Below are 57208 nucleotides of genomic sequence, written 5' to 3' on the forward strand. Positions count from 1 at the left end.
CGCAGGCGATTTGGGATGGCCGTTCACGGGGCGCGCAGGTTGGAGTGGCAGCAATTGCTTACTTCAGCTGAACGCAAATGTCTTTGTTGACGCCGGGGGTGCGAGCGGGTTACTCTGTGTGAGTTATACGAATAACTGGCTTACGAGGAGGTGAGACATGGTACCCAAACGCAATAGCCCGACAATGTGGGAAGTGGCCGAGCGCGCCGGAGTGTCTCAGGCGACGGTCTCCCTCGTGCTCAATAACGTTGGCGGAAGTCGAGTAGCTGACGCGACCAAGGCCCGTGTCCTCGACGCGGTCGAGGAACTTGGTTTCCGCACAAACGCTTTCGCCAGGTCCCTTCGAAGCGGCAAGTCGGGAATGATCGGTTTCATCTCAGACGAAGTCGCAAGCGCCCCCTTCGCCGGCAAACTCCTCAAAGGAAGCCAGCTCTGCGCCTGGGAATCGGGAAACGTTATCCTCAGCGTCGATACGTTCAACGAACCCGAGCTCGAAGCGGCCGCGATCGAAATGATGCTGTCCTACCGCGTTCAAGGCGTCGTTTACGCCTCGATGTACCACCGCGTTCTCGATGTGCCAGCAGCCTTGGCGGGAATACCTACCGTGGTCGTCAATGCGCAGGATCGCGCTCGCCTGGTGCCCAGCGTCTTCCCCGATGAGGAGCTGGGCGGATACACTGCCGCGAAGCATCTAATCGAAGCGGGCCATACGCGGATCGGGATGATCAACATTCAGTCATCTGATAGCGATTTGCCCGCAGGGATCGGTCGACTCGCGGGTTACCGCCGAGCCCTTAATGAAGCTGGCATCGGGGAGGACCCGCGTTTCGTCCGGTATGGTTCCGGAATCGTTGAAGACGGCTTCGACCTGACGCGAGCTCTCATGAAGGAGACTGAGCGACCGACTGCGATCTTTTGTGGCAACGACCGGACCGCGTGGGGCGCATACCGCGCCCTGGAGTCGCTTGACCTTCGCGTGCCGGACGACTGCTCGATCGTCGGCTTTGATAATCAAGACACCCTCGCGCCCTACCTTGACCCTGGGCTGACCACCGTTGCGCTGCCCTATGAGGAGATGGCCCGCCGGGCCGTCGAACTGCTTCTCGCCGCTGAGGAGCCGACCCAAAATCCCATCGAATGTTCATTGGTCCGTCGTGGATCAGTGGCGAGTGCAAAGGTGCCCGCATGACCACAGAAACATCGCCGCAGATAATCTCCCGAGCAAGGCCAGAACTCAAACGCAGTCGAGCGCGTTCGCGCCTACGGCGCGCACTTCAGTCATGGCAGTTATACGTATTACTAACCCCGGCAGTTGTCTACATTGTGCTGTTTAAGTACTGGCCGATGTATGGAGCCCAGATCGCCTTCCGCGACTACAACCCCGCTGACGGGTTCGCCGGCAGTCCGTGGGTCGGGTTGGAGCACTTCATCCGATTTGTCGAGTCGTTCCAATTCGAGCGACTTCTGGTGAACACTCTGACCGTGAACGCGCTGGGTTTGCTGCTCGCGTTCCCGGTGCCGATAATCCTCGCGCTCATCGTGAACCAGCTGCAGAGCGACCGATTCAAGAAGCTCACTCAGACTGTGCTGTACTCGCCGTCCTTCATTTCGGTCGTCGTTGTGGTCGGGATGATCCACCTGCTGTTCTCTCCGCGATCAGGAATCGTCAACAACGCGATCGTGACCTTTGGGGGCGACCCGATTTTCTTTATGGGGTCTCCGGACTGGTTCCGGCCGTTGTACATCGGGTCGGACATCTGGCAGAACGCCGGTTTCTCGATGATCGTTTACCTCGCGGCGCTCACTGCGATCGACCCTGCGCTGCACGAAGCCGCTCGAGTCGACGGAGCGAATAAGTGGCAGCGGATCCGGCACATCGACATCCCCGGCATCATGCCGGTAATCACGATCCTATTTATCCTCGCGATCGGCAACCTGTTCAACCTCGGCTTCGAGAAGGTCCTGCTGATGCAAACCGATCTCAACCTGCCCACGTCCGAAGTCATCCAAACCTATGTCTACAAAGCGGGCTTGCAACAAGCACAGTTCAGCTACTCAGCCGCAATTGGGCTGTTCAACTCCCTAATCAACCTCGTTCTGCTGCTGACCTTCAACTGGGTCGCCCGCCGTTCGGGCCAATCGAGCCTTTGGTGATGACGCCATGACCCACACACTTCCCAGTGCACCTGAACGACTTGTGAAGTCGTCGCCCTCCGCTGACGGCCTGGAGTACCCGCGGCCGAAAAAACGGGGCAGCGTCGGCAATCGTTTTGCAGACCCGGTTTTCAACACGATCGCGATTGGCACTCTCGTTCTGGCCATGGTCGCCATCATCTACCCGATGTACTTCATCGTCATCGCCTCCGTTAGCGAGCCGACCGAGATCCTCAACGGAAACGTGTGGTTATGGCCACAAGGGTTCACGATCGAGGGCTATACGCGGATCTTCTCCGACCCAACCATTCTCCGCGGGTTCGGCAACTCCGTCCTGTATACCGTGCTGGGAACGATCATCAGCGTCACGACGATTCTCTGTGCCGCATATGCGTTGTCCCGGAAAGATCTCTACGGGCGCACGTTCTTCATGCTGCTGTTCATCATCACGATGTTCATCGACGGTGGTCTCATCGCCCGCTACCTGGTCGTTCGCGACCTCGGCATGCTGGACACCATCTGGGCTGTTGTGCTGCCGGGAGCGGTCGGAGTGTGGAACCTCATCATCGCCAGGGCCTTCTTCGAGAACAACGTTCCTGGGGAGCTCCGCGACGCCGCGCAGATGGACGGAGCCAACGACTTTCGATTCTTCTTCAGCATCGTGCTGCCGCTGTCCAAACCACTGATTTTCCTTATGATCATGATCCACCTCGTGGCCAACTGGAACGCGTTCTTCGACGCCTTGATCTTCCTCGACGACGACAGCAAATACCCCCTTCAGCTAGTGCTCCGCAACGTGCTCATACAGTCCGAAGTGACTTCCGCAGGAGGCACCGGGGCACTGGATTCCTACGCTGCCGCACAACGCCTGGGAGAACTGATCAAGTACGGAATGATCGTCATCTCCACGATCCCGCTGCTGATCGTCCTTCCTTTCATGCAGAAGCACTTCACCAAGGGCGCACTGCTTGGCGCCGTCAAGAGCTAACCACCTTCCTCCCTCCACCACACCTCGAACAAAAGGAAAGAACATGAGACATCGCCGTTTCTACACTGCTACCGCGATCGCTATCGCGGGCAGCGTCCTCCTCGCCGGCTGCGCAGGCGGAGGGGACGCCAAGAAAATCGAAGACAAGTCAGCTGACTTCGGCTTCAACGAAGAAGGTCTCCCGATTGTCGACAAAACTCTCGCTCTCACCTTCGGCGGCACCAAATCAGCTCTCGCTCCCGACTACTCCGAGATGGAACTCGTCAAACAGTGGGAGAAAGACACCAACATCGCAATCACGTGGAAGAACCTCCCCGAGCAGGTGTATGCCGAGAAGAAGAACCTCATGTTAGCCAGCGATGAGCTGCCCGATGTCCTCTACAACTCAGGGCTCACGGACGCAGAGATCGTTGAGAATGGCGACAACGGGACTCTGTTGCCGCTCGAGGACCTCATCAAGGAACATGCACCAACGCTTTCCGGGATACTCAAGGATCGGCCCGACATTCGAGCTGCCATCACAGCTTCCGACGGCCACATCTACACCCTCCCGTCGGTGGAAGAGCTTGGCGTTCTGCAGTACCCGAACTTCCTCTACATCAACAAGTCCTGGCTCGACGCGCTCGGATTACCCATGCCCTCCACCATTGAGGACTACCGGGTGGCCCTTGAAGCTTTCAAGACCCAGGACCCAAACGGTAACGGGAAAGCAGATGAGATCCCGCTGTCATTCCGAACAGATTCTTTCTGTGCAAACCCTAATGACCTGATCGCTGCCCTCGGCGGGCAGCCGGAGAACAACGACCACCGGATCGTCCGGGACGACAAAGTCGAATTCACCGCGAACACCGATGGTTACAAAGCCGGCGTCGAAGCGCTGGCCGACTGGTACGCCGACGGCCTGATCGACCCCGAGTCCTTCTCCCAGGACGATGTCGCATACCTGTCCAAAGGCAAGTCAGCGACCCCGGTGCTCGGTTCCTTCTTCTGGTGGGAGCTGAAAGAGATGGTCGGCGACGACCGGGTGGGCGACTACGAAATGGTCGGCATTCTCGAAGGCGTCAACGGCGAGAAGCTGGCAAGCGTTGCCAACAACCAAGAAATTGGCCGCGGCGCAATGGTGATCACCCGTGCGAACGAATACCCCGCGGCCACGATGCGTTGGGCTGACCGGCTGTTCGACCCGGTGATGTCTGCGCAGGCCAACTGGGGGCCGATCGGCGTCACTCTTGAAGAAGACGAGAACGGCGTCCTTCAGCAGATCCCCGCAGCAGCAGGAGAATCCGAAGGTGAACGCCGCCAAAAGGTCGCCCCCGGTGGACCTAAGGTCACAACCAAAGAGGACTTCGAAAGCGTCGTCGCGCCCGAGCCCCGCGCCAAGGAACGACAGGACCTCGTCGCAGAGTACTACTCGCCATACAAGGCGAACGATGCTTACCCGCCCGTGATGTTGTCGAACGACGAGCTGAAGCAGGTGTCCTTCGCTGCCACCGATATCAACACTTTCGTCAAAGAGAAGTTCGCATCCTGGATCGTCAACGGCACCGTCGATGACGAATGGAAGGGATACGTCTCCCAGCTCGAGTCCATGGGCGTCGACGACGTCATCGCGACCTATCAGAGCGCCTATGACCGTTTCCAGCAAGGCGGGAAGTAACCGTTCGCCGGTGCGGGAGACACTCTCCCGCACCGGCGTCACAACCGTTTCGCCCGAGTATTGACCCCACCGATCCATCAGGAGTTCTTTGTGACCGCCCCCCGCCCCGAAGTAGCGACAGTCGCCGACCAAACCAACGGCGCCCCGGCGCGCCCGGCCGCACATTTCACCGCTGCCACGTCGTGGCTCAATGATCCCAACGGACTCCTCTATTACGCCGGTATCTATCACCTGTTCTTCCAGACCAACCCACACGCGAATGTGTGGGGGAACCTGTCGTGGGGGCATGCAACGTCCACTGATCTCGTCACCTGGGTCGAGCAGGACATTGCGATTTCGTACACGGCAGACGAAATGGTGTTCTCCGGTAGCGCCGTGGCCGATGTTCACAACACTGCTGGTTTCGCGAAGGAGGGCGAGACCGCGCTCGTCGCGATCTACACCAGCGCTCGTCCACCCCGCGACGACCTTCCCGGAAACCAGGCCCAGTCACTCGCATACAGCGTTGACAGCGGAGCAACGTGGACCCGCTACTCCGGTAACCCGGTGTTGGACATCGGATCTGACGAGTTCCGCGACCCCAAGGTGTTTTGGCACGGCGGCATCTACGGACACTGGGTCATGGTCGCGGTAGAAGCAGTCGCCCGCCAGGTCGTTATCTATACCTCCGCCAACCTCCGAAACTGGACCCTGCGATCACGCTTCGGCCCCGCTCACGCCGTAGAGGGCGTCTGGGAGTGCCCGGACCTGTTCCCCCTCCGCGTGGACGGCACGGACGAGACCCGTTGGGTGCTCGTCGTCAGCCTTAACCCCGGCGGCATCGCCGGTGGGTCCGGTTCTCAGTACTTTGTCGGCGACTTCGATGGGACGACCTTCACCCCGGAACGGCTCTCCAATTCTGTCGATCTGGCCGACTACGACTGGCTGGACTACGGCCGTGACTACTACGCGCCGGTCTCATTCAACGACGCTCCGGACGGACGTCGCCTGATGATCGGTTGGGCCAGCAACTGGCAATACGCTGGTCAAACGCCAACGCACCCGTGGCGTTCCGCCATGTCCTTGGTGCGCGAAGTCACACTCGTCCGCGACCACAGCGGCCGGTACCGAGTCCGACAACAGCCCGTGCTACCCGCCGGCACTTCTGGCGTCACCGTCTTCGACCTGTCCGTCCCGTGCGGGGCGGATGACAGAACGGCCGTGGTTCTTACCGGGGAGACCGGCACCGATCGCGTCGTCATCACGATCGACGGAGATGACAAGAGCATCACATTCGACCGCACCCAGAGCGGAAACGTGACGTTCCACCCTGAGTTCCCATCTGTGGACTGGGCGCCGATCCCTGCTGGGTACATGAGCGAGATTGACCTACTCGTCATCGTTGATTCCTCGATCGTCGAGGTCTACGCCGCCGGAGGTCTCGTCGCTTTCACCGAGCAGGTCTACCCGTCAGCGCCGTTAACCGAGCTCCACGTTGAACAGCTCACGCCCTAGCGACAACGAGCAGAGCGTCGGAGGAAAAGTGGCCAACAGAAACTACTCATCAGCGGAACGCGAGGTGCTCGTGGTGGGGGAGACGATCATAGACATCGTCGAACGCGACGGAACTCGTACCGAGCACGTCGGCGGGTCACCGGCGAACGTCGCCCTCAGCCTTGGCCGACTCGGCCACGAGGTGCGACTCGTGACCTACATCGCCGACGACGAGCGCGGGCGGCAGGCCAGGGCACACCTCAGCGAGTCACACGTGGATGTGATTTCGAGTGACGCCAAGCGAACACCGACGGCGCTTGCGCGTATACAAGCAGACGGCTCCGCGCAGTACACATTCGACATCATCTGGGAACCGGTCGTGCCAGAACTCGGACAAGCGGGTCACGTCCACATCGGTTCCATCGCCGCATTTCTCCTCCCGGGCGCTGATCAAGTCCGTGAACTTCTGCGATCGCTTCCGGCCGGGGTCACAAGCAGTCTCGACCCGAACATACGACCCTCGATTATCGGAGCAAAAGATGACGCTCTCGAACGGTTTGAAACGCTGGCTTCCCTCGCCGATGTCGTAAAGATGAGTGACGAAGACGCACAATGGCTCTACTCCGACCTACCTCCGGAGAATGTGATCGAACGACTGCTCGATCTCGGCGTCCGACTGGCCGTCATCACGCAGGGAAGCGACGGAATGGTTCTCGCTTCACGACACGCGAGCGTCCTCGTCCCGGCGGCTCGGATCACCGTCGCTGACACCATCGGGTCAGGGGACTCCGCAATGGGGGCAATCATCGACGACGTTCGACGATACGGGCTCGAAGACCTCACACCGTCTGCGCTTGGCCGTCTAGGAGCTTGGGCCGCCACTGTAGCGGGCATCACAACGTCCCGGACGGGTTCGAATCCACCGTATCGGGCTGAGCTCACAAGCGTTCGGTATGGCGACGGGGCCTGAGACGAAAATTCTCTTGATGACGCGCCTCAGATCGGCTCGTAGGAAATTGGTTTGAGGAAACGATCAAGCCAAATACTCGGGCGAGGCCTGCGTGCGACGTTCGGCCCGAGACACGCTTCGGGTTGCGGCCGTGGCGCCCGATGGTGCTGCAAGCTGATGTGATGGTGAACACAACCTGAAGCCGACGGGATGTGTGGGAGCTCCGCGACGCGGAAGCGGAATGACTCAGGCTCCGGCCACCAGGGGCGCTCTGGAGAACCCGTGACATCGATCTTCGAACAGGCCCTCGGCCCCGACTTTCAGCGGCTGCACCCGATGCTGCAACGGCGGTTTGGGGTCGGACTTGATGCGGGCTACGGATGTGTCGGCCGCGGCACGATGGCCCACATCAAGCGAGGGCCGTGGTGGACAGTCCCGTTCCTTCGTTTGGGTAAGTTTCGCAACATTCTGATTCCCGACCTCGGGGCCAACGTGCCGTTCACCATCGAAAATTACCCCTACCGCGATCCGTATGGGCGCGAGACCGTCACCTTCGTGCGCGAGTACCGCGTGCGCCGCACACCCAGCAGATTCGACGCGACGATGATCCTGAGCGACGGGAAGGTGGTCGACTACCTGGGGACGCATCAACACCTCGCGGTTGACCTGGACCTGTCCGTCGGACCAGACGGATCCTTGCGTCTGCGTTCTGATGCCCAACGCTTTTACGAGGGACCTGTCGCGTTCCGATTTCCCATGCTGTTCAGTGGGAGAGCCGAATTGCATGAGTCATTCGATGATGAGGCGAACGTCTACCGGATCCGCCTCGAGGTGAGGAATCGTGTCTTTGGATTCCTCTTCGGCTACGACGGTGAGTTCACCTGCGACTATGTTCCAGCCTCTGACGCCCCCGATCGGTTGAAGCCGCGGCGTCACGAGCGTCGAGTCTAGGCAGGCGAAGGGGACAGGCGGCATCCGTGATGCAGCCCCGGGCGACGCCGATCACGGCCGTCTCTCCGGGGCTGTTTCGTTGGTATGCATGGGCCGTTGGTTCGGCCTCATGGAACAGGCCAGACAAGGGTCGTTCCCGCCTCTGGCTAGTGATGTGCACGCATCCGGGCAACCTCTGCCTGGACCCGTTCCTCCGAGACGCCACCGTGCCGTCCAAAGAGGGGAATGCCCCAGGCGAGCGCGGCGATCAGCATTCCGATGATGGGCCAGACGGGCCAGAAGTAGCCTTCGGGAGTCGTGAGGTACCAGATGATCACCTGGACGGCGGCGATGGCCGCCAGCGCTGCGAACACCCATTTGTATGTCGTCTTCGCGATCACGCGTTGACGGGCGGCCTGGTAGAGATCAGTGGAATTGGACATTGTGCGACTTCCTTCGTTTGGTGGAACTCGATTGGATACTTGACTATCTAATGATAAGATACTCCTAATATCCAATGGGGGCAAGATGCAAATTTCAGAACTCGTTCGCCGGGCCGATGTGCCGCTGGCGACGGTCAAGTTCTACATCCGGGAAGGCATGCTTCCGCCCGGACGTGCCACCAGCGCAACCCGCGCCGACTATGACGAAAAGCACCTCGACAGGTTGCGACTGATCCGGTCGCTCACGATCGTTGCTGGCCTTCCCCTGAACCGGGCGAAGAAGATTCTCGCTGTGATCGATCATCCTGAAGGAACCATCTACGACATGCTCGGGCGGGCGATAGAAGCTCTCGCGAGCAGCAATCCGCGCGACGAGTCAGCTGGGGACGAGACGGATCGCTACCCGCGCGCCGCTGCGGCGCTCGCTGCTCTGCCGCCGACCTACAACGCGTCGAACGAGCGTATGGCCGCGTTCGCTCAACTGGATGAGGCACTGCTCGCCGCAGAAGAGGCCGGGATTCCGGTTACTCCGGCCCGATTGCGGCTCTACGGCGACCACATCATGGCAATGGCGCGGGCGGAAATCGATGGGATGCCGACCGGCGACCCGGAGGCGGCTCTGCAGTATGCGGTGCTGGGGACGGCTCTGTACGAGCCCATTTTGGCGGCGATCCGTCGGCTCGCGCATCAAAATCTCACCGTTAACGCACGCTAGAGGTCACCCGTGACCGTGCTACCGCGTTCTGCGATTGCAATACGGTCTACAGCGAACCGATGGTGCGCGGGAGGTGGCCTGTCCCACTGAATGAAACGTCCGCCGCCCTGCCCTGCCCGACGGGGCAGGGTTATCAGCAACCTTCCATTCCGGGGGAGGTTCCACCATGCGCGAGGAGCGTCACTGGTCAGATTGGCGCTGCCGGGTTCCAACAGCCGTCCGCCTCCGACGAGAAAGGACGTCATGACGAATCAGACGCCAGAAACCCAGACGACGATTTCGGACGAGATCGCGGCGCTGCACGCTGAGCACGCTGCACGGGCTCATAGCGCCGGACGTCCGCTCGCGCCGCACCCGCCCCGCAACTTCGCACCGTATCGCAGCACCGTTCTTCGGCATCCGACCCACGAACTCGTGCGAGCGGACCCGGAGGAAATCGAACTGGTGTCACCCGCCTTCGGCCACACGGATGTGGCCGCGGAGGAGAACGACCTCACGATCCAGCACCCGGGCGAACCGCTCGGCGAACGCATCATTGTGACCGGCCGTGTGATGGACGGAGACGGTCGCCCGGTGCGGAACCAGCTCGTCGAGATCTGGCAGGCGAATGCGTCGGGGCGTTACGTGCACAAGCGCGACCAGCATCCGGCTCCCCTCGACCCGAACTTCACCGGGGTCGGGCGGCTGATCACGGGTGACAACGGCGAATACCGGCTCACGACCATCAAGCCGGGCGCCTACCCCTGGAAGAACCACCGCAATGCCTGGCGGCCGGCGCACATCCACTTCTCGTTCTTCGGTTCCGCGTTCACGCAGCGACTGATCACCCAGATGTACTTCCCCGGTGACCCGTTGTTCGGCCTGGACCCGATCTACCAGTCCATCGTCGATCCCGCCGCGAGGGACCGCCTCGTCGCGCGCTACGACCATGACGTCAGCGAACCGGAGTGGGCGATCGGCTACCGCTGGGACGTGGTCCTCACCGGGCCACGATCAACCTGGATGGAACCGGAGGATTCTGATCATGCCTGAAACAACACCAGGTCAGACGCCGTCACAGACGGTTGGCCCCTTCTTCGGCTACGCCCTGCCGTACCCCGGGGGTCCGCAGGTCGCAGCCCCGTGGCACGCCGACGGCATCCGCTTTCACGGAACCGTCTTCGACGGCGCCGGTGAACCCATTCCCGACGCCATCGTCGAAATCTGGCATGCGGATGCCTCGGGGCAGGTGATTTCCGAGCGAGGGAGTCTCGATCGGGACGGCTACACAGTGACGGGATTCGGCCGCGCCGCCGTCGACAGGGCGGGCAACTACAGCTTCTCGACAATCAAACCGGGTCCAACCCGGCCGGATGCCGCGCCCTATGTCCTCGTCACAGTCTTTGCCCGCGGGCTCACCCACCACTTGTTTACCCGCGCGTACTTCGGAGATGAGGCCGGACGCAACGACGCTGACCCGTTCCTGGGCCGCGTGGATCCGGCGCGTCGGGGCACGCTGATCGCGGCTCAGGATGCCGAGAGGAGCTACCGTTTCGATATACGACTGCAGGGCGACGGCGAAACCGTCTTCCTGAATTTCGATGCGGAGATTCATGGCTGAGCGTCCGAATGTGGCGGCGACCGACTGGGGGCTGCTTGAACCCCTCGCCGTAACCGCTGCGGTCACATCGGATGACGCCGTCCTCCAAGCGCTCGTCGACGTGGAGCGCGCACTGGTTCTGGCGCGTGGCCACGTTCTCGGTGAAGACCTCAGCGAGGTGTCCCAGGCGCTGCAGAGCGCGAAGCTCGATCGGGCCGAGCTGATTGCCGGGAGCCGCGCGGGCGGTGTTCCCGTCATCCCGCTTGTGGTCCAACTTCGCTCACTGGCCGAGTCAGCGGTCCCCGGCTCTGGCGTTCACGTCCATCAGGGCGCGACCAGCCAGGACATCCTCGATACCGCTCTGATGCTCGTCGCGCAGAGGGCTCTGGGCGATGCCCGCGAACGCCTGCGCACCGCGGGCGAGAGCCTCGTCGCTCTCGCTATCGGCGAGCGGTACACACTCTCGATCGGGCGAACGCTGGGGCAGCACGCCGCTCAGAGCACAGTGGGGGTGTCCGTCGCCGGCTGGCTCGACGGCGTCACCGCGGCGATGGGCGCTCTGACCTCGGCCGGTTTCCCGGTGCAGCTCGCTGGTGCCGTTGGCACTGGCGAGGACTTCGATCGCGAGGCAGGCGTGCCGCACACGGCAGACCGGTTGCGCTCGGCGCTGGCTGGCCAGATGGGGCTCGTCGACCCCGAGTGCTCCTGGCACACCGAGCGGAGCCACGTCCTCCGGGTTGCCTCGGCCGCAGCCCTTGTCACAGCAGCCCTCGGACGTATCGGCCGGGACGTGGCATTTCTCGCGCGCACCGAGATCGGCGAAGCATCGCTCGGCGCAACGGGCGGATCCTCGGCGATGCCGCACAAGCGCAACCCGGTTGATGCGGTGCTTCTCACGGCAAACGGGTTGCAGGCGCCGGGGCTGGTGGCGACGGTCTACTCGGCAGCGGTCTCGCAGGATGCCAGACCGGCCGGGGAGTGGCACGCCGAATGGTCGGCATTCCGTGGTCTCCTGAGGCTCGCCCTCGAGAATTCGGATGCCGCAGCGTCGATGTTCGCACGTCTCAGCTTTGATCGATCAGCGGTCGAGGCGAATCGCCTCCTCAGCCCCGGTCTCGAGCGGGATCCCGCAGCCACTCGCGTCGCATCCGATCGCATCATCGAGTCGGCCATCGGCCGCTTTCGAGCCGTAGAGCGCAAGGAGCAGCGATGACCGTCCCCCGCCTGATCGGCTCGATCACTCCGGCAGCACCCGATGCCACGGCGAGCGAACTCCTCGTGCTGCTGCCGTCGCTCGGCACGACCACCGCGGTGTGGGACGGCGTCGTCGGGGAACTCACGCGAGAGTTGCCTCAGGTCCGCATTCTCCGCGTCGACCTTCCCGGGCACGGCGCGAGTCCCCCGACGCGAGAGTCGTTCAGCATCGCTGACCTTGCGGAGGCGGTGCTCCGGATTGTCGACGAACTGGGCGGCGGTCGGTTCCATGTCGCCGGGCTCTCCCTCGGCGGCACGATCGCCCTTGAACTCGCCGCGACCCATCCGGAACGGCTGCTGAGTCTTGCGTTGTTCTGCAGCGGTTCCCGCATCGGCGATGCCGAGGGCTGGGCAGAACGTGCAGATCAGGTTCGACGTTCAGGAACGGCATCCCTCGTCACAGGCAGTGCCGCACGCTGGTACGCGCCGGGTTACCTCGAGAACAACCCGAACGGCCAGGGGGCCAGGGCGCTCGGCACTCTTATCGAGGTGGACGACGAGTCATACGCCCTGTGCACGGATGCCCTGGGGCGCTTCGATCGGACGCCCTCGCTCGCAGGCATCGAGGTGGACGCTCTGCTCGTGAGCGGAGAGCACGACCAGGTCACGACCACCGCCTCGATGAGAGCCATGGCCGATGTGATGCCCCGCGCACGTTTCGCGGAGCTGGCCGGCGCATCGCACCTCGCTCCGCTCGAAAAGCCCGCCGAGGCAGCGTCGCTGCTGGTGGGGCTCATGCGCGCTGCGGGCGACACTTTGCCGGCGACACCGTACGACACAGGAATGGCGGTGCGCCGCGCTGTCCTCGGTGATGCCCACGTGGATGCCGCGCTGAGGGCGATCACTCCGGAGACCGCCGCATTCCAGGACTTCATCACCCGCTACGCCTGGGGTGAGATCTGGGCTCGGACCCAACTGTCCCGCCGCGAGCGGAGCATCGCCACCCTGGCGTCCCTCGTCACCGGTGGGCACGAAGCCGAAATCCGGATGCATGTGCGTGCTGCTTTGCGCAACGGGCTCGGCCGCAGCGACATCGCCGAGGTGATCCTCCACACCGCCCTCTATGCGGGGCTGCCTTCGGCCAACGCAGCGCTCGCCATCATGCGCGCGGTGTTCGCCGAGTCGGATGATGACAGCGTCCACGCGTCGGACTAGCTTTCTCGGTTGTGTCCCATTCGGCGAGACAACTCTCCACCCACCTTCCGCTTGGATCCAAAGTCAGAGAGTGATCGCACGCGTGCGCTTCACGACCCCGAACTGTCAGAGAGGTTGACCATGCTCCGTGATCCCATGTCGAGCTGCTGCGAAGGCGTCGCGCCCTCGGGCTCGTCGGCCCTTGCCGGGGCGGAGGCGGTGTGACCCAGAACGAGCCGGAGGACCCGGACCGCTCTGCGGAACCCTCCTACGTGCCCGGGACTGACGAGGCACCGTCCGATCCCGCATTCATCCGGGTGCTGTCCACAGTGGAGATCGCGGTCAGCGTCACGCTGTTCGCCCTCGTCATCATCGGTGTGATGTACCAGGTGCTCGGCCGCTATATTCCCGCCCTGGGCTGGGTGGGTGCCGGCGAACTCGCCCTCATGTCGATGGTGGCACTGACCTTCATGACCACGGGATACCTGGTCGGTCGCAACGGCCACATCGTGATCGAGGTGTTCGATCAGGTGCTGGCCGGCCGAAAGCTCTTCGCTGTGCTGCGCATCATTTCCGCCGTGATCATGGTCATCACCTGCCTCGCGCTGGCATACGAAGCATTCGTGAAACTCGAGGTGGAGTGGCTGCGGACCAGTGCCGCGATGCACATTCCACTCGGGATGCTGTACGCCTTTGCTGTCTTCGGATTCGCGTCTGCAGCAATCCATTCCGCCTGGAAGATTCCTTACGCCAACCGCCCGGAACGCAAACTCGACATTTCAGAGATGGACGGCTGATCGATGGACCTCTGGCTTTACGTACTTCTGCTTGTCGTTTTACTGTTGCTGCGGGTACCTGTCGCCTTCGCCATGATCGCGCCAAGCCTCGCGTACTTCTACAGTCAGGGTCTCTCGCCCGGCTACGCGATCTCGTCGATTGTCAACGGAATCAACAGCTTTCCGCTGCTCGCCGTCCCCCTCTTTATCTTCGTCGGCACCGTTGCAAACCATCTCGGTATTGCGACGAGGCTCTATGACTTCGCCAAAGCGCTCCTCCCGCGGCTCCCCGGGAACCTGGCGTACGTGAACCTGGGCACTGCCATCGGCTTCTCCTGGATCAGTGGCTCGGCGCTCGCGGATGCCGCGTCCACCAGCAAGATTCAGATCCCGCAGATGCTCAAGGCTGGTTACCCCTACGGGTTCTCGGCCGGTCTGACCGCGTCCGGCTCGCTCATGAGTACCGTCATGCCGCCGAGCATCCCCGCGGTCCTCTTCGCCGCGACCGCCTCGATTTCTACTGGTGCCCTCTTCGCGGGCTCCATCCTGCCCGCTGGCCTGATGGCCGCTGGTCTCGCCGTGTACATCTTCATCTGGGTGAAGATGCACCCGGAAGTGGCGACCAGCCGGCCCTTCGATGGCGCTGCGCTCCGCAGGGCGGTAGTGCGGGTCATCGGCCCGATGCTGTTGCCGGTGATTATTCTGGGCGGCATCTTCAGCGGAATGTTCACCCCTACGGAGAGTGCGGGCATCGCTGCCGCGTACATGCTCGTGCTCGGCGTGTTCTACCGGACGCTGACGTTGCCCGTGTTCTGGCGAGCCGCCAAGGAAACCGTGGTCATCTCGGGAGGCATACTCCTGATCCTCGGAGCGTCGAACCTCATGGGCCAGGTGCTGGCGCGTGAACAGGTGTCACGCAACCTGGGTGAGTGGCTGACGGCGCTGACCGACAATCCCATAGTCTTCCTGTTGCTCTTGAACGGGCTCCTCATCCTTCTGGGAATCTTCCTCGAGGCGCCCCCGGTCATCCTCGTGCTCGTGCCGATCCTCATGCCCATCATCGGCGATTTCGGTATCGAACCCGTCCACCTCGGGGTCATCATGATCCTCAACCTGATGATCGGTTCACTGACACCGCCCGTTGGCGCCGTTCTCTTCGTCGTCGGCTCGATCACCCGAAGGCCGATGGGTGAGCTCTTCCGCGGCATCCTGCCCTTCCTCATCCCGCTGGGTGTCGTGCTGCTGTTGCTGACGGTGTTCCCGTGGATCGTGACGATAGTTCCGACCTGGCTCGGTTTGCTGTGATGCACGGGATGTTGGTGGGCGCGTCCATGGCACGCGCGATCGTCGGCCAGACGAACAGAACCGGGGCATCCGTGCTCCTGGAAAGGAACCCGCTGTGACCCGCAAGCTGTACGTCCTGAACGGCCCAAATCTCAACATGCTCGGTCGGAGGCAGCCGGAACTGTACGGCACCACCTCCCTGGATGATGTTCGGACAAACTGCGTCAGAGTCGCCGATGAGCTCGGATTCGAGCTGTTTTTCGAGCAGTCCAACGCCGAGTATCAGATCGTCGAGTGGCTTCACCAGGCGTATCGCGAGAAGGCGGCCGTCGTGATCAACCCGGCAGGGCTCAGCTTCGGTTCTGTGCCTGTGCTTGACGCTCTGCTGATCATGGATACCCCTGTCGTCGAAATCCACATCACCAACATTCATGGCCGCGACGAGGCCCATCGGCATTCGCTCACATCAACCGCGGCGCGCGCGGTGATCGCGGGCGCTGGCGTGTTCGGGTATGAACTCGCCATCCGTGCGGCAGACCGGCTGACAGCGGTCGACAGCGCCTGAGTCTGCACCGCGAGCGGCTGGCCTTACCACCCTGGCGATGGGCGGCGCTATGCGCCCTGGCGCGCCGCTCTGAACTGCGCCACGTCAACCGTCTCGTGACGCTCAGCTGCCAACGCCGACGCCTCGACCAGGGCGAGCGTTCGCGACGCATCCTCCGCAGAAACAAGCGGCTCAGTGCCCCTGATCACCTCGACAAAGTGCGCGAGCTGGGCGTGGAATGAAACGTGCGGGGCTGCGTGAAGGTACGTGCGGGAGAGGGGTGAATGCCAGTCGGCGGCGACACCGGCCGCATACGAGTACCTGGCGAGATTCGGTACGGACAGCGCACCGGTCGTGCCAACCAGCTGGTAGGCGACCCCATCGGGCAGGAAGGGGAATTCGGCGGTGTCCTCTGTTGATTGATCCCAACCCCACGGAGAGACGCCGGCATCAGAGGCGAGGAAACTGCCGAGGGCACCATTGGTGAACCGCAGGTTCACCACGACAGTGTCTTCGACCTCGTGACCGCGGATGTGCGAACTCGTGATCGCCTGGACAGCGCTCACTTCCCCGCACAGGTGCCGCAGCAGATCGAGGTCATGCACGAGATTGACGAGCATCACGCCCGCCCCACTCTCGCGGTGCCACGGCGCATCGATGAAGTAGCTCTCTTCCTTCCGCGCGGACCAGATGCCGTTAACGCCGACGAGCTGCCCGATTTCGCCATCGTCGAGCGCTGAGCGGGCGCGAGCGACCGCGGGATGGTGCCGCCGGTGGTGCCCAACGAGTAGCCGGCCGTCGAGGCGTTCAACAGCATCGACGAGCCGAAGGGACTCTGCATAGTTCACGGCGACGGGCTTCTCGAGCAGCACGGCAACACCCTCGGAGAGACATTGAATCGCTGTCTCGACGTGAAGCGTGTTCGGATTCGCGATGATGACGGCATCGAGCGACTCGGCTTTGAGCATGGCGCGCGCGTCCGCGTACATCGGGCACCCGAATGCCCCATCGGTCAGTAGCGGATCGGCGACAGCCGTCAATTCGGTGTTCGCTCGACGGCGAATGAACTCGACATGCTGGCGTCCCATGAACCCGGCACCAACAACGCCGATGCGAACTGGGTCAGACACCGCAGGCGGCACGAACACTCCTCTGTCATCGTCAATTCGGCCGGTCTCGCACAGCGTATGCCAGCATGAGTCGTCATGTGCGACATGTTCCACTCACCGGCGCTGCGTGGGCTTTCACCGCCGTCGGCGCCGTGTTCCATTCGCCGGGACGTCGCTTTACGTATGGACCCGGCTGGACGAAAGTCGGCATTGCCACAGGGCCGCTTCATTGGCTGCGTGGTCGACGATGTCCTCAGCGTGACGGGGCTTGTCGATCCAACGCCATTGCGTCCGACCCCGAACGGACCATTACCCAGAGCACGAAGACGTGCCGAAAAAGAGGAGAGTCACATGGGCACAGCAGCCCGATCGACGCGTCGAGGCCTGATGGCCGCGTCCGTGCTCGCAGTCACAACGCTCGCCGTCACCGGCTGTGCCGGCGGCGGCACCCCGGAAAGCACCACCGAAGCGACCGGTTCGGAGAACGAAGCGGTCACGATCACCGTTGCAACCAGCCAGAACGAGCAGACACCGAACTACTACTGCGGGGTCGAGCTGCTGAAGGAACGGCTCGAAGACGCGGATATCGGACTGACCGTTGAGCTGTACCCGGCGAGCCAGCTCGGGCCAGACGCCGACCGGTTCCCGCTCGTCCAGGCCGGCGACATCGACATCGACCTGCAGGGTGCCTCTGCACTCAGCTCTACTTTCGAGCCGATCGGTGTCGTCGATGCGGCGTACGCATTTGATGACGTCGACCACGCCTTCGACTGGACCGATAACGGGTCGGAGGACCTGTTCTCGTCGTTCCAGGAGGCAACAGGCGTCAGCATCGTTGACGGGTGGTACTTCGGTAACCGCACCTTCACCACGAAGGATATTGAGATCCGCAGCCCAGAGGACCTCGCCGGAGTTCCGATCCGTTTCCCGAACTCACCGGCCTTCCTCGCGAACGCCGAGGCTCTTGGAGTGGACAACCCCGTCTCGGTAGCTGTTGAAGAGGTTTACACGGCGCTCCAGCAGGGGATCGCCGTCGGCCAGGAGAACCCGATCGTCGCAACCCGCTCATCGAGCTACGACGAGGTGTTGAACGTTGCTGTTCTCAACAACCACAACATCGGCATCCACTGGATCCTCGTCAGCGACAAGACCTACGAGAAGATGAGTGAGGAGCAGGCCGCGCTGCTCGAGGAGACCATCCACGAGATCCGCCCCGAGAACCGCGACTGCGTTGACGAGGCGACCGAAGAGATCCTCGACGAGTGGCGGGCTGACGACAACTTCACGGTGATCGAGACTGAGGATATCGACATGGACGCATTCATCAGCGAATCCGAGTCCTACTTCGGGAACTACTTCTCCGGAGAGACCCTCGAAGCGTATGAGGCAATTCGGGAGATGGCCGACTAAGCCGGACTCCGGCGGCGGATGCTGGACCGCAAGCGAACTGGGTGGCTGCACATCGCAGCCACCCAGTTTTCGTTTGTCCGGTGTCAGCGGCCGGTTCCGAGGCGGCGGCTCACGTTCGCGGCTGTAGCGCGAACCGCGGGAACCAGCCGGTCGATGTCCAGTTCCTCGACTGACCCGGCGATGGAAACCGCGGCGACAGGAACGGAGCCGTAGCCGAGGACAGGACTCGCTACGCCGGCGCTGTCACTTGCGTACTCTTCGAGCTCAGTCGCTGTCCGGGTTTTCCGTGTCTCCGTCAGTTCCCGGAGAAATAGAGCCTGATCGCAGATTGTGCGAGGTGTGAACGGCTGGAGTCCATCGCGCATCACTTCCGCAACCACGGCCTGCGACGCGAAGGCGAGCATCGCTTTGCCCGCCGCCGTCGCGTGAGCCGGACGTCGCGCCCCGATCCGCTCCATCGGGTGGGCGCTGTGCGCCCCGCGGATCACCGCAACGAACACGACATCTGTTCTGTCCAGCACCGTCAGCTGGACGTTCCGCCCGGTGGCCAGCCTCAGGTCGTTCAATAGTGGAAGTGCGATTTCCCGGAGCTTCCGCGGTCTGCTGACCGTCTGCCCGAGCTCGAAGAGCCGGACACCCAGGAACAGTTTGCTTCCCTCTCGGTCGAGAAATCGCTGGCTGACCAGCTCGGCCACGATCCTCGACACCGTCGACTTCGGAAGGTTGGCGCGCCGGGCAAGCTCGGAAACACCCATGCCGTCACCGTGTTCCCCGAATGCGTCAAAGATTGCGGTGACGCGATCGAGGACGCTCACGGTCGAGGTCCAGTCGGCGTTTCGCATGGGATGTCAGGCCGCCGTGAGCCGACGGGTCAGTGCCACACCAGCGGCCCGTACCAGCGGCGCCACCTGCTCCGGATCCATTGCCCCGCTCGGTCCCGCGATCGAGATCGCGCCAAGGACAACCCGGTCAGCAGAGATTACGGGTGTCGCAACAGCGAGAATTCCCGGATACGCCACCCCTCTGTCCGTAGCTACGACGGTCGCGCGCACCTGACTCAGTTCCTCTCTGAACTGATCGGCGGCGCCGTCGATGAGCGGGGCTGTTGCCCGGTCCACAACAGCGCTGTCCGCACAAAACGCCAGATAGGCCTTCCCGCTGGCTGTTTTGACAGCTGGCGATCGCATCCCAGCCCTCGTCGGCAACATGGGGAGCCGCCCGGCCACCGCAGCCAGTGAGATCATGTCGGTGCCCTGATATACCCAGAGGCCGACGCGTTCACCGGTGAGCTCAACAAGCTCCCGAATCACGGGTGCGGCGGCTGCGAGCAGCCGGCGGGGGAGACCGGCGCGTGCGCCAAGCTCAAAGAGCCGGAGGCCCAGCGTTACCCCCTCCTCGGTGCGCTCGAGATAACGTTGCTCCACCAGTTCCGCGACCAGACGGGACACCGTGGATTTCGGCATGCCGGTCAGCTCGGCCAATCCGGTGATGGACGGGCTGGAATCAGCTTCCTTGACGGCGTTGAGAATCGCGACGATGCGTTCGAGCACCGGCGCTGACGTACTGCCGGACCCCGCTGGGGTGTTCCACTCGGCGAAACTCATCATTGAACGTCTCCTTAGAGCGGGTTAGATCATCCTTGACCGCCTGCTGCGGTCGAACGTACTAGTTAGTACCTTTTTCCGCAAGCAATTCTGAGAGTCGCTCGGGCCACGCTCCCGGTGCCCGCTGGAGGCAACATGCGAACATCGATCGCCACCGTCTGCCTCAGTGGCACGCTCGACCAGAAGCTCGCTGCCGCCAGCGAAGCCGGGTTCGACGGCGTGGAGATATTCGAGCCTGATCTCATCGCGTCGCCCGACTCTCCCGAGGCCATCAGGGCGCGAGCCGCCGAGCTCGGGCTGTCGCTCGACCTCTATCAGCCGTTTCGGGATTTTGAAGGGGTGGGACCTGACCTGCTCGAGCACAACCTGCGACGAGCCGGGGCGAAGTTCACGCTCATGAATCGTCTCGGCATCGAGACGATGCTGTTGTGCAGCAATGTCGGGACAGCGCGAAGCGGTGATGAGCAGCTCGCGGCCACGCAGCTGCGCGTGCTTGGGGAGCTCGCGGAACGCTTTGGTGTGCGCGTTGCGTATGAGGCGCTGGCCTGGGGGCGGTTCGTCGACGATTATGAGCAGGCCGCCCGGATCGTGCGCCTCGCGGATCACCCGCGGGTCGGGGTGTGCCTCGACAGTTTCCACATCCTGTCGCGAGGGCACGACCCGCAGGCTATTGAGACGATTCCTGCCGACAAGATCTTCTTCGTCCAGTTGGCCGACGCACCGATCCTGTCCATGGACGTGCTTTCGTGGAGCCGACACCACAGGCTCTTCCCCGGTGAGGGCGGGTTCGACCTCGCCGCATTCATGGGGCACCTGGCGAGGACGGGCTACGACGGGCCGATCTCGCTCGAGATTTTCAACGACACGTTCCGCCAGTCGGACGCCGCGTCGACAGCCGTCGATGCCCGACGCTCGTTGCGATTGCTCGAGGACGAAACCCGGGCCTGGCTTGGGCGGTCATCACGCGGACGCACCGAGCAAATGACGGCAAGGCCTCTCCCGGTCGTCGAGCCCCCAGCCGATATCAACTATGTGGAGTTGCGCACCGATGCGATGGACGAGATGCGCACACTTCTCGCGCAGCTCGGTTTCGCTGCGCACGGCCGTCACCGTACGAAAAACGTCGAGCTTTGGTCGCAGGGCGCCGCGCGAATGGTGCTCGGCAGGCCCGAATCGCAACCGCCGCCACCGACCGTCGCGGGAATTGGATTATCCGTCAGTGATCCGGATGCTGCGCTCCGGCGGGCAACTGATTTGTTCGCACCCGAGATCCACCGATGGGAGGGGCCGGGTGACGAGTCGCTCGTCGGGGTGAGGGCGCCGGATGGATCGGAGGTCTTTTTCGGCCTGGAGGGCAGCTCGGAACCGAAGTGGGTTCGGGAGTTCCCTGTCCCCAACCGGCCGGGGGCTGAGCTCATCGAGCGGGTTGACCACATCAATCTCGCTCAACCGTGGCAGCACTTCGATGCCGGGGTACTTTTCTTCCACTCGGTGCTTGACCTGCGTTCGCAGCCGTCGATGGAAGTGGCCGCACCGGTGGGCCTCGTGCGCAGCCAGGTGCTTCGCGCGGCGGACGGTGTCGTGCGCATCGCGCTCAACCTGGTGCCGTCCGGCGCGCACGACGATGCGATCCTTCCGCAGCACATTGCCTTCGCTTCCACCGATGTTCTCGCTCTGGCGCGCCAGGCGCGAGAACGAGGGTTCCACCCTCTCGACATCCCGGCCAATTACTACGACGACATCGAGGCTCGGTACGACATGGACGCATCGCTGCTCACAGAGCTCAAAGAACTCAACGTCATGTACGACCGTGACGAGGCCGGGGAGTTCCTCCACTTCTATACCCAGGCGATCGGGACTGTCTTTCTCGAGGTGGTCGAGCGTCGCGAGGGTTACGAGGGGTACGGAGCGCTCAACGCGCCCGTCCGTCTCGCCGCCCAGTATCAGCAGCGCCGTGAAGCGGAAGGTGTTCCGGCGTGATCCGCCACGTCGCCGTTTTCCGGTTCGTGCCGGAGTTCACCGCAGACGAACGGGAACACTGGATGGCTCTGCTGCGCGCTCTGCCCGCGCAGATCCCCTCGCTGCGAAGCATGAGCGTCGGTGTTGACCTGCTCGGCGGTGCGTCATCCCACGACCTTGCGATCGTCGCGGATTTCGATGACCTCGAGGGACTTGACTCGTACACTCGTCATCCGGCGCACGCTGAAGTTCTCAGGATCTCCGCCGGCGTCAAGGCTTCGCTCGCCACAGTCGACTTTGAAATCCCGGAAAGCTGATGGACACCCGGCGGCCCGCCAGGCCCGGGCAGGCCAGTGGCGGCTACCTCGTTGGATTGATCGGTGCTGGAATTTCGGCGTCGTTTACCCCCCGGCTGCACGAGGTCGAGGCGGCGGCACTCGGTCTCGACTACGAATACCGCATTCTTGACCTCATCGCGCTTGGTAAGCAGGCGGAGGACGTTGGGCCGATGCTCGCCGATGCTCGCAGCCGCAATTTCTCGGCAATGAATATCACCTACCCCTGCAAGCAGCTGGTGCTCGATGTCGTCGACGAGCTGGACCCGAGGGCAGAACAGCTGGGCGCGGTCAATCTCGTCGTTTTCGAGGACGAGAAACTGGTCGGCTACAACACCGACTGGATCGGTTACCGCGACGGCCTGGTCGCTGGGCTGCCTGGCGCGTCACTCGAGCGTGTTGTGCAGATCGGCTGTGGCGGTGCAGGGGCGGCGACCGCCTATGCGCTCCTCTCCAGCGGTGTCACACGGCTCGACCTGTTCGACGTCGACGAGGCCCGCGCGACGGACGTCGCAGAGCGCATGCGCTCCCACTTCCCGTCCCAGATCATCGAAACTGTCCCGCACCACGATCTCGAGGTGATGATCACCAGAGCCGACGGAGTGGTCCACGCGACCCCGATGGGGATGCTCCATCATCCGGGTGTGGCGTTCGACGTCGATCTCCTCCGCGACGGCGCATGGGTTTCAGACGTTGTCTACCGCCCCCTGGAGACGGATCTCATCCGCCGGGCGGTCGAGCGGGGTCATCCGGTGCTCGATGGAGGCCGAATGGCCGTCGGACAGGCCTACGCTAGCCTTCAGATCATCACGGGCCACGAGCCCAACCGGGAAAGGATGGAGGAGCACTTCCGCTCCCTCATTCGACAAGAAGCACCCTCGGGTCCGCCCGCCGGAGGGTGAAGAAGGCAGAACATGGCTGAGGAGTTGCGCGAGGGTCAGGACGGCGGGTCGACGCTGCGCGCTGAGCGGACGAAGGAAGACATTCTCCACGTCGCGACGGCAGAGTTCGCGGCGAACGGGTACGCCGGGGCGCGAGTCGACGAGATCGCCGCGCGGACCCGAACGACCAAGCGAATGATCTACTACTACTTCGCCTCCAAGGAAGGACTGTATCTTCGGGTGCTGGAGCGCGTGTACGCCCAGATTCGCCAGGTGGAGCGCGGGGTGCAAATCGAGGAACTCACGCCGGGAGAGGCGTTGCGCAAACTGGCTGAAGCGACGTTCGACCACCACACGACGCACGAAGAGTTCATCCAGCTCGTCAGCATCGAGAACATCCACCGCGCTGAGCATCTCCTGCAGTCGCCGACGATTCTCCGGGAGAACGCCACAGCTATTACCGTGCTCGAGAGCGTCATCCGGCGTGGGGTCAGCGAAGGCGTCTTCCGTGACGACGTCGACGCGCTCGACGTGCACATGATCATCAGTGCATACGCGTGCTTCCACGTCGCCAACCGGCACACCTTCGCGGCGATCTTCGACCGCGACATGCTCGACCCGGGCCTTCGAACGCCCCATCGGCGCCTCATCGGCGACATGGTCGTGTCGACCATGACGTCGGAGCAGGTCTGACCGCCGCTGTTCCACTGAATGGAATGCGAGGTACGGCGAGGAGGACGACGGTAGAGGATGGGCTTCAACCCTCCGACCAGAGAGACGCACCATGCCCAAATCCCCGAGCGCTCGCCCCGGCTGTGGGGAACATCCCCGTGGATAAAACTGTCGAAACCGTGAGCCTGGCCGTCGCGGATATCCCGACAGGCTCATCGCTGGCGGTGGGCGGATTCGGGTTGTCTGGTGTTCCCATCTCGCTGATCCGTGCCTTGCTCGCCCAGGGGTCGAGCGAACTCGAGGTGGTGTCGAACAACTGCGGGGTCGACGGGTGGGGGCTTGGTGAACTGCTGGCCGCTGGTCGCATCCGTCGCGTCATTGCCAGCTACATCGGGGAGAACAGGGAATTCGCTCGCCAGTACCTGTCGGGTGAACTCGATGTCGAACTCACCCCACAGGGAACTCTCGCCGAACGACTCCGCGCGGGTGGCGTTGGCATTCCCGCCTTCTACACCGCTACCGGGGCAGGGACCGCCGTTTCCGATGGCGGGATGCCGATCAGGTATGCCGCTGACGGCACAGTGGCGGTAATGAGCGATCCGAAGGAAACCCGCACGCTCGACGCGTTCGGGACCACCAGGGAATACGTTCTCGAGACCGCGATACGCACCGACTTCGGTCTGGTTCGCGCCGCGGTCGGCGACCGCCACGGAAACCTGCGCTTCGAAAAGGCGGCGCGAAACTTCAATCCGCTTGCGGGCATGGCTGGACGTGTCACCATCGCCGAGGTCGATGAACTGGTCGAGCCGGGAGAACTTGGCCCTGACGACATCCATCTTCCCGGCATCTACGTCGACCGGATCGTGCAGCTCACTCCCACCCAGGCATCTGACCTGCCGATTGAGAAAGTCACCGTGCGGAGCAGGGAAAGGTCGAGCTGATGCCGCGCACACGCGACGAAATGGCGGCAAGGGCCGCCGAAGAGCTGATCGACGGCAGCTACGTGAATCTCGGTATCGGACTGCCAACGCTCATCCCCAACCACTTGCCCGATGGCATCCATGTCGTCCTGCACTCCGAAAACGGGATACTCGGCGTCGGCCCGTATCCGTGGGAGGGCGAGGAAGACCCGAAGCTCATCAATGCGGGCAAGGAGACGGTGACGGTCCTTCCCGGTGCCAGCTACTTCGACTCGGCCGCCAGTTTCGGCATGATCCGCGGCGGACGGGTCACGACCGCGGTACTCGGAGCGATGCAGGTATCCGCCGGCGGCGACATCGCGAACTGGGCAGTCCCGGGCAAGATGGTCAAGGGAATGGGCGGGGCGATGGACCTCGTCAACGGCGCCGAGCGGGTCATCGTGGTAATGGATCACGTCGCGAAGGACGGGTCGCCGAAGATCGTACCGGAGTGCACGCTTCCACTCACGGGCCGGGCATGCATCGACCGCATCATCACCGATCTCGCGGTTATCGACGTCACAGCGGACGGACTGGTTCTCCGTGAACTCGCACCGGGGGTGACCGTCGGGCAGGTGACCGAAGCGACGGCAGCACCGCTGACGATTGACCCGGAAGTGAAGGAAGCATCGTGAGTGCCATGCGTGAGGTCGTGATCTGCTCGCCCCTCCGCACCCCGGTCGGGCGAATGGGAGGGGCGCTGGCATCCCTCAGCGCTCTGGAACTCGCCACAACCGTTCTCCGGGCGCTCCTCGAACGAACCGGCGTGGAACCCGGAGCAATCAGCGGGGTGATCGGTGCCCAAAGCTACCCGACCATGGAGGCACCGGCCTTCGGACGGGTCGCAGCGCTCGATTCAGGTTTCCCGACCACGACCGGCGGTTACCAACTTGACCGGCGGTGTGGGAGTGGCCTGCAAGCCGTGATGAACGCCGCGATGGAAGTGCAGACCGGCGTCAGCGACGCCGTGGTCGCGCTCGGGGTGGAGTCCATGTCGAACGCTCCGTTCTACACCGAGGAGGGACGACGGGGTGCTCCCCGCGGTGGGTATTTCTTCCGCGACGCCCTCGCGCGCGGCCGTGAGACTGTCGGTGGCCGTTTCTATCCGACACCGGACGGAAACGTCGGAACCGCCGAAACCCTCCGCGCCGAGTACGGTATCGGGCGCGACGCTCAGGATGCTTTGGCACTCCGGTCACACCAGCGCGCAGTCCAGGCGCAGGCATCAGGTGCGTTTGACGCGGAGATCGTTCCCGTGACCGTGCCCGGCCGGCGAGGTGACATTGTCGTCGATCGCGACGAGCATCCTCGCGCCGATTCGACACTGGACGCGCTCGCGGCGCTCACTCCTCTCCTGGCGAAGAAGGATCCGGATGCCACGGTGACGGCAGGTAATGCGAGTGGCCAGAACGACGCTGCCGCTGCCTGCATCGTCACCACGCCAGAGCACGCGAGGGTGCTCGGACTCGTGCCGGCCCTTCGCCTTCGCTCCTGGGCTGTCGCCGGGGTCGACCCCCGGCGGTTCGGGATCGCTCCGGTGCCGGCAACAGGGCTGGCACTCGCGCGCGCCGGACTCGGTTTGGCTGACATCGATGTCATCGAGCTCAACGAGGCTTTCGCGGTGCAGGTGCTCGCCTGCCTGGCTGACTGGGGTATCGATGCCGAGGACCAGCGCCTCAATCCGCGCGGCAGTGGAATCTCGATCGGTCACCCGATAGCCGCAACAGGCATCCGCATGCTCGCCACCCTCGCGAACGAGCTGTCCGACCTGGACGGCACTCTGGCCCTCGAGACCATGTGTATCGGTGGTGGGCAGGCGCTCGCCGCGGTGTTCGAACGGGTCGGCTGACCCGCGATGGGCGCGGTTTCCGTTCCAGGTCAGTTCTGTATGCGTGCGGCCACGATGACCGCGGCATAAGCCACTCGCAACCTCCCGGCGATCTCCTCGGGGTCGCTGAGGTAGCCATTGACCATGGCGCCGTCCCGCAGCATCATCAGTTGACCGCCGATAGTGTCGGGGTCGCTGGCGCCGGCGTCCGCCGCGATGGCGGTGAACAGCTCGAGGGTCCACCTTCGGTGCGCATCGACTACGACTCTGACGGGGTCACCCGGGTCGGCGATCTCTGCGGCCGCGTTGATAAACGGGCATCCCCTGAATCCCGGCATGCAACTCGCCGATCCGATGATCTCCGCAATGTTCTCAAGCGCATGCGCAGGGTCTGACTGAGCGCGAGCAGAGGTGAGTGCCTCCCGCTCTCCTGAGGCCTGCCGCTCGAGATAGGCAACAACCAGGTCGGTCTTGGTTTTGAAGTGGCGATAGAACGTGACCTTCGTGATCCCCGCCTGCTCAATGATCCGGTCGGCGCTCGTTCCGCGGATGCTGTTCGCATAGATCAACTCGGTCGCGGCGTCCAGGATGCGAGCACGCGTGGCGTCGCCCCGCCGGCTACCGGCCACCCCAGGCGTCATCGGCGTTGTTTCACCCACGGTGCTCCCTTTTTTGAAACTTTTGCTTGCGTTGCTGTCGGTAACGACTCTAGAGTGTCCATTGTAGGGGTACTAGTTCGTCTACATAAACTCTGTGAAAGGAATTCTGGTGACAACCATCGACACCCGTGCGGCCGTGCCTCTTGCGAGGACACTGCGCCGGGTCTATTTCTCCCGCTTCGGTTTTGCCCTTGTCTGGGCACTGCTGCTGGCGTTTGCGGCTCCGAACGCGGCGCCACTCCTCACGGTTCTCGTGATCATTTACCCGCTGGTTGACGCGTTCTCCGTGTTGACCGAGCTGCGGGCGGCTGGAACAACGTCACGGTCCCGGGCCAGCGAAATCATCAACATCGTCAGCAGTGTGCTGGCCGCCGTTGCCCTTGGCTGGGCCTCGCTCGTGTCTCCAGGCGCGGTACTCGCGGTATGGGGCGTGTGGGCGGTGCTTTCGGGCGCCTCGCAATTGGTGACCGGCCTGATTCGCCGCAAGCTGGGCGGCCAGGTGCCGCTGATCGTCAGCGGCGGTTTGTCGGTCCTGGTTGGTTTCGCGTTCCTCGCTCAGGGACTTGGCGGATCCACCATGGTGACGTCAATCGCTGGCTACGCGACCCTGGGCGGCGTGCTCTTCCTGATTTCCGCCATCCGCCTGACTCGCTCGGCGCGTGCCTGATGGCCGGCGCATTCGAGGGGTCCGTCCCTGACTACGACCTGATCGTGATCGGGGCAGGCCCCGTCGGAGAAAACGTGGCTGATTACGCCGCGAAGCGTGGCATCCGGGTCGCGATCGTGGAATCGGAACTCGTCGGTGGTGAATGTTCCTACTGGGCGTGCATGCCTTCCAAGGCGCTGCTGCGCAGCGGGCACGTTCTTCGTGCCGCCCAGCGACTGGACGGCACTCGGCAGGCGGTCACCGGTGAACTGGATGTTCCGGCGGTTCTTGCCCGCAGGGACACATTCACGAGCGAGTGGAAGGATGACGGCCAGGTCGACTGGTTGAACTCCGCCGGCATCGATCTGATCCGGGGTCACGCTCGCCTCACCGGCGCACGCACCCTCGACGTGAACGGCCGGAACTACACAGCGAGGGCCGTCGCGGTCGCGACAGGTTCGGTTCCCGTGTTGCCCGACATCGCGGGGCTCGCCGCGGCAAACCCGTGGGGAACCCGCGAAGCGACCAGTGCGTCGACCGCTCCGGCCCGGCTGCTGGTGCTCGGCGGAGGTGTCGCCGGCACCGAACTCGCCACAGCCTGGGCCTCTCTCGGCTCCGACGTGACTCTTCTGTCACGGGGTCCTCTTCTGGAACGCGAGGAACCCTTTGCTGGGGAACTCGTCACGAAGGCTCTCGGGGAGATGGGTGTCGACGTGCGCATCGGCGTCAGTCCGACGGGTGTTCACCGCGACGAGGCCGGCGTTGTAACGACCACACTCGACGACGGCAGCACGGTGGTGACGGACGAAATCCTCATCTCCACTGGCCGCCGCCCGAACACCCTCGACCTCGGCGTCGACGCGGTCGGCTTCACCCCCGGAGAGAAGCTGAGCGTCGATGACACCATGCTCGTCACGGGCACCGACTGGCTCTACGCCGTCGGTGACGTGAACGGACGCGCGCTCCTCACGCATCAGGGCAAGTACCAGGCCCGGGCCGCGGGCGAGGTTATCGCTGCCAGGCTCGGCGGCAGCGACGTGCATGATGCTCCCTGGGGCAGTCACGTCGCAACCGCTGATGACGCGGCCGTGCCGCACGTGATCTTTACCGATCCCGAGGTTGCCGGAGTCGGCCTTACCGAAGCGCAAGCGCGCGCTCGCGGAATGAATGTGAAAGTCGTGGAATACGACCTCGGCTGGGTTGCGGGAGCGAAATTGCACGCCGATGGTTACGAAGGCCACGCGAAACTCGTCATCGATGAGGACCGCCACATCGTCGCCGGGGCGACCTTCGTCGGTCAGGATGTCGCAGACCTGCTGCACTCGGCAACCATTGCGATTGTCGGTGAAGTCCCGATCGACCGGCTCTGGCACGCCGTTCCCTCCTATCCCACCATCAGCGAGGTCTGGCTCCGACTCCTCGAAACCTACGGTCGGCCGAACTGAGCCTGCCCCAACCCAACGAGCAAACACCCAAACGAACACAAACCCACTGGAAGGAAAGAAGCAAATGCCCACGAAGATCACCATCATCATCGATAACCCCGCCGACGCGGACGCGTTTGAAGCGGGTTACCCCGAGATCGTCTCGCTGGCCCAGCAACTCCCCGGGCTGCGCCGCACGGAGTCCGCGAAGGTCTGGCCCAAGGAAGACGGATCTCCCACGCCGTCGCATCGCACCCTCGACCTGTACTTCGACAGTTACGACGATGCCTCAGCCGCTGTCGCTACACCCGCCGCTGGCGAGTTCTTCCAGCGGCTTGTGGGCACAGGAACACCCTTCACCGGGCTCTTCTCCGACATCGAAACGGCCTAGAGCATTTACGACCGCGCCCGACGCACCCGCGTCGGGCGCGGTCGCCCGCATTTCTCAGGCGCCCACCCCGAGCGGGTATCGTCAAGTAATGAGCCAAACGTCAGGATCCGTGACAGCCCACACCGGACCCGAATGGGTGGACCACGTGATCTGGTGGCGGGTGTATCCGCTGGGGTTCGTCGGCGCATTTCCCGAGTCAGACGCTGGGCCTGCAACAGCGGATGAGCACCGGTTGCTCCGCCTGATCCCGTGGCTCGACCATGTCATCGAACTCGGCGCGTCCGGAATCGCACTCGGACCTATTTTCGCGTCGTCGACGCACGGGTACGACACCACCGACCACTTCAGCATCGACCCTCGCCTCGGCACCGATGAGGACTTCGCAGCCCTCGTCGGTGAGGCGCGCGCACGAGGCCTCCGCGTCCAGCTCGACGGCGTCTTCAACCACGTCGGACGCGAGCACCCGCTCGTTGCGCAGGACTCAGAGGCGCTCAAGCGAACCAGCGACGGGGGCTTGGTCGCGTTCGAGGGCCACGACGCCCTGGTTGAACTCGACCCGGCGCAGCCGGAGACCAGACGCCTCGTCGTCGACGTGATGCGGCACTGGCTCGATCGGGGTGCTGATGCATGGCGGCTGGATGCCGCGTACCGGCTGCCGACAGACTTCTGGGCGGCAGTTCTGCCCGAGGTGCGCCGTACTCATCCGGATGCCTGGTTCGAAGCCGAGGTGATCCACGGTGAGTACGCCGCGTTCGTCAGCGAGGGAACCGTCGACAGCGTCACCCAGTACGAGCTGTGGAAGGCGATCTGGTCGAGCATCGACGAGGGCAATCTCTGGGAGCTGGCCTGGGCGCTCGGCCGCCACAATGAAATGCTCAGCTCGTTTGTTCCGACGACCTTCATCGGAAACCACGACGTCACCCGGATCGCGTCCGCGATCACGGATGCCCGTCATCACCCGCACGCGATCGTGCTGCTGGCCACGCTCGGGGGAACTCCGACGGTCTACGCCGGTGACGAGTGGGGTTTCCGCGGGGTGAAGGAGGAGCGCGCTGGCGGTGATGACGTCATTCGCCCGGAGTTCCCGATTGACGGTCCCGCCTCGGTGTCGGTCGTCGACCCCGCGATCGAGCCGCTCTACCAGGAGCTTCTTGGCCTGCGGCGGCGCCACCCGTGGCTTCACCGCGCCACGACCGCGGAACCGCGCGCTCTCAGCAATGAGCACCTCGAGGTCGATGTGGTCTGGGAGGGGGAGAGCATCACTGTCGCCCTGAACCTCGGCGATGACACGTTCCCACTCGTTGAAGGCGGTGTACTGGCTGCGGATCCGGCAACGCGGGAGACCCCGGGACGGCTCGCGGCGCACGGGTGGGCCATCGTCGGCTGAGGTAGTGGCTTCCGGCGTCAGCGCCGTTATCGAAGCGGATTCAGGCAAACCGGTTGACCAAAACGACTCCTGTGGGAGAGGATGGGCACGCCGTGAAGTAACCGAAAATAACGCAGCATCCTCAATGTCGAGTGACCTGTCGCCACTGCATGAGACACCTGACCCGCAAAGGAGCGGTTAATGTCCCTCACCGCACCACGTCGTCGCCTTTATGTGAGACTCGCAGGCGTTGTGCTGTCTATCGCCGTGATCGTGGCTGCAATAACCAGCACGCGGGTTCTGTCGATCGACGCGGCCGCAGAAGCCTCGCAAGCGGGCGCCTTCGAACCCGACGAGTACGCTGCCGAGCATTTCGAGGAGGACATCGCTCCGGCGATCAGCGACGACGCGGTGGATCTCGCAATGCTCCTCGGTGAACTCGCGGCAGGAGCTGACGAAGCGGACTTCGGGAACACGGCCGGGTCGTCCAGTGCCTATTCATACCCGGTCACGTTTACCGGGATCGCCGGTGCGCCCAACGGATCGATCCTGCCGGTCACTGTCGACGGGCTCCCCGAGGGAACAGTCGTGCAGGTCCAGATCGGCCCGGCCATCAATGGCACAGCGATTCGGGATGCCACGGGGACCGTCAAGTTCAACGACTTCACCAACCAGCTCGAGTTTCAGGAAGTCGCGACCGCGCTCAACACCCTCGTCAAGGAGCAAGTGCTCGCCGATGTCGACCCCGCAGTCCTCGAGGGCAAGACCGTCACGGTGACCGGTGCGTTCACCAGGGTGAACCCGGCACTTGTCTCGGTCGTTCCGGTGAAATTTGAGGTGGGGCAATGAGCGACAACGACGTTGTGATGCGCGCCATCGGAATCACGAAAAGCTACGGTGCCACCCGGGCACTCAAAGGTGTCGATTTTTCGATTCGACGAGGGGCCGTCACCGTGCTGTTCGGTGAGAACGGAGCGGGTAAATCGACGCTGATGAAGATCCTCAGCGGCGTCGAGTCTCCGACATCCGGCACCCTCGAGCTCGACGGTGAACCGTTGCGCCTCCGAGACACCGTCGATGCGGCATCCAGAGGTATCGCGATCATCCACCAGGAACTGAGCCTCGCCCCCAACCTCAATGTTCGAGACAACATTTACATGGGACGTGAGAGCACCAGGGGTGGTGTTGTGATCGATTACGGTGCGGAGAACGCGACAACCGCGCGGCTGATGACGCGGCTCGAAGAGCGGCTCGACCCTCGGACTCTTGTCGGAGACCTCCGTCTTGGCCAGCAACAGGTGGTTGAGATTGCCCGGGCGCTCGCCGGAAATGCGCGGGTGCTGATCATGGACGAACCGACCTCCGCGCTGAGCGGAAGCGAGGTCGAGGTGCTGTTCAAACTGATCCGCGAACTGACCGCCGAGAACGTCGCCATCGTCTACATCTCACACCACCTCGAAGAGGCGCTCGAGATTGCAGACCACGCCGTGGTGTTCCGCGATGGCGATCTTGTAGCCACAGGCGACCGCGACGAGATCGACCTCGGCTGGGTCATCTCGAACATGGTTGGCCGGGACGTTGGCGACCTGTCACCGGATCTCCTCGAGGAGTTCGGCGAGCCAGTTCTCGAACTGGAGAACATCGTCATCGCCGATCCGTCCAACCCGGCGCGCCTGGCCGTCGACGACCTCTCCCTCTCTGTCCGCGCCGGCGAGGTGGTATGCCTCTACGGGCTGATGGGAGCCGGCCGCACGGAGCTCCTGGAAGCACTCGCCGGGCGCATCCCGATCCAATCCGGAACAGTTCGGCTGAAGGGGCGGGTGATCCAGGGAGAATCTGTCGCCGAGCGCATCGCACTCGGACTCGCGCTCGTGCCCGAGGACCGGCAGCGCGACGGTCTGGTTCAAACCATGTCGGTGGGTGAGAACGCATCGCTGGCGAATCTGCTTGCTTTCGTCAAAGGGATTGTCCTGGACCGACGCAGCGAACGCGCCAGCATCGACAAGGTGGTCTCGGATGTCCGCGTCAAGACCTCGGGTCCCAATGCCGCTATCTCCTCGTTGTCGGGTGGAAACCAGCAGAAGGTCGTGATCTCCAAAATCCTCATGACAGAGCCGGAGGTGATCCTGCTCGACGAACCGTCCCGAGGCATAGATGTGGGAGCGAAGGCGGAGATCTTCGGACTCATGGCGCGTGAGGCAAAACGCGGCCTTGGCGTCCTCTTCGCCACGTCCGAGGTCGGGGAAGCCCTCGGCGTCTCCAACCGTGTGATCGTGCTCTCGAAGGGCCGCATCGTCGGCGAGTTCGATCCGAAACACACAGACCGAGAAGGCCTGATGGTGGCCTCAGGCGAATCAACCGAGGCTGCGAAACCAGAGAATGGACTCGTGAAGTGACTGCAACCACAACGGGCATGCGTCCGTCGACCGACGGCGGTGGGCCCGGCAATCGAGACAAGAGCGCTGGAAAGCGACAGATCGACTACCTCGGGATCCTTCTCGAGGGGCGCGCGTTCATCGCTCTCATTGTCCTGATCATCATTTTCGCGCTGCTGTCCGATTCCTTCCTGACGTTCAACAACCTGTTGACCATGACCAAACACGTCGCATACAACGCGATTCTTGCGCTCGGCATGCTGTTCGTCATCCTCAAGGGCGGCATCGACCTTTCCGTCGGTTCCACAGTGGGGCTGTCCGGTGTCGTCGCCGGCGTGCTGCTGCAGGGGTGGCAGCTTGATGCCTTCGGCGTCGTTGTGTACCCGCCTGTGTGGGTCGTGGTCCTCTGCTCACTCGCCGTCGGCACCCTGGTCGGTTATGTCAACGGTTTGCTCGTAACGAAGTTCAACGTCGCACCCTTCATCGCGACCCTCGGGATGTTGTACGTCGCGCGCGGTGCCGCGTTGCTCATTTCAAACGGCTCCACCTATCCGCGCCTTGGCGGGGAGGAAGCCCTGGGAAACACAGGCTTCAACATCATCGGCGGCGGTCGTCTTCTTGGCATTCCGACCGCCATCTGGATCATGGTCGTTTTCGCCCTTGTCGCCGCTTTTGTTCTCAAGAGCACGCCATTCGGTCGCTGGGTCTACGCCACCGGAGGGAATGAGCGTGCCGCTGAGCTTTCGGGTGTGCCGGTGCGTCGGGTCAAATTGCGCGTCTACATGATCAGTGGATTCTGCGCGGCGACAACCGGTCTCATCATCTCCTCTGAGCTGACGAGCGCTGCTCCCCAGCTCGGGGAATCATTCGAGCTCAACGCCATCGCGGCTGTGGTCATCGGTGGCGCCGCGCTGACAGGTGGCCGAGGAAACGTACGCGGCGTGCTCATCGGCGCCTTCGTCATCGGTTTTCTCAGTGACGGACTCGTGATCGTCGGTGTTTCCACCTTCTGGCAGATCACCATCAAGGGTGCCGTGATCATCCTCGCCGTGATGCTGGACCAGGCTCAACAGCGGATCAAGCGGTCGAAGAACGCGGCTCTTGCCGCCGGCAACCACGCTGAACCGGCATCGGCGCCAACCATGCCCTGACGAGACCCCACACCGCGGTGGGTGCACCGCGGCACACCAAGAAAACGAAAGGCTGAAGCAATGAAGCGACAGATTCTGACGGCGACAATCGCAGTGTTCACCATCGTCGGCCTGGCCGGTTGTTCAGGCGGCTCAGGGGGCTCCGGCAGTTCCGGGGACTCCGGCAATGGTTCCGGCGAGGCCGGTGGCCTTATCGCCATCATCACTCCGGCACAGGAGAACCCCTTCTTCAAGGCAGAGGCGGATGCCGCCAAGGCAGAAGCGGAGGAGCTCGGATACGAGACGTCCGTCGCGTCCCACGACGACGACCCGAACAAGCAGAGCGAACTCATCGACTCAGCGATCAGCAAGGGTGCCAAAGCGATCATCCTCGACAACGCGGGAGCTGACGCATCGATCGGTCCCATCACCAAAGCCGAGGAAGCGGGGGTTCCCGTCTTCCTCATCGACCGGGAGATCAACGAGAACGGAATTGCCAAGGCTCAGATCGTTGCCAACAACGCTCAGGGCGCGGCCGCCGTTGCCGAGTCGTTCGTCGCTGCCCTTCCCGATGGTGGGAAGTACATCGAACTGACCGGGAAAGAGTCAGACACCAACGCCGGTGTGCGGTCGGAGGCCTTCGCGAGCGTGATCTCCCAGTACCCGAACCTGGTGCCAGCGGCGAAAGAAACTGCCAACTGGAACCAGGACGAGGCGTTCCAGAAGGTCGAGACGCTGCTGCAGCGTGATCCCAACATCCAGGGGATCATCGCCGGGAACGACACGATGGCGCTCGGTGCCGTTGCGGCCGTCGAGGCTGCCGGGCTGCTCGACAAGATCAAGATCGTCGGCTTCGACGGCAGCCCCGACGCGGTGCAGGCCATCAAGGACGGCAAGCTCGTTGCGACCGGCCTGCAGCCGGCGGTGCTTATTTCGCAGATGGCCGTTCAGCAGGCTGACGAGTTCATCCGCACTGGTGAGACCGGCGCTGAAGAGAAACAGTCCATCGATTGCGTCGTGATCGATGCCAGCAACGCCGAGCAGTACACGAGTTTCGCGCTCGAGGACTGATTCAGAGCGGCGGAAGGCGATCGGCGGGCTCGCACGAGTCCGCCGATCGCTTACCGCCCCGATCGCCTCGGCGGTCATCGGTGCTGCACTGAGCCTGGGGTGCGCGTTGGCCGACCTCGCGCCATTCAGGCACGCCTGGAGCAGGGAACGGTCCATCTGATTCAGCACGTCCCCGCCTTACATCCCCGACGGAGCGACACCGTTGGTGAAGGCCCACACGACGGCCTGCAGCCGGTCCCGTGCCCCGGTCTTGGTGAGGATGCCGGCGAGGTGGTACTTCACCGTCGTGAGCTCGATGAACAACCGCTCTGCGATTTCCTGGTTGGAGAGTCCCTCGCTCAGAAGCACCAGAATTTCCAGTTCCCGGGCGGTGAGCGGCACAGAAGGCGGGGTCTGGATGCGATCCGGTTGCCTCCTTCGGTTGGCGAACTCGGAGATCACCCTTCGGGTCAGTCGCTGGTCGAGCGTTCCGTCACCACGGGCGACGGAACGGATGGAACCGAGCAGAGTCTGCTCGTCGGCTCCTTTGAGCAGGAAGCCGGCAGCGCCAGCTTCCAGCGCTCCGAAGACGTAGTCGTCGAGATCAAACGTGGTGACGACGAGCACGCTCGTGGTGTTTGCCGGGTCGGAGACGATCGCTCTCGTCGCCGAAATACCGTCGAGTCCCGGCATCCGGATATCCATGCAGATCACGTCCGGGTGCTGCTCCTTCGCGAGAGCGACGGCTTCGTGGCCGTCCTTCGCCTCACCGACCACCCGGATGTCCTCCTCCTGATTGAGGATCACGGACAGGCCGGCCCGCACGATGGCCTGGTCGTCGGCAATGGCAACGGTAATCACGATTGCACTCCGTCGTAGGGGATCTCGAGGCTGTTCGCCCAGCCGCCGTCGGGGCTCGGCCCGGTTGTGAGCCTCGCGCCGATCAGGTCGGCGCGTTCCGCCATGCCGACGAGACCAAACCGGGGCCGGGAGTCCACCTCCTGGGCCACAGCCTGCGAACCCGGCCCGTTCCGCACGGTCACGCGCAGGGCATTCTCGCCGTAATCCAGCTCGACGGTGCGAGGCGACCCGGGTGCGTGCCTGGCGGCGTTTGCGAGGGATTCCTGCACCATCCGGTAGACGGTGATGCCGGTGAGCGGGCCGATATCGACCGGAGTACCGGATTCCGACAGCGACACAGGGCTTCCCGCGGCGGATGCCTCGGCAATGAGTCCCGGCAGCTGCTCGATTGACGGAACGGGGGCGAGCGAACCCTCTCCGTCGGCGCGGAGCAGGCCGACCGTCTGGCGAAGGTTATTCAGCGTGGTTCGAGCGTCACTCTGAACGCGGCGGATGTATTCACCAGCGCGGTCCGGATCCGTCGCCCGCAACGCGTCAGCGGCCTGGGCGCTGACGATGATGCCCGTCAGGTGGTGGGCGGCGATGTCGTGCAGTTCCCGTGCCATGAGTGCGCGCTCCTCACGCACGGCATCCTGCGCCAGACGTTCTCTTTCTCTCTCGGCGGCATCCGCCCGTTCACGCAACGCCTCAACGAGCCTGGCGCGACCGTCGACGACCTCGGCAAGGATCACCGGCAGGCCGAACGTGAGAGCTGCACGCAGTAATGCGAACGGCAGCGCCAGCTCGCCGGGCACTTCGAGGCTGGACTGCACGGTGGCGATCGTGACGATGACGGATGCCACAGCGATGGCAGCGGGAAGCAGGTAATGGGAGGCCTCGCGGCGCTCGCGGGTATACGAATACACGGCGATGATGACCGCGAAGGTGCCGGTGCTCGCCTCTCCGGAAGAGATGAGCAGCATCAGGACATCGAGCGCCGACGTAGCGATGAGTACGACCACGGGGGCGCGGTACCGCCCCAGCAGGGTCGCCGCCTGGGCGATCACGATCACGCCGGGAAGCCAGGGGTATCTCTGGCCGGCGGACTCGCTGTCGATAACTGCCACCCCGATCACGTAGCCGATGCCGAGGAGAGCCGTCAGCACAACGGGAGTACCCCGCCAGAGCGCGTTGCGAACGCTGCTCTGGCGGGGTGGTGTGGTCATCCGACCATTGTCCGGCACGGGGTGCTCAGATGTCACGGGATCGCATTGCCGCTCCCGCCGCTGCCGTCACCACGGCCACGAGGGCCGCGAGTGCCGCTACGGCGATGAGAGGCGGGATGCTGCCCGCCACGCCCGGTGAGACGGCCGCCTGTCCGAGTGACAGGGGCATCAGCTGCGCCCAGACCGGCAATGAGCCGGTGACGAGCTGGATGGTGGCCTGCGCGATCAGTTCGAACAGGAGCACGCCGAGCGTAATGAGCACTCCCGCCAGCTGATTGCGCGCGAGGATGCCGATGGCCAGGCCGAGGAGCCCGAGCAGGGGAACCACGAGAGCACCGCGTCCCAGCACCCCGAGAAGGTCCGGAATGCTGACGGCCAGGTCGGTTTGTGCGAGCGTGAGTGAGATCAGCAGCGTCGCAACGCTGACGACCGCGTACGCGACCCCGACAACCGCCCCGACGATGGCCATTGCGCCCACCTTCGCCGCGAGGATTCGTCCACGACGGGGTTCCGCAAGTGCCGTGGGAACGATCCCGCCGAACCGGTAGTCGGTGGTGCCCGCGAGGACGCCGAGGATCAGGACCGCGAGCACCGCGATACCGATGGAACCAGCGCCCGTTGAAGAACCGAGCGGACTGACCGCGGCGAGCTGTGCCGCCGCTGAAGTGAGCTCGAACGCGGGAAGGTCATCTCCCAGCGCCTCCCGGCCGGGGCCGATGGCGCCGCTCGCGAGTGCGGGCAGAACGGTAACGAGGGTGACTTGTGTTGCGATGAGACCGGCGATGCCGACGCCGATCGCTGCCTTGGTGGCTCGAGTCGTGGTGACCTTGAGCAGTTCTGCGCGGATCATCAGCGCACCCCCGCACTTGTCGAGGTGAGGTCGAGATAGTAGCTCTCGAGGTCTCCTCCGTGGGCGTCGACCGTGGAACGCAGGTCGCCGGATGCCGCGACCCTGCCCGCTGCGATCACGACGATGTCGTCGGCGACAAGCGCCACCTCTGACAGGACGTGGGACGACAGGAGGACTGAGCCGCCGGCATCCGCGAAGGAACGGATGAGCTCGCGAAGCCAGTGCATCCCCGCAGGGTCGAGGCCGTTGGCCGGCTCGTCGAGGATCAGGATGGACGGCTCACCGAGCAGTGCTGCTGCCAGAGCGAGTCGCTGCTTCATGCCGAGCGAGTAGCCACCGATCCGTCGATCGGCCGCTGTGCTCAGGTCAACCTCCTTGAGCACGGCGTCGATCCGGGGCTGTGCCACGCCGATCTGCGCTGCGGCGATGCGGAGGTGCTCCCTGCCGGTGCGGCCAGGGTGCAGTCCTGCCGAATCAAGGAGTGCCCCGATGGTCTGGGCCGGCTGCTCGAGGTCGCGGTACCGGCGTCCGTGGATGAGTGCCTCGCCGCTGTCGGGCGAGGCGAGGCCGAGGATCATGCGGGTGGTGGTGGTCTTGCCGGCGCCATTGGGGCCGAGGAGACCGACAACCCGGCCGTCGAGGACGTCGAATGAGACGTCCTCTACCGCGGGATGTCCGGAGAAGGACTTACTCAGCCCGCGAATCGCGAGGGCTGGTGATGTGGAATTCGTCATGTCCCCAGCGTGCTGCGGCCGCCGAACGAGCGCCCCATCCTCAAGGACAGTCCTCATCCTGTTCCTCCGGGCGGGGCGCGAGCGTGTGCATCTGGCGAGGCTGGACGTGTCCGATTCGGACAGCAGAAGTCTCAACACGATCCAGCTCACTCAGCCTGGACCACCTCATCACAAGGGAAGAAACGACATGTCCATGAACCAGCAGGAATCACAGAACACCGTCGAACCGACGGAATCCCAGCCGAGCAGGCGCCGTGGCGTCATCCTCGCGACGACCAGCGTGCTGGCCGTCGGAGCGTTGGTGGCCGGTGCGTGGGGTGCCGGTGCGTGGTCGGATGCCGCACCGGTGGAGGAGGAGGAGACCGCGAAGAGTTCGGTCATCCAGGAACACCTCGACGGCCTGGTCGAACTCGGCTTTCCCGCAGCGCTCGCCTCATTCACCAGCCCCGACGGGCAGCACGAGGATTACGTGGCTGGCGTCGGGAACCTCACGACCGACGAACCCGTACCCGTCGACGGGGAAGTGCGGCTCGGGAGCAACTCGAAGACGTTCACATCCGTCGCCGTGCTGCAGCTCGTCGAGGACGGTCAGGTTGCTCTTGATGAGCCCATCGACAGCTACCTGCCGGGTCTGGTCACGGGTGATGGCATCGACGGCACCCGCATCACCGTGCGTCATTTGCTGCAGCAGATGTCAGGACTCCCCGAATACGCCGACGAGATCGCGATGGACTTTGAGAAGGCACAGGGCGTCTACACATCGCCGCGCGACCTCCTCGATATCGCGCTCAGTAAGCCGGCGGGCTTTGCCGCCGGTGAGCGCTGGCAGTACAGCAACACGAACTACCTGGTGCTCGGCCTTCTGATCGAACGCCTGGCCGAACGGCCGCTCTTCGAGGTGATCACCGAGCGGATCATTGAGCCACTGGGGCTTGAACACACCTACTTCCCGACCGTCGGCGAAATGTCACTCCGCGGGGAGCACCCTTCGGGGTATCACAAGGACGCGGATGGCGAGTTCTACGACGTGAGCACACTCGACCCGTCATGGGGCTGGGCCGCCGGCCAGGTCGTCGCAAGCCCGAGCGACCTGAATGAGTTCATGAGGGCGGTTCTCGACGGTCGACTTCTCGGCGAGGAGATGGCAACCGAGATGCAGAAGACCGTGCCGGCCGATGAAGGCCTGTGGCCTGGGGCGGGGTACGGTCTCGGTTTGCAGAGCTACCCGCTGAGCTGCGGCGGCGTGATCTGGGGCCACGGTGGCGACATCCACGGCTTTCAGACTCGCAACGGTGTCGCAGCCGACGGAACGGCATTTAGCGTTGCCGTCACTGCTCTGCCCTGGGCCTTCATCGCCGAGGAGGACGAGCCCCGGATGATGGACACTTACAGGGCAGTAACGAAGGCAGTCGACGCGGCCTTCTGTGAAGACTGACGCCGAGCATCCGATCACCAGCGCTTCCGGCGCCAGCCTCCAGAGGTTGGCGCCGGAAGTTGTCGTGCGTGCGTGCGTTTGTGCGTGAAGGGTCTCCGGTGTGGCCTACGGAACGATGTGGCCCGCCGCGCGGAACAACTCGTACCATTCGGCGCGGGTCAGTGGAATCTCAGAGCCAAGGGCAGCGCCAGCAACGCGTTCTGGGTTCGTCGTTCCGAGCACCACCTGCATCTGGGCCGGGTGGCGGGTGATCCACGCGGTCGCGATCGCGATCGGCGGCACATCGTACTGGGCGGCCAGTCGATCGATGGCGGCGTTCAGCTCCGCGTACTCGGGGGATCCGAGGAAGACCCCGGTGAAGAACCCGGCCTGGAACGGCGACCAGGCCTGGATCGTGATGTCGTTGAGGCGGCAGTAGTCGACGATCCCACCACCGTCGAGCGTGACCGACTGCTGCTCGCCGAGCATGTTCGCCGCGACGCCCTGCGTCACGATGGGAGCGTGGGTGATCGAGAGCTGAAGCTGGTTGGCCACGATGGGCTGCCGCACATATCGCTTCAGCAGATCGATCTGTCGAGGGGTGTGGTTCGAGACGCCGAACGACTTCACCTTGCCGGCGCTTTCAAGTTCGTCGAAGGCGCGGGCAACTTCTTCCGGTTCCACGAGGGCATCGGGGCGGTGAAGGAGCAGGATGTCGATCCTGTCCGTTTGCAGCGCCTCGAGCGATCCGTTGACCGACTCGATGATGTGCTCGTAGGAGAAGTCGAAGTACGGTCCCTCCCGCACGATCCCGGTCTTGGTCTGGATGGTGATGGCGTCGCGATCCGACGTGCTCAGCTTCATCGCCTCCGCGAATCGTCGCTCGCATCCGTGCAGATCGTTCCCGTAGACATCCGCGTGGTCAAAGAAGTCGATGGCGGCATCCCGGGCGGTGTGTACGAGCTCCCGGACCTCATCGTCCGTCTTGTCGGGAATGCGCATGAGTCCGAGGACCACGTTGGGGGCGACGATTTCGGTGTTCGGCAGGGTAAAGGTCTTCACGGTGATTCCTTTCGCAGACGCGGCAACTCCGACGGTGACGCATGCCTACCTAACCACTCACCGGGGCAAAGAGTCCACCACGGCGGCACCCTTCACACGGGGCACGCAGCTGTGTACAGTGTCCGCATCAGTGGGGTCGCCGACGGGCGGGCTGCATCGCCGTGACGAGCGCCATCTCTCGAAGGGGGAGCCGTGCCCAATCCCGTCGTGCACTTCGAGATCATCGGTCGGAACCCGGGTGCTTTGCGACGGTTCTATTCCGTTTTGTTCGGCTGGACTGCCGACACCGATTCGCCCGTTGCCCCGGAAATCTCGGAGGCGGGCGAGTACGGGTTCGTCAGTGACGCGGCCGGGGGTCCCATTGCGGGCGGCATCGGAGGCGGGCACGAGTTCGCGCCGCACGCTCTCTTCTACGTTGGGGTGGACGATGTGGAAGACGCGCTCGTGCGTGCCGAGCGGCTGGGTGGCACTCGAGTGCTCGGTCCAGCGCGCAATCCCAGCGGCGCGCTCGTGGTCGGCCATTTCGCCGATCCGGAGGGCAATCTGATTGGTGTTGCTGGTCCGAGGTAGCGTCCTCGTTACAGCGGTTCTGTCAGAGATTGACAGTCAGAATGGCGTACCACAACATGGTGTGCGACTAGCGCATAGTGTGCGACACACACTATGGTGTGAGCATGGACGACGACCTCTTGAGCGGACACCTGCAGGAACTGCGGCGGGGCACGATCGTGGTGGCCTGCCTGTCCGTGCTGAAGCGACCCGGATACGGCTACGGCCTCCTTGAAGCTCTCGAGCAAGCGGGGTTTGCCGTCGAGGCAAACACGCTGTACCCGCTCCTGCGCCGCCTCGAGAAGCAGGGACTGCTGACCAGTTCCTGGGACACGGACGAGGCGAGGCCCCGCAAGTTTTACACCACCAGTGAGAAGGGCAGCGAACTGCTCGACCTGCTCCTCGCGGAGTGGGATGACCTTCACTCCTCCATTCACCAGCTCAACGAAGGACGATCATGACGACTCTCACCGACCGCTACGTCTTCGCCGCCCTTAAGTCCATCCCCGAAGAGAAGCGCGACGATATCGATCGTGAACTGCGCGGATCAATAACGGATGCCGTCGAGGCGCGGATTGAGAATGGCCAGGCGCCTGCCGAAGCGGAGAGCACGGTGCTCACGGAGTTTGGTGACCCTCGTCAGCTGGCCGCACGCTACGCCGAGCAGCCGCTGTACCTGATCGGACCCGATCTCTACCTCTCGTGGGTGCGCGTTCTGAAGCTCCTCCTCTGGATCGTGGGCGCGACATCCTTCGTTGGTGTGCTTGTCGTTCGGATGGTCATCGAGCCGGAAGATCCAATCACCGCCTTCAGCGCCGCTCTCAGCGCAAGCATCGGTCTGCTGATTCAGGTGGCGTTCTGGGTGACCCTCGTGTTCGCAATTCTGCAACGCACGGGTGCCCGCCGCAGCTCCCTCGGGCTCCGGGCGTGGGTTCCTGAGATGCTTCCGCCGGTCGAGCGACGCAATCAGGTCTCGCTCGCTGACACGATCGCGACGGTAATTCTCCTTGCCTTCTTCATCGGCCTGCTCCTCTGGCAGCGGGTCGGATCTCTGCTCTATCTGGAGGGAAAACCGGTTCTGGTTTTGCAGGAGCACCTGTCGAATTTTTGGCTGCCGTACCTGATCGCTGTGCTGGTTCTCGAGGCCGTCTTCGCCGTGGTGCTCTTCGCGGTTGGGCGCTGGACGCACGCGCTCGCTGCTGTGAACCTCGGCGCCGGCCTGCTGTTCATGATTCCTGCACTCTGGTTGCTCACGACCGACCAGGTCTTCGACTGGTCGTTCCTGTCGAGCGTCGACTGGAATGCCGACACCGCCAGGTGGATCTCGGGCATCACCGCCGCGGCGGTTGTGGTAACCGGCCTGTGGGATGTTGCGAGCGGCTTCCTGAAAGCGTCGAGAAGCAACGCGCAGGTCGTCTCGCCTCGGTAAGAGGCATGCTCGCGGAAATGCCGCCACGGTCCCGGAGGAATCACCCCGGTTCCGGAGGTGCCATTGGAGTCCCGGAGGTGCCATTGGAGCCCCGGGAGGAAAAACCGGGCGGCCAGCCCGCTGTCGCGCTTCGCCCCGGCGAATCTCCTCCCGAAAAGCCGCCACTGCCCCTGATCCCGGGCACCAAAGTCGGTGCCGGATGCCGCGGTCAGAGCCTGAAGCTCGGTCAACGCCGATGTCAGTGGTTGGGTGTGTAGTTAAGTCATGAACATCCCGGTCAGCAGCCCGATCCGACACCGTTCGGGGTCGCGTTTGAACGCCCGGGATGGTGCCGGTGCGAGGCCCCAATGTGGCAGTTCCAATGTCAGTGGTTGGGTGTGTACTGAACTCATGAACATCCCGGTCAGCAGCCCGATCCGACACCGTTCAGGGTCGCGTTCGAACGCCTGGGCGGATGCTGCTGCAAAGCCTCCAGTGCGGCGGTTTCAATGTCAGTGGTTGGGTGTGTACTGAAGTCATGAACATCCCGGTCAGCAGCCCGATTCGTCACCGTTCTGGTCTGGCGGAGTCCGGTCTGGCCGCACTTCTCGCCGTTGTTGTGTTGGCTGGTGGGGGTGTGCGGGTGTCATGAGTTTCGCGGTGAGCGACTTTCCGCCGGCGTCGGTTCCGGAGGGTGAGAGTGCGCTCACCGGGCTGCTCACCCACCTGGGGCAGGTGGTCGATGTTCTCGACCTGGATCATCTGGACCGGTTGACCGGGGAACAGCTGTTGACCCAGTTGGGTCAGGTCGCCGGGGTGGTGCGTGCCGGGGAAGCGGTCCTCGCGGCGTTGAGTGCCGAGGTCGCGGACCGGTCAGACCCGGCCCGTGGCAACGAGGGGTTGGCGGTGAAGCACAACTACCAGCGTCCGTCGCACCTGATCGAGGTGATCACCGGGGTGTCCTCTGCGGCCGCATCCCGGCTCATCCGGGTGGGGCAGCGCACCTGCCGGCGCCTCACTGACGCTGGGTTCCCGTTGCCGCCGTTGTTCCCCGTGGTCGGGGACGCGTTCCGTCAGGGTTTGATCGGGGTGGAAACCGCCGAAGCCATCACCCGGGAACTCTCGCTGGCCGCGCCCCGTGCCGAGGTGGAACACCTCGCGATTGCTGAACGCACCCTGGTCAGTGAGGCGGTCGGTGCGGGCTGGCGCGGCGGCTTACCGATGTCCGCCGATCTGGTGGGGATTCAGGCTCGGCAGTGGCGGGACCGGTTGGATGAAGACGGGATCGAACCCAATACCGACAAAGCGTTCCAGAAACGCGATTTCTGGATCGCCCGTGCCGCGAAGGACGGGTTGGTGAAGTTCGGAGGGCAGGTCACCGTTGATGTCGGCGCGAAACTCCACGCCCTGCTCGATGCTGTGCTGAGCCCGAAGACCGCGGACCGGTACGGCCCCACGGCCACTGATGCTGGCGAGGTAACTGGCGGTGGTGCTGGTGGCACCGGAACCGATGACGCGGGGCCTTCGGATCCGGTGCGTCGCCGGTGGCCGGCACCAATCCGGACACCGGTGACGCGGCGCAAGGCACCAACGCCAGTCCCGGTGCGGAGTTCAGCGAACCGGTCCGGGCCCGGCGGACCGCGGGGCAGCAACGCGCTGACGTGTTCGCCGCGATGATCGACGCCCTCGCCCGCTCCGGGGACGCACCATCAGTGACCGGCGCAGCACCGACCGTCGTGGTGACGGTCAACGCGGACGTGATCGACTCCAAGACCGGTACCGGCCAGATCGTGGGAGTGAACGCACCGGTGGCGGCGTCAACGATCAGCCAGGTTCTCTGTGATGCGAGCATCATCCCGGTGTTCATCGACCCCGACGGCACGGTTGTTGCCCTCGGTAATGATCAGCGCGGGTTCAACCGGACGCAGCGAATGGGCATGATCGCCCGCGACGGACCCACCTGTGCGATGCCGGACTGTCAGATCCCGGCCACCCGCTGCGAAGCCCACCACATCATCCCGTACTCCGAAGGTGGGCCCACCCATCTCGATAACGGAGTCTTGTTCTGCTGGTTCCACCACCGGATGGTCGACACCGGAGTGTTCACCGTCACGATGGTGAACGGCAAACCCAAGGTCACCATCGCCGAATGGATCCGCCGCAAGCCATACTTCCGGTAAACCGTGCCACCATCCCCGATGTCCAGGGGCAGGAACGCGACAGCCCGGGTGCGGTCGGGGCAGTGTCCGTCCGTCGGTCAGCGCCTCCTGAGGCGCTCACCGATGTGGATTAATTCCCCCTGACAGAGCACGCCCGCCAGAAGAAGTTATTAGCGCTGGGTTTGGTGCGGACCTAGTATGGATGTGTAGCTGATTCCCCCGGACCCTGGGACGTGCAAACCGACGATTTCAGGAGATTTCTATGGGTACTTTTACGTACGACGGCGGCACCCCTATCGAGTTTGAAGACCGCACGCTAGCGCATCTTCAAATAGTGATCGGTGCCAAATTACGCCGAGGCGAGTCGTGTTACTTCAGCTGGCCAGTCCCGGAGGGTGGACGAACGACCATCTGGATGCATCCCACTCTCTCGTTGCGATATGACTACACCGCCAACGAAACGCCGGCGCTGAATCGAGCATGGGTTGAGCTGCTGACTCAGTCTTCATTTGGCCCAGCGGGGCTTGTTCTTCTAGCGGAGCCCGAAGCCATCGACGAATCAGGGCACCAGAAAGCTCCCGAGGGCGATCAAAAAGCCTCCAACGGTGACCGTGATGCTCGCGTCAGAGTTCCAGTGGCGAGTCGTTAAGACAAATCTCGGGCCGCTCAAGCGGCGGTCGTTCCATCTCTCTCCGCCCACGCTCGCTCCAGCGCGTTGGTGATGGCCGCCGCGCTCTGGACGCCTTCAACGCCGTATCTGCCGTCGATGACGAAGAAGGGAACACTGTTGATCCCGTAGGACCGGGCTCGGGCTTCATCAGCGCGGACCGCGTCCAGGTATTCGTTGGACTCCAGCGAACGGATGGCGTCCACAGCGTCGAGGCCGAGCTCCCCGGCGATCCGGCCGAGTTCTTCGATGTCGGAGATATTGCGGCCTTGGGTGAAGTAGGCGGCAAACAGGGCCTCCTCTGTCCGAAGCTGCTTGCCCCGCGCTTTGCCGTAGTGGATGAGCTGGTGCGCGAGCGACGTGTTCGTGAGCAGCGCGGTGTCGAAGTGCAGGTCGAGGCCGACGGCGCGAGCCCGGGTGGTGATCCGGGACAGGAGCGCGCTGGCACTGTTTGGACTCATCCCTTTAGTCATAACGTTGAAGTCGAATACGGACTGCGTGTGCCCGATAGCGATGTCCGGCTCGAGTTCAAAACTGTGGAACTCGATGTCGATGTCGCGGGCCTCGCCCGGCTCAGCGGCACCGAAGATTCGTGCAGCCTCTTCCAGCCGTCGCTTTCCGATGTAGCACCATGGGCACATCACATCGGCCCACACATCTACTTTGAGGCGATAACCTCGGCGCGGCTCAGTGGTTTCCGGGCTGAGCCCGGTCTGCTCATTCATGGGACACATCTCCTGTTCGGGTTGGCGGCGCTGTCCGCGGAGGCGCACGCGCCGGGGGATTATGGGCCCGGGGTCACCGGGCTGTGGGATGCGCGTCGGGTGCCAGCAGTCAGGAAGTGATGCGCTCGGCGCGCTGGAGATTGCGCATGAGTTCGTCGCGGCTCTGCCCGTCGACGTGGTGGCGCCACATCGGTGTGCCGGGCGCGCTGCGCCACGATTCGCTCAGCGGGCTGTTGTCGACCGCGTCGAACCCGAGGTCGTCGTAGAAGCGAGTCACCAGCTCGACAGCTTCCGGGTAGTTGCTCGAGACCACCAGCGCCTTGCGGTCGGGTGCGCCCGCTGGCCTCGCCAGCCGGAGTATCGCCGGGAGTGCATCGCTCGAAACACGGATCAGGTGGCGCTCGTGAAACTGGATGTGAGTAAAAGCCTTCGTGACCATTGACTCGGGCAATTGTTCCTGCCGCAACTCATGAATCGTCTTTCGTCCCGAAGTCACCTCGGGAAAGTTACCGTCGCGCCAGGGCATGTAGTTGTTGTTGTCGATCACGACCTTCCCCGCCAGTTCCGCGACGGGCAGCGTGTCGGTCGGCGTGTACCGGAAGGCGGCAACGGCGAAGTCCGCCGCAGCGGCAGCATCCGCGGCTGACGCCGCACGCGCCATCGGACCCAGCGCTCTGACGAGGCCCCTCAGCGTCTCCGGGCCACGGGAATTGGCGATGACGATCTCATAACCCGCAGCAATCGCCGCGCGGGCGAGAGTGCTTCCCGCCTGGCCGGCGCCCAGAATACCGATTGTGGTCATGAGCGGCTCTCCTCGTGCTGTCGTCGTGAACCTCTCTGCGGCTCACGACGTCAGCCTAAGTCGCTTCAACGAAAACACTCGGGGCCCTGTCATACCCCCGGTTTCACGGGCACTGCCTGGGAAAGCTGCGGAGCCAGCCCTGCCGACGGCGATTACTGGATCAAATTAATAGAGGCGTCGGACCCTTGACACCCTGTCGAAACAAACACCTGCTTTGCTAGGGTGAATCAATTCAACATCTCCTCATGAATTTTGCCTGGAGAGACCGGACTGGAACCGGCGCCGAAGGGGAAAACGCCCAAGAACTCTCAGGCTAAAGGACAGGCAAGATTCGGGAACTCTGGAAAGTGGAACCCAATGGTTCCACACCGACGGTGCAAGCGGGAACGATCTTTCCGTGAATCTCTCAGGTCAAATACAGAGCGGGTACCGCAGCCGTTATAGCTGCGAATTAATTCTTGAGTCGAATTCAATTCTCGTCCGTTTCGGCACACAAATGCTCCGGCCGTGCAATTGAAACCGCGACTCCAGATCCAGGAGACACCATGTTCATCTCACCATCTCGCTCTACGCCCGTGAAGCGGACCGCGATTGTCATTTCCTCCGTCGCCGCCGTTTCATTCCTTGCGGCATGCTCGACCGGAGATGGGGAATCGAGCGCTCCCGAAACAGGCGGCTCGATTGCGATCGCGATATCCACCGACCCGTCGAGTTTCGATCCCGTTCTGGCTGCGGGGCAGCACACTTTCCAGGTCGACAGTTTCCTCTACGACACGCTCATCCGTCGCGACGATGATTCCGCTCTGGTTGGAGGGCTCGCAACCGAGTGGGAGGTCGAGTCAGCCAGTGAGTACCTGTTCACGATTCGCGACGATGCGACGTGTTCCGATGGTTCACCGATAACCCCAACCGTGGTCGCAGATTCGCTGTCCTATCTCGCCAATCCCGAGACGGGTTCAACCTGGAAAGCGCTCGTCTTTGGGCAGGGCGACGCCACGATCACTCCGGACGACGAGGCCGGTACCGTTCGGGTGTCGCTGTCGCAGCCGTTCACGAACCTCGAGTCGGGCCTTACCGCGTCGCAGACCGGCATCATTTGTCCGGAGGGTCTCGCTGACCTCGAAGGCCTGGCCGCTGGAAGTGTCGAGGGCGCATTCTCCGGTCCGTACACGATCAGCGAATCGAATGCCGGCATTGGCTACACGCTCGCACTGCGGGAGGACTACGACGCTTGGCCCAAGCTGAGCAAACCGCTCGAAGGGGTGCCAGCAGACACGATCGAGCTCACACTGTCGAGCGACGAATCCACAATGGCAAACCAGATCATGAGCGGGGATCTCGATTTCGCGCAGCTCGCCGACTACAACACGATCGAACGGTTCGCGAGCGATGACAGCTACCACAAGGTAGAGGTCACGGGCTATACGACGTACGTCATTTTCAACCAGCGCGAGGGCAGGGTTTTCGCGGACAACCCCGAAGCTCGCCAGGCTGTCGCCCGTGCGATTGACCAGGATGCCTTCAACACCGTGTTCTCAAACGGAAACAGCGAGGTGCTGACCTCGATAGTGCCGTCGAGCTTCGCCTGCGTGAATACCGATGAGTCATTGCTGGAGGAACATGACCCGGATGCTGCGGCTGAGGTCCTGAGCAACGTGGATGGCATCAAGATGCTGGGAAACACCGCGAACTCGAGCTTCACCAACGGAGCAGATTACCTCTATGAGGTGGTGACAGCAGCCGGTGCCGGCGTGGATCTTTCGATGGCCGACAATGCCACCTTCTGGAGCACGCTCGCGAACGGCGAATCCGACTGGGACATGGTGTTCATCGGGGACGCCAACACGGTTCAGGTCATCAGCGCTTCTCTCGACCGGGTGACCGGGCCGAGCGTTGAAGAGGGCGGCCGCAACTACTCCGGCTCCTCGAACCCGGACGGCGAAGCAGCGCTCGTTGCCGGGCTGTCCGAGATCGATGAGGACGTTCGCTGCGACGCCTTCCAGACCGCTCAGGAATCACTCTTCGAACGCGACGATGTTGTGCCCCTCGTTGGTGGCACAACGACGACGGTGACCAGCCCCAACGTAACGGTGCGTGCTTTCGGTGATTACCTCGACTACGCCACAGTGCGCGTCATCGCCGAATAGACACCGAGCGTTCTGAAAGAAAGCGAACCTGTGACTGAACCAATAATCACAGCCGGAACGGGCACTTCCACGGAAGTGCCCGTTCCGGGCGGGCCCGAAGAATCGGCGAAGACGGTATCACCGTGGGTCGCCTTCGGCGTGAAGCGCTTCATGGGCCTGTTGGGCACCATAGTGATGGCGATCGTGGCCACCTTCCTCATCGTTCCCCTCATCCCCGGCGATCCGGCTGTCAGCGCGGCTGGACCCGATGCATCGGCCGAGCGGATCGAGCAGGTGAGGTCCGAACTCGGTCTTGACAGGCCACTCTTTGAACAGTTTGTCTCCTACGTCGCCGGCATTGCGCAGGGCGATCTGGGCCATTCGTTCTCGCTCAACGCCCCGGTCACCGAGGTGATCGCGAACCGTCTGCCGTTTACCGCAGGAATCTCCGTACTGTCTCTGGTGATCGTGCTGGTCTGCGCAATTCCCATTGGGATGGTGGTCGGTGTGTTGGCGCGGAACGGCCGGCGTCAGTGGCTCGACACGTCATTCGGGTACGTCACCGCGTTCCTGTCAGCGATCCCGCCATACGTGATGGCGACGCTGCTTGTGTTGCTCTTCGCCGTCTCCCTGCAGGTCCTTCCACCCGCGTACTCGCGCAACAATCTGGCAGCCTCTCTCGTACTGCCAGTCCTGGCGCTCAGCATTCGGTCTATTTGCTCGATCGCTCGCGTCGTGCGCCGCGAAACCGCTGTCGTCCTCGAGCAGGACTACATGAGAACCGCGCGGGGCTGGCGGCTTGGCGGGCTGCGTCTCTACGCGAAATACGCGCTGCCAAATCTCCTGACGAGCACACTAACGCTCAGTGGAATCATTCTCGTGAGCATGCTCGGTGGGGCAATCACTGTCGAGACCGTATTCAACCTGCCAGGACTCGGACTGGGCGTCGTGAACGCCGTTGCCACCAAGGACTACCCGCTCATCCAGGGAATCGTGCTCGTTCTCGCCATCCTGGCGTCGGTGCTCACCCTGCTCGTCGACATCGCTCTCGGCATCATTGATCCCCGAACCCGCGGAGGGAAGAATGACTAAGTTATCTGCCGCTGACCGCGCGGTTGTTGCCGGGGTGGGTAAACGTGGCCCATCGAGCTTTCGCTGGACTCCCGGCCTCATAGGAGGTCTGGGTCTTTTCGCTGTTGTCGTGGCCATTGCCATCATCGCACCGATGACAATGTCAACAGCTGCGAGCGAGGTTACGAACCAGACAAACCTTCCGGCGTCAGGCGAGCACCCTCTGGGGACCGACAGCTTCGGCCGTGACCTGCTGGCGCGGGCACTTGTCGCCACCCAGTTGAGCCTCATCATGACCCTGCTCGCCACGGCGATTTCCGTTGTGGCCGGCGTCCTCATCGGTACGTCGATCTGGATCGCACCCCGCCGGGTTCGTGAGGCGTCACTGAGGGTTCTCGAGACCGTCGTCTCATACCCGGAATTGCTCGTCGCCATTGTCATTGCCGCTATCCTCGGGTCAGGTTCGTGGCAGCTTGTTTTGGCCATCGGAATTGCGAACATCCCGTCGATCGCGCGATTGACGGCCAACCTCGCAGCATCCGTTTATCAACGCGACTTCGTTGTGACCGCGAGACTTCTCGGTGTCCCCAACCGGCTCATCATCACCAAGCATCTTCTGCCGAACATGGCGGAACCCCTTTTGATTCAGGTGGCGTCCAGCTTCTCGGTCGGCCTCGTTTCGATGTCTGCGTTGTCATTTGTAGGCCTTGGCGTGCAAACCCCCGAGTACGACCTTGGTCGCCTTCTCGCCGACTCGCTTCCCGCGATCTACTCACGCCCGATCGAAGTTGTCGGCCCGACAGTGATGATCATCCTGATGTCGCTCGCGGCGATGCTCATCGGCGACGGCCTTGCGGCCGCGGCCGATCCCCGGAGTTCGAAAGTGCGCTTGCGTGCTCCGAAGATCGCCGGCGGCTCTGCTCCCCGCACGTCGAGCGACTCGTTGGTGAATGTCGACAAGCTCTCGGTCGTCCGCTCAGATGGTGAGGAACTCGTTCACGGGATCTCGTTCTCGATTGCACGGGGAGAGATTCTCGGGGTCGTCGGCGAATCGGGAAGTGGTAAGTCTCTGACAGCCATGGCCCTGGCCAGGCTGCTTCCGGATGGGCTGAGCGCCAGCGCAACGGAATTGCGCATTGGCGACATGGACATGCTCGCCGGTTCCGTCTCACAGAAGCAGCTGGCTACCTCGGTTGCGCTGGTTTATCAGGACCCGGGAACGACGTTCAACCCGGCCCTCATTATGAATTCTCAGCTGACCGAGGTTCTTCGGGTGCACAAGAAGCAGTCAAAGAAACAGGCGCGCAGAGTAATTATGGAGATGCTGGCCAAGGTGCACATCGTGCGTCCTGAACGACTCCTGCACTCCCACCCCTTCGAGCTGTCGGGCGGAATGAGGCAGAGGGCCATGATCGCGTCTGCACTCGCCACCGACCCCGTTCTCATCGTCGCAGACGAACCGACGACCGCACTCGATGTGACGGTGCAAGCCGAGATTCTTCGGGAGTTCCGCCGAATCAATAAAACACAGTCGACCTCGATGCTGTTCATCTCGCATGACATCGGAGTTGTCGAGGCGCTGTGTGACCGCGTTCTGGTGATGAAGGACGGCGCGATTGTCGAGGTTGTGAATCGAAATGATCTCGCAGCGGGAAATGTGACGCACCCGTATACGAAGATGTTGCTCGAAACCGTGCCCCGCTTGAGCGACGAAAGAAAGGTTCGCCCGTGACCGACGAATCGAGGGACGCTCTGCGCGTCGAAGGCGTGACAGTGAAGTTTGGCCACGGTGCCAACGCATCCGTCGCACTGAACAATGTCGACCTCAGCGTTCCACACGGCCGGACCGTCGGCCTTGTTGGTGAATCCGGGTCAGGCAAGTCGACGCTCGCGAAGGCAATCCTCGGAATCGTTCCCGTGACGTCCGGCGAGATCGTCTTCGACGGCCGCACCGTGTCGTCGATGTCGGCGAAGGAACGGGTTCAGTTCCGCCGACGGGTGCAGATGATCCCCCAGGATCCGTACTCCTCGCTTAACCCGAGGCGAACGATCGGTGAGGCGCTCGCTGAAGCGATCGATCCGGTGCGCCAGAACGTACGAAAGCACCGCGAGGCGATCGAGAGTGCGCTCAGCGACGTTCGGTTGCCGATCGATTCAATCGCGCGATATCCCCACGAGTTCTCCGGAGGGCAGCGGCAGAGAATCGCCATCGCGCGCGCCCTCATCACCAACCCGGAAATCGTGATCGCGGACGAGATCACTTCGGCGCTCGACGTTTCAGTGCAGGCGGAAGTCCTCCAGCTCATCGACCGTCTTCGTGTCGAGAAGAATCTCACGATGCTCTTCATCTCCCACAACCTGGCTGTCGTGAAGCAAGTGAGCGATGACGTCGTCGTGCTGTTCCGGGGCGACGTCGTAGAGTCGGCTCCGGCGGAACAGTTGTTCACACACGCCGCCCACAGTTACACACGGGCCTTGCTCGCTGCCGTTCCGGGTGCACCCGGCTTCAGCATTGACTGAGGCAGTCACGGCGGCCGACGTCACCGGGACGGCTGAGCCAGGGCCTGCGCGGTGGCCGGCAACCCGCGAGGGTTTTCTGCTCCACGCGACCCTGCTCGAAGGGGTGGGGGACTCCGGTGTCGGGCTTGACCGGGGTGACGTCGCCGCCTCACTTCTGTGTCACACCAGGGTCAGTGGCACACGCGTCTCCGTCAGCGCTGTAAGCACGCAGTTCAACGACTGGCAAGCGCCGTCGGATGTGAGCCATGCGGTTGCGGCCTCGTTCGCCACGTCAGTTCTGGCCATAACCGACGTGGATGCCGACTGTCGGTTTGATCCTGTTGCCCTCGCGATGCTCGATCTGTTTGAGGCGGGTCGGCTCCTTTCCGGCTCACGCGGTGTGCGATACGAGCAACGCCCGGATCTGAGTTCGGTCGTCGGCTCACAGTTCTATGGCGACGTTCTTGCACTCGAAGTGCGCCTGACCTTCTCGCCGGTTGAGCCCGAACCCACGCCGTCTACCGAGGTGAACGGGCATTCGCCGAAATCGATGCACCTGACGCCGCGTGGGCATCCGGCGCCGGGCGACACAGTGACGATTACGCAACAGGTCACCCTGCGTCCACTCCCGGATTCCGGGTATACGGCGCTCGAACTGGCTGATGACAGCGGAGCGATGCCGGGACTCGTGGTGCATGGGTTCGACGAGATTGCGCTTCGGGATGCTCCGCGCTCCCTGGCGACACGCTTCCGTCTGTCGGGGGAGTCCCCCGCAATTGTCTTCTACCTCGATCCCGGCATGCCAGCCGCGGTGAGGGCCAGTGTGCTTGAGGGCGGCAACTGGTGGCGGTCGGCCTTTGAGGGCATCGGCCTGACCGGCGCATATTCGGTTGAAGAGCTGCCTGCACACGTTGACCCGCGGGATCCTCGGATCAACCTGGTCCTGTGGATCCACCGCGTTGACCGCGGCTGGTCGTACGGGATGACCCAGGTAGACCCGAGGACGGGCGAAATCCTTCGCGGCGTCGTGCGTCTCGGTTCGCAGCGGATCGAGCAGGTGCGCGCAACCGCTGAGGCGGTTCTTGCCCCCTATGCGACGGGGAGGGAATCCGAGGTAGAGCGCCTGGTGGCGGCACGTACACGACAACTCGCGGCCCACGAGATTGGGCACGCACTCGGCTTTGCTCACAACTTCGCGTCCCACCTTCACCCTGTTCCCTCGGTCATGGACTACCCGGCGGCGGCGTTCGCCGTCCGTCCCGATCGAATTGACGTCGACTCGGCCTATGTTTCGGGGCTTGGGCCGTGGGACCACCACATTGTGGCCCGACTCTATGCGCCGGCCGCTGAGACCGCCGGAAGTGATCTGCCGTACGTCACCGACGCTGATTCCCGGTTGGACGAGGCCAGCGACGGCACCGGGGCGACCTGGATCATTCCTGGGGCGCCGCTGGACGCGTTGACAACCATGGAGTCAGTGCGCGCGGTTGCGCTGCAGTCTTTCGGCCCGGGAGTCGTGCCGCCGGGCAGCGACAGCAACGAGATCGAACGCAGATTCACGATTCTCTATTTACTCCACCGGCACCAGGCCGTCGCAGTCGCCAAACTCATTGGCGGCACCACGCGTCGTTATGCCAGTTCGGCCCGAGATGCGCAGTTCCGTGGTGAGAGCAGCGCAGTGGCGCCCGATATTCAACGTCGGGCCCTGAGGGAACTCGCGCGACTCTATTCCCCCGCCTTCCTGTCGATCGAGCCGCGGATTCTTCGCATTCTGGTTGACCCGAGCGCGGGCCGGCTACGGCGGGACGGCGGGATCCAGAGGCGGACCTCCGGTTCCTTCGATGAGGATTCCGCTGTGCGAGTCGGCACAGACCTCATCGTCTCGCTTCTGCTCGCGCCCCAGCGCCTCAATCGGATCCGCCTGCAGGAACGGGATGGTGGCATCGGGCTCTCTGCAGTGGTCGACGTCACGGTCAGAGCGGCGCTTGACACGCTCGATGCCCTGCCAACCGCGGAGCGGTCGGGCGCGTCCGAAGTTATATCGTGGACGATACTTCGTCGATTTGAGTCGACTCTCCGGTCACCGGAACTGCACGAACATGTGCGGATTGCCCTGCTGGAATGCCTTGCCGATCGTCCTGAGTCGCAGCGCGCGAGTGTCAGGCGACGGGTGGCTGCGCTCGAGGACGTCGCCTACGGTCACGACGACGCCCTGCCCGTACTCCCACTTGGCACACCAATTTAGAACGGGCTGTTTCTTACACAAGCGTCTGCGGCCAGCTGGGCGGCAGTTTGTGAGACCCGGTCGATGACCCGCCATCCACGCGAAGTATCGTGCCTGTCACCCACGAGGACTCATCGCTCGCAAGCCAGGCGACGGCGTTGGCGATGTCCAGGGCGCTTCCCGGCCGACCGAGCGGATTTGCGCCGACGATGCTCGAATACTCATCGGTCACGGGATTAACGTCGCTGTCAACGGGGACGAAGCCCGGAGCAACCGCGTTGACGCGAATCCGGTGAGCGCCGAGTTCGAGCGCAGCTGACTTGGTGAGCATGTCGACAGCGGTTTTCGATGTGCTGTACGCCGACGATCCCGGGCGTGAACGCTCGGCCGCCGTTGAGCTGATATTGATGACGGATGCTTCGCGGCCAGCTTCGATCGCCAACCGGGCAAGCGCAACGATCGCGAGCATGGGAGCTCGAACGTTGATGTCCTGCACAGCATCCCATGTGGCGGCATCCAGTTCGAGAAATGGCGTGGACGGGTAGATCCCGGCAACGTTGACGAGAACGTCGACTGGCGATACCGACCAGGCGTCACGGACGACGGTTCCCGGTGCCTCCGGCTCGCGCAGGTCCGCAACGAAGTGTGACACGCGAACCGAGGTTGCATCCCGGATGTCCTGTGCGGCGGCGGCAACCGCTTCAGCTCGATAGTCGACGAGTGAGACGTCGGCGCCCTGCTCGGCGAACCTCCGCGCCGTTGCGAGGCCGAGTCCGCTCGCTGCACCGGTGACGAGAACATGTGAGGGCATCAGCTTTCCTTTGGTGTCGTGTTGCTGGTGAATCGGGCGAGGTCGCCGTGCGTCGTTATCCAGACGTCGGAGTGCGACCTGATGTGGGTCAGGAGGGCATCGAGCATTGCGATGCGCGAGCGATGCCCGATCACGTGGGGGTGCATGGTCAGTTGGAAGACGCCCCCAGCGTTGTACGAGGCGTCGAACTCGGCACGCCAGATCTCGCCGACAGCGACAGGTGGCGTGTACGGCCGAAGCGCGGTAGCCCGGTCCATTCCGAAGTACGGCACGTCGTCGCGAATCCACTCGACGGGGATCTCGACGATTCCGGTGGGGTCGCCGTGTTCGAGCAGCTCATACGGCTCATCGTCGGCCATCAGC

Annotated in this window: 57 protein-coding genes and 1 riboswitch (1 of these 58 cut by a window edge); of the genes, 43 read left to right on the top strand and 14 right to left on the bottom strand. The window is 63.4% G+C overall.

What is annotated here, in order from left to right; genetic code table 11:
- Positions 1–184 precede the first annotated feature (184 nt).
- From AC1C2M_RS07035 to AC1C2M_RS07065, 7 genes are all read left to right on the top strand, one after another.
- Positions 185–1189, top strand: a complete 1005-nt coding sequence (locus AC1C2M_RS07035) for a LacI family DNA-binding transcriptional regulator (protein WP_483405877.1) — start codon at positions 185–187, stop codon at positions 1187–1189.
- A complete protein-coding gene (locus AC1C2M_RS07040) occupies positions 1138–2154 on the top strand; it encodes an ABC transporter permease (protein WP_495435747.1) in 1017 nt (338 codons plus the stop codon). Before AC1C2M_RS07035 ends, AC1C2M_RS07040 begins: the two co-directional genes overlap by 52 nt.
- Before the next feature lie 7 nt (positions 2155–2161).
- Positions 2162–3142: a carbohydrate ABC transporter permease gene (locus tag AC1C2M_RS07045; protein ID WP_483405032.1), complete on the top strand. Its 981-nt coding sequence runs from the start codon at positions 2162–2164 to the stop codon at positions 3140–3142.
- 43 nt (positions 3143–3185) lie between these two features.
- Entirely contained in the window at positions 3186–4799 is a 1614-nt protein-coding gene (locus AC1C2M_RS07050) for an ABC transporter substrate-binding protein (protein WP_483405033.1), read from the top strand.
- Between the two features lie 90 nt (positions 4800–4889).
- Positions 4890–6293, top strand: coding sequence for a glycoside hydrolase family 32 protein (locus AC1C2M_RS07055; RefSeq protein ID WP_483405034.1), 1404 nt, complete (start codon positions 4890–4892; stop codon positions 6291–6293).
- 28 nt (positions 6294–6321) lie between these two features.
- Complete coding sequence (locus tag AC1C2M_RS07060) at positions 6322–7242, top strand: carbohydrate kinase family protein (protein ID WP_483405035.1); 921 nt, start codon at positions 6322–6324, stop codon at positions 7240–7242.
- A 261-nt stretch (positions 7243–7503) separates the two neighbouring features.
- Positions 7504–8172, top strand: coding sequence for a DUF4166 domain-containing protein (locus AC1C2M_RS07065; protein ID WP_483405036.1), 669 nt, complete (start codon positions 7504–7506; stop codon positions 8170–8172).
- A 146-nt stretch (positions 8173–8318) separates the two neighbouring features.
- On the opposite strand, the gene AC1C2M_RS07070 is transcribed toward AC1C2M_RS07065, so the two are convergent.
- Positions 8319–8594 (bottom strand): hypothetical protein, encoded by a 276-nt coding sequence (locus tag AC1C2M_RS07070; RefSeq protein WP_483405037.1) that lies wholly within the window; start codon positions 8592–8594, stop codon positions 8319–8321.
- Positions 8595–8679: 85 nt separating this feature from the next.
- On the opposite strand from AC1C2M_RS07070, the gene AC1C2M_RS07075 reads away from it, so the two are divergent.
- The 8 genes from AC1C2M_RS07075 to AC1C2M_RS07110 all read left to right on the top strand — a co-directional run bounded on the left by AC1C2M_RS07075 (position 8680) and on the right by AC1C2M_RS07110 (position 15901).
- Positions 8680–9309: a MerR family transcriptional regulator gene (locus AC1C2M_RS07075; protein WP_495435748.1), complete on the top strand. Its 630-nt coding sequence runs from the start codon at positions 8680–8682 to the stop codon at positions 9307–9309.
- A 243-nt stretch (positions 9310–9552) separates the two neighbouring features.
- Complete coding sequence (pcaH, locus tag AC1C2M_RS07080; protein WP_495432424.1) at positions 9553–10341, top strand: protocatechuate 3,4-dioxygenase subunit beta; 789 nt, start codon at positions 9553–9555, stop codon at positions 10339–10341.
- Positions 10334–10909, top strand: a complete 576-nt coding sequence (pcaG, locus tag AC1C2M_RS07085; protein ID WP_495432425.1) for a protocatechuate 3,4-dioxygenase subunit alpha — start codon at positions 10334–10336, stop codon at positions 10907–10909. The genes pcaH and pcaG overlap by 8 nt, the downstream gene beginning before the upstream one ends.
- Positions 10902–12101, top strand: coding sequence for a lyase family protein (locus AC1C2M_RS07090; RefSeq protein WP_495435749.1), 1200 nt, complete (start codon positions 10902–10904; stop codon positions 12099–12101). Before pcaG ends, AC1C2M_RS07090 begins: the two co-directional genes overlap by 8 nt.
- On the top strand, positions 12098–13297 hold the full coding sequence (gene pcaDC, locus AC1C2M_RS07095) for a bifunctional 3-oxoadipate enol-lactonase/4-carboxymuconolactone decarboxylase PcaDC (protein ID WP_495435750.1): 1200 nt from the start codon (positions 12098–12100) through the stop codon (positions 13295–13297). Before AC1C2M_RS07090 ends, pcaDC begins: the two co-directional genes overlap by 4 nt.
- Before the next feature lie 200 nt (positions 13298–13497).
- A complete protein-coding gene (locus AC1C2M_RS07100) occupies positions 13498–14073 on the top strand; it encodes a TRAP transporter small permease (protein ID WP_495435751.1) in 576 nt (191 codons plus the stop codon).
- 3 nt (positions 14074–14076) lie between these two features.
- Entirely contained in the window at positions 14077–15357 is a 1281-nt protein-coding gene (locus AC1C2M_RS07105; RefSeq protein ID WP_483405044.1) for a TRAP transporter large permease, read from the top strand.
- A 94-nt stretch (positions 15358–15451) separates the two neighbouring features.
- A complete protein-coding gene (locus AC1C2M_RS07110; protein WP_495435752.1) occupies positions 15452–15901 on the top strand; it encodes a type II 3-dehydroquinate dehydratase in 450 nt (149 codons plus the stop codon).
- A gap of 47 nt (positions 15902–15948) precedes the next feature.
- On the opposite strand, the gene AC1C2M_RS07115 is transcribed toward AC1C2M_RS07110, so the two are convergent.
- Positions 15949–17010 carry a Gfo/Idh/MocA family protein gene (locus AC1C2M_RS07115; RefSeq protein ID WP_495435753.1) on the bottom strand — a complete coding sequence of 354 codons (1062 nt, stop codon included), beginning with the start codon at positions 17008–17010 and terminating at the stop codon, positions 15949–15951.
- Positions 17011–17340: 330 nt separating this feature from the next.
- On the opposite strand from AC1C2M_RS07115, the gene dctP reads away from it, so the two are divergent.
- Positions 17341–18399, top strand: a complete 1059-nt coding sequence (dctP, locus tag AC1C2M_RS07120) for a TRAP transporter substrate-binding protein DctP (protein WP_483405047.1) — start codon at positions 17341–17343, stop codon at positions 18397–18399.
- An 83-nt stretch (positions 18400–18482) separates the two neighbouring features.
- On the opposite strand, the gene AC1C2M_RS07125 is transcribed toward dctP, so the two are convergent.
- The gene (locus AC1C2M_RS07125) at positions 18483–19241 is read right to left on the bottom strand and encodes an IclR family transcriptional regulator (RefSeq protein WP_495435754.1); all 759 of its coding nucleotides are present in this window, start codon (positions 19239–19241) and stop codon (positions 18483–18485) included.
- 6 nt (positions 19242–19247) lie between these two features.
- Positions 19248–20006 carry an IclR family transcriptional regulator gene (locus tag AC1C2M_RS07130; RefSeq protein WP_483405049.1) on the bottom strand — a complete coding sequence of 253 codons (759 nt, stop codon included), beginning with the start codon at positions 20004–20006 and terminating at the stop codon, positions 19248–19250.
- 132 nt (positions 20007–20138) lie between these two features.
- On the opposite strand from AC1C2M_RS07130, the gene AC1C2M_RS07135 reads away from it, so the two are divergent.
- From AC1C2M_RS07135 to AC1C2M_RS07165, 7 genes are all read left to right on the top strand, one after another.
- Positions 20139–21983 carry a bifunctional sugar phosphate isomerase/epimerase/4-hydroxyphenylpyruvate dioxygenase family protein gene (locus tag AC1C2M_RS07135; RefSeq protein ID WP_495435755.1) on the top strand — a complete coding sequence of 615 codons (1845 nt, stop codon included), beginning with the start codon at positions 20139–20141 and terminating at the stop codon, positions 21981–21983.
- Complete coding sequence (locus tag AC1C2M_RS07140; RefSeq protein WP_495435756.1) at positions 21980–22279, top strand: Dabb family protein; 300 nt, start codon at positions 21980–21982, stop codon at positions 22277–22279. Before AC1C2M_RS07135 ends, AC1C2M_RS07140 begins: the two co-directional genes overlap by 4 nt.
- Positions 22279–23199 (top strand): shikimate dehydrogenase, encoded by a 921-nt coding sequence (locus tag AC1C2M_RS07145; RefSeq protein ID WP_495435757.1) that lies wholly within the window; start codon positions 22279–22281, stop codon positions 23197–23199. Before AC1C2M_RS07140 ends, AC1C2M_RS07145 begins: the two co-directional genes overlap by 1 nt.
- Before the next feature lie 12 nt (positions 23200–23211).
- Positions 23212–23871, top strand: coding sequence for a TetR family transcriptional regulator (locus AC1C2M_RS07150; protein WP_495435758.1), 660 nt, complete (start codon positions 23212–23214; stop codon positions 23869–23871).
- Positions 23872–24008: 137 nt separating this feature from the next.
- Positions 24009–24791, top strand: coding sequence for a CoA transferase subunit A (locus tag AC1C2M_RS07155; protein ID WP_495435759.1), 783 nt, complete (start codon positions 24009–24011; stop codon positions 24789–24791).
- A complete protein-coding gene (locus AC1C2M_RS07160) occupies positions 24791–25444 on the top strand; it encodes a CoA transferase subunit B (RefSeq protein WP_483405055.1) in 654 nt (217 codons plus the stop codon). The genes AC1C2M_RS07155 and AC1C2M_RS07160 overlap by 1 nt, the downstream gene beginning before the upstream one ends.
- A gap of 5 nt (positions 25445–25449) precedes the next feature.
- On the top strand, positions 25450–26658 hold the full coding sequence (locus tag AC1C2M_RS07165) for an acetyl-CoA C-acetyltransferase (RefSeq protein ID WP_495436481.1): 1209 nt from the start codon (positions 25450–25452) through the stop codon (positions 26656–26658).
- 29 nt (positions 26659–26687) lie between these two features.
- On the opposite strand, the gene AC1C2M_RS07170 is transcribed toward AC1C2M_RS07165, so the two are convergent.
- Positions 26688–27296: a TetR/AcrR family transcriptional regulator gene (locus AC1C2M_RS07170; protein WP_495435760.1), complete on the bottom strand. Its 609-nt coding sequence runs from the start codon at positions 27294–27296 to the stop codon at positions 26688–26690.
- A gap of 109 nt (positions 27297–27405) precedes the next feature.
- On the opposite strand from AC1C2M_RS07170, the gene AC1C2M_RS07175 reads away from it, so the two are divergent.
- The 8 genes from AC1C2M_RS07175 to AC1C2M_RS07210 all read left to right on the top strand — a co-directional run bounded on the left by AC1C2M_RS07175 (position 27406) and on the right by AC1C2M_RS07210 (position 35699).
- Entirely contained in the window at positions 27406–27963 is a 558-nt protein-coding gene (locus AC1C2M_RS07175; RefSeq protein WP_495435761.1) for a hypothetical protein, read from the top strand.
- On the top strand, positions 27963–29387 hold the full coding sequence (locus tag AC1C2M_RS07180; RefSeq protein ID WP_495435762.1) for a dihydrolipoyl dehydrogenase family protein: 1425 nt from the start codon (positions 27963–27965) through the stop codon (positions 29385–29387). The genes AC1C2M_RS07175 and AC1C2M_RS07180 overlap by 1 nt, the downstream gene beginning before the upstream one ends.
- 64 nt (positions 29388–29451) lie before the next feature.
- Complete coding sequence (locus AC1C2M_RS07185; RefSeq protein WP_495435763.1) at positions 29452–29757, top strand: EthD family reductase; 306 nt, start codon at positions 29452–29454, stop codon at positions 29755–29757.
- A gap of 88 nt (positions 29758–29845) precedes the next feature.
- On the top strand, positions 29846–31144 hold the full coding sequence (locus AC1C2M_RS07190; protein ID WP_495435764.1) for an alpha-amylase family glycosyl hydrolase: 1299 nt from the start codon (positions 29846–29848) through the stop codon (positions 31142–31144).
- Positions 31145–31324: 180 nt separating this feature from the next.
- Entirely contained in the window at positions 31325–31972 is a 648-nt protein-coding gene (locus AC1C2M_RS07195) for a DUF2291 family protein (RefSeq protein WP_495435765.1), read from the top strand.
- Positions 31969–33519, top strand: a complete 1551-nt coding sequence (locus AC1C2M_RS07200) for a sugar ABC transporter ATP-binding protein (RefSeq protein ID WP_495435766.1) — start codon at positions 31969–31971, stop codon at positions 33517–33519. Before AC1C2M_RS07195 ends, AC1C2M_RS07200 begins: the two co-directional genes overlap by 4 nt.
- Positions 33516–34649 (top strand): ABC transporter permease, encoded by a 1134-nt coding sequence (locus AC1C2M_RS07205; RefSeq protein WP_495435767.1) that lies wholly within the window; start codon positions 33516–33518, stop codon positions 34647–34649. Before AC1C2M_RS07200 ends, AC1C2M_RS07205 begins: the two co-directional genes overlap by 4 nt.
- A gap of 60 nt (positions 34650–34709) precedes the next feature.
- Positions 34710–35699: a D-ribose ABC transporter substrate-binding protein gene (locus AC1C2M_RS07210; RefSeq protein ID WP_495435768.1), complete on the top strand. Its 990-nt coding sequence runs from the start codon at positions 34710–34712 to the stop codon at positions 35697–35699.
- A 177-nt stretch (positions 35700–35876) separates the two neighbouring features.
- Here the strand turns inward: AC1C2M_RS07210 and AC1C2M_RS07215 are convergent, their stop codons facing one another.
- From AC1C2M_RS07215 to AC1C2M_RS07230, 4 genes are read right to left on the bottom strand one after another with little or no spacing between them, the layout of a single operon-like run.
- Positions 35877–36539, bottom strand: coding sequence for a response regulator (locus AC1C2M_RS07215; RefSeq protein ID WP_495435769.1), 663 nt, complete (start codon positions 36537–36539; stop codon positions 35877–35879).
- Positions 36536–37744 carry a sensor histidine kinase gene (locus tag AC1C2M_RS07220; RefSeq protein WP_495435770.1) on the bottom strand — a complete coding sequence of 403 codons (1209 nt, stop codon included), beginning with the start codon at positions 37742–37744 and terminating at the stop codon, positions 36536–36538. The genes AC1C2M_RS07215 and AC1C2M_RS07220 overlap by 4 nt, the downstream gene beginning before the upstream one ends.
- Positions 37745–37769: 25 nt before the next feature.
- Entirely contained in the window at positions 37770–38594 is an 825-nt protein-coding gene (locus tag AC1C2M_RS07225; RefSeq protein ID WP_495435771.1) for a hypothetical protein, read from the bottom strand.
- A complete protein-coding gene (locus tag AC1C2M_RS07230; RefSeq protein WP_495435772.1) occupies positions 38594–39328 on the bottom strand; it encodes an ATP-binding cassette domain-containing protein in 735 nt (244 codons plus the stop codon). The genes AC1C2M_RS07225 and AC1C2M_RS07230 overlap by 1 nt, the downstream gene beginning before the upstream one ends.
- A 187-nt stretch (positions 39329–39515) precedes the next feature.
- On the opposite strand from AC1C2M_RS07230, the gene AC1C2M_RS07235 reads away from it, so the two are divergent.
- Positions 39516–40763, top strand: coding sequence for a serine hydrolase domain-containing protein (locus AC1C2M_RS07235; RefSeq protein WP_495435773.1), 1248 nt, complete (start codon positions 39516–39518; stop codon positions 40761–40763).
- A 105-nt stretch (positions 40764–40868) separates the two neighbouring features.
- Here AC1C2M_RS07235 and AC1C2M_RS07240 read toward each other — a convergent pair whose 3' ends face one another.
- Positions 40869–41804 carry an aldo/keto reductase gene (locus AC1C2M_RS07240; protein ID WP_495435774.1) on the bottom strand — a complete coding sequence of 312 codons (936 nt, stop codon included), beginning with the start codon at positions 41802–41804 and terminating at the stop codon, positions 40869–40871.
- A 192-nt stretch (positions 41805–41996) separates the two neighbouring features.
- On the opposite strand from AC1C2M_RS07240, the gene AC1C2M_RS07245 reads away from it, so the two are divergent.
- From AC1C2M_RS07245 to AC1C2M_RS07270, 6 genes are all read left to right on the top strand, one after another.
- Positions 41997–42374: a VOC family protein gene (locus tag AC1C2M_RS07245; RefSeq protein WP_495435775.1), complete on the top strand. Its 378-nt coding sequence runs from the start codon at positions 41997–41999 to the stop codon at positions 42372–42374.
- 104 nt (positions 42375–42478) lie between these two features.
- Positions 42479–42814: a PadR family transcriptional regulator gene (locus AC1C2M_RS07250; RefSeq protein WP_483405072.1), complete on the top strand. Its 336-nt coding sequence runs from the start codon at positions 42479–42481 to the stop codon at positions 42812–42814.
- Positions 42811–43782: a permease prefix domain 1-containing protein gene (locus AC1C2M_RS07255; protein ID WP_495435776.1), complete on the top strand. Its 972-nt coding sequence runs from the start codon at positions 42811–42813 to the stop codon at positions 43780–43782. The genes AC1C2M_RS07250 and AC1C2M_RS07255 overlap by 4 nt, the downstream gene beginning before the upstream one ends.
- Positions 43783–44421: 639 nt before the next feature.
- Positions 44422–45438, top strand: coding sequence for a DUF222 domain-containing protein (locus AC1C2M_RS07260; RefSeq protein ID WP_495435777.1), 1017 nt, complete (start codon positions 44422–44424; stop codon positions 45436–45438).
- Entirely contained in the window at positions 45423–45941 is a 519-nt protein-coding gene (locus tag AC1C2M_RS07265; protein WP_495435778.1) for an HNH endonuclease signature motif containing protein, read from the top strand. Before AC1C2M_RS07260 ends, AC1C2M_RS07265 begins: the two co-directional genes overlap by 16 nt.
- A gap of 241 nt (positions 45942–46182) precedes the next feature.
- A complete protein-coding gene (locus AC1C2M_RS07270) occupies positions 46183–46569 on the top strand; it encodes a DUF7882 family protein (protein ID WP_495435779.1) in 387 nt (128 codons plus the stop codon).
- Positions 46570–46586: 17 nt separating this feature from the next.
- Here the strand turns inward: AC1C2M_RS07270 and AC1C2M_RS07275 are convergent, their stop codons facing one another.
- Positions 46587–47312, bottom strand: a complete 726-nt coding sequence (locus AC1C2M_RS07275) for a DsbA family oxidoreductase (protein WP_495435780.1) — start codon at positions 47310–47312, stop codon at positions 46587–46589.
- Between the two features lie 109 nt (positions 47313–47421).
- Positions 47422–48114 (bottom strand): NADPH-dependent F420 reductase, encoded by a 693-nt coding sequence (locus AC1C2M_RS07280; RefSeq protein ID WP_495435781.1) that lies wholly within the window; start codon positions 48112–48114, stop codon positions 47422–47424.
- 246 nt (positions 48115–48360) lie between these two features.
- A riboswitch (glycine riboswitch) is annotated at positions 48361–48448 on the top strand.
- Positions 48449–48659: 211 nt separating this feature from the next.
- On the opposite strand from AC1C2M_RS07280, the gene AC1C2M_RS07285 reads away from it, so the two are divergent.
- The 5 genes from AC1C2M_RS07285 to AC1C2M_RS07305 are packed head-to-tail and all read left to right on the top strand — an operon-like array spanning position 48660 to position 56055.
- The gene (locus tag AC1C2M_RS07285) at positions 48660–50261 is read left to right on the top strand and encodes an ABC transporter substrate-binding protein (protein WP_495435782.1); all 1602 of its coding nucleotides are present in this window, start codon (positions 48660–48662) and stop codon (positions 50259–50261) included.
- Between the two features lie 30 nt (positions 50262–50291).
- Complete coding sequence (locus AC1C2M_RS07290) at positions 50292–51332, top strand: ABC transporter permease (protein WP_495435783.1); 1041 nt, start codon at positions 50292–50294, stop codon at positions 51330–51332.
- The gene (locus tag AC1C2M_RS07295) at positions 51325–53043 is read left to right on the top strand and encodes a dipeptide/oligopeptide/nickel ABC transporter permease/ATP-binding protein (protein ID WP_495435784.1); all 1719 of its coding nucleotides are present in this window, start codon (positions 51325–51327) and stop codon (positions 53041–53043) included. The genes AC1C2M_RS07290 and AC1C2M_RS07295 overlap by 8 nt, the downstream gene beginning before the upstream one ends.
- Positions 53040–53831, top strand: coding sequence for an ABC transporter ATP-binding protein (locus tag AC1C2M_RS07300; RefSeq protein WP_495435785.1), 792 nt, complete (start codon positions 53040–53042; stop codon positions 53829–53831). Before AC1C2M_RS07295 ends, AC1C2M_RS07300 begins: the two co-directional genes overlap by 4 nt.
- Positions 53824–56055: a zinc-dependent metalloprotease gene (locus AC1C2M_RS07305; protein WP_495435786.1), complete on the top strand. Its 2232-nt coding sequence runs from the start codon at positions 53824–53826 to the stop codon at positions 56053–56055. Before AC1C2M_RS07300 ends, AC1C2M_RS07305 begins: the two co-directional genes overlap by 8 nt.
- A 13-nt stretch (positions 56056–56068) precedes the next feature.
- Here the strand turns inward: AC1C2M_RS07305 and AC1C2M_RS07310 are convergent, their stop codons facing one another.
- Entirely contained in the window at positions 56069–56845 is a 777-nt protein-coding gene (locus AC1C2M_RS07310; protein WP_495435787.1) for an SDR family NAD(P)-dependent oxidoreductase, read from the bottom strand.
- Positions 56845–57208 carry the 3' portion of a polysaccharide deacetylase family protein gene (locus AC1C2M_RS07315; RefSeq protein ID WP_495435788.1) on the bottom strand. 533 nt of this gene lie beyond the right edge of the window, so only the last 364 of its 897 coding nucleotides appear in the window; its start codon lies off the right edge, out of view; the stop codon is at positions 56845–56847. Before AC1C2M_RS07315 ends, AC1C2M_RS07310 begins: the two co-directional genes overlap by 1 nt.

Source organism: Mycetocola sp. Y444, assembly GCF_059445295.1.

Bases quoted from the DNA above. Each gene is read 5' to 3' on its own strand.
- AC1C2M_RS07035 (WP_483405877.1), top strand. From the start codon at position 185: ATGTGGGAAGTGGCCGAGCGCGCCGGAGTGTCTCAGGCGACGGTCTCC.
- AC1C2M_RS07040 (WP_495435747.1), top strand. From the start codon at position 1,138: ATGTTCATTGGTCCGTCGTGGATCAGTGGCGAGTGCAAAGGTGCCCGC.
- AC1C2M_RS07045 (WP_483405032.1), top strand. From the start codon at position 2,162: ATGACCCACACACTTCCCAGTGCACCTGAACGACTTGTGAAGTCGTCG.
- AC1C2M_RS07050 (WP_483405033.1), top strand. From the start codon at position 3,186: ATGAGACATCGCCGTTTCTACACTGCTACCGCGATCGCTATCGCGGGC.
- AC1C2M_RS07070 (WP_483405037.1), bottom strand. From the start codon at position 8,594: ATGTCCAATTCCACTGATCTCTACCAGGCCGCCCGTCAACGCGTGATC.
- AC1C2M_RS07075 (WP_495435748.1), top strand. From the start codon at position 8,680: ATGCAAATTTCAGAACTCGTTCGCCGGGCCGATGTGCCGCTGGCGACG.
- pcaH (WP_495432424.1), top strand. From the start codon at position 9,553: ATGACGAATCAGACGCCAGAAACCCAGACGACGATTTCGGACGAGATC.
- pcaG (WP_495432425.1), top strand. From the start codon at position 10,334: ATGCCTGAAACAACACCAGGTCAGACGCCGTCACAGACGGTTGGCCCC.
- AC1C2M_RS07090 (WP_495435749.1), top strand. From the start codon at position 10,902: ATGGCTGAGCGTCCGAATGTGGCGGCGACCGACTGGGGGCTGCTTGAA.
- pcaDC (WP_495435750.1), top strand. From the start codon at position 12,098: ATGACCGTCCCCCGCCTGATCGGCTCGATCACTCCGGCAGCACCCGAT.
- AC1C2M_RS07105 (WP_483405044.1), top strand. From the start codon at position 14,077: ATGGACCTCTGGCTTTACGTACTTCTGCTTGTCGTTTTACTGTTGCTG.
- dctP (WP_483405047.1), top strand. From the start codon at position 17,341: ATGGGCACAGCAGCCCGATCGACGCGTCGAGGCCTGATGGCCGCGTCC.
- AC1C2M_RS07125 (WP_495435754.1), bottom strand. From the start codon at position 19,241: ATGCGAAACGCCGACTGGACCTCGACCGTGAGCGTCCTCGATCGCGTC.
- AC1C2M_RS07130 (WP_483405049.1), bottom strand. From the start codon at position 20,006: ATGATGAGTTTCGCCGAGTGGAACACCCCAGCGGGGTCCGGCAGTACG.
- AC1C2M_RS07135 (WP_495435755.1), top strand. From the start codon at position 20,139: ATGCGAACATCGATCGCCACCGTCTGCCTCAGTGGCACGCTCGACCAG.
- AC1C2M_RS07145 (WP_495435757.1), top strand. From the start codon at position 22,279: ATGGACACCCGGCGGCCCGCCAGGCCCGGGCAGGCCAGTGGCGGCTAC.
- AC1C2M_RS07150 (WP_495435758.1), top strand. From the start codon at position 23,212: ATGGCTGAGGAGTTGCGCGAGGGTCAGGACGGCGGGTCGACGCTGCGC.
- AC1C2M_RS07160 (WP_483405055.1), top strand. From the start codon at position 24,791: ATGCCGCGCACACGCGACGAAATGGCGGCAAGGGCCGCCGAAGAGCTG.
- AC1C2M_RS07165 (WP_495436481.1), top strand. From the start codon at position 25,450: ATGCGTGAGGTCGTGATCTGCTCGCCCCTCCGCACCCCGGTCGGGCGA.
- AC1C2M_RS07180 (WP_495435762.1), top strand. From the start codon at position 27,963: ATGGCCGGCGCATTCGAGGGGTCCGTCCCTGACTACGACCTGATCGTG.
- AC1C2M_RS07185 (WP_495435763.1), top strand. From the start codon at position 29,452: ATGCCCACGAAGATCACCATCATCATCGATAACCCCGCCGACGCGGAC.
- AC1C2M_RS07190 (WP_495435764.1), top strand. From the start codon at position 29,846: ATGAGCCAAACGTCAGGATCCGTGACAGCCCACACCGGACCCGAATGG.
- AC1C2M_RS07195 (WP_495435765.1), top strand. From the start codon at position 31,325: ATGTCCCTCACCGCACCACGTCGTCGCCTTTATGTGAGACTCGCAGGC.
- AC1C2M_RS07200 (WP_495435766.1), top strand. From the start codon at position 31,969: ATGAGCGACAACGACGTTGTGATGCGCGCCATCGGAATCACGAAAAGC.
- AC1C2M_RS07210 (WP_495435768.1), top strand. From the start codon at position 34,710: ATGAAGCGACAGATTCTGACGGCGACAATCGCAGTGTTCACCATCGTC.
- AC1C2M_RS07220 (WP_495435770.1), bottom strand. From the start codon at position 37,744: ATGACCACACCACCCCGCCAGAGCAGCGTTCGCAACGCGCTCTGGCGG.
- AC1C2M_RS07225 (WP_495435771.1), bottom strand. From the start codon at position 38,594: ATGATCCGCGCAGAACTGCTCAAGGTCACCACGACTCGAGCCACCAAG.
- AC1C2M_RS07230 (WP_495435772.1), bottom strand. From the start codon at position 39,328: ATGACGAATTCCACATCACCAGCCCTCGCGATTCGCGGGCTGAGTAAG.
- AC1C2M_RS07235 (WP_495435773.1), top strand. From the start codon at position 39,516: ATGTCCATGAACCAGCAGGAATCACAGAACACCGTCGAACCGACGGAA.
- AC1C2M_RS07250 (WP_483405072.1), top strand. From the start codon at position 42,479: ATGGACGACGACCTCTTGAGCGGACACCTGCAGGAACTGCGGCGGGGC.
- AC1C2M_RS07255 (WP_495435776.1), top strand. From the start codon at position 42,811: ATGACGACTCTCACCGACCGCTACGTCTTCGCCGCCCTTAAGTCCATC.
- AC1C2M_RS07270 (WP_495435779.1), top strand. From the start codon at position 46,183: ATGGGTACTTTTACGTACGACGGCGGCACCCCTATCGAGTTTGAAGAC.
- AC1C2M_RS07275 (WP_495435780.1), bottom strand. From the start codon at position 47,312: ATGAATGAGCAGACCGGGCTCAGCCCGGAAACCACTGAGCCGCGCCGA.
- AC1C2M_RS07280 (WP_495435781.1), bottom strand. From the start codon at position 48,114: ATGACCACAATCGGTATTCTGGGCGCCGGCCAGGCGGGAAGCACTCTC.
- AC1C2M_RS07285 (WP_495435782.1), top strand. From the start codon at position 48,660: ATGTTCATCTCACCATCTCGCTCTACGCCCGTGAAGCGGACCGCGATT.
- AC1C2M_RS07295 (WP_495435784.1), top strand. From the start codon at position 51,325: ATGACTAAGTTATCTGCCGCTGACCGCGCGGTTGTTGCCGGGGTGGGT.
- AC1C2M_RS07310 (WP_495435787.1), bottom strand. From the start codon at position 56,845: ATGCCCTCACATGTTCTCGTCACCGGTGCAGCGAGCGGACTCGGCCTC.